The sequence below is a fragment of the Janthinobacterium sp. P210006 genome, assembly GCF_036231885.1.
Taxonomy (GTDB): Bacteria; Pseudomonadota; Gammaproteobacteria; order Burkholderiales; family Burkholderiaceae_D; genus Janthinobacterium; species Janthinobacterium violaceinigrum.
Map to the genome: position 1 here is coordinate 230,687 of NZ_JAZARD010000002.1, position 56,681 is coordinate 287,367.

Below are 56,681 nucleotides of genomic sequence, written 5' to 3' on the forward strand. Positions count from 1 at the left end.
CAGTTACTGCGCGGCTATGCGCAGCGCAGCGGAGGCAAGCTCGTCGTGTGTGCCGTGCATCCCGAACACCAGCATTTTGCGGGCCTGGGTTGCGCCGCCTGTGCGCGCGACAAGGTCATCGGTGCTGCGGCGCAAGCGTCGGTGCAGGCGCAGCAGACGCTGCTGCAGCAGCAATCGGTTCCGCAACAGCGCAGCGTGCGCCGCACGGCGCCGGGGCAGGCGCCGGTTGCCATCCCCTTGGCGGGCAACACTGGCGCCGGCATTTCAGGCAAGGGCTGGGGCGTGGTGGTGGTGCTGATCGTGCTGTTCCTGATCGGCTTTACGGCCTGGACTTCGTCGCCCGATGCAGTGAAGGACAAGGCCAGCCTGCAGGCGCAAGCCGACCAGGCGGCAGGCCTGGAAGTATTTTCCTGGCGCCCGCGCAGGACGGCCGGTTTCCAGCCGTCCGATGCGCGCAAGGCCGTGCGCAGCCTGTCGCAAGCGATCAGCAAGGGCGACGACGATGCCGTCACGCGGGGCTTGCAACTGCTGTACCGTGCCGGCGAAGAAAAGCAGTCCGGCTACGGCGGCGACCGCACGCAGGCGCAGCTGCGCGCCTCGTTGCTGGAAGGCCTGGGCTGGGTGCCCGGCTATGAGCCGGCGCTGGTCGCCAGTTATCTTGATCTGCTGCAAGCCAACCCGCGCGACCATCTGGTGGCGGCGGCCATGGGCCGCATGCACCTGAGCCTGAACGAACCGCAGGCGGCGCGCCAGTACTTCGAGCAAGCCGTGTGGGCGCGGCCGACCGATGGTACGGCCTGGCTGGGCATTGCGGCGGCTGCACAGCTGCGCGGTGGCGACGAGCGCGATGCCGTCAATCTGGTGGCGCTGGCGCGGCTGACGGCATACCGTTATGCCGTGCAGAACGCCTTGCCGGCGGACCCGGGCGAGCCGGCCGACAATGGCGTCGCGCGCACCATGCAGCGCATGGAGCTGACCGCCAGGGTGTTGCGCCTGGCGCAACCGGGCGCCTACCAGAAGCGCTGGGACAAGACGCTGGCCGATGGCGCGCTGCTGGCGCAAAGACTCCAGGCCATGCCGCCACTGCGGGACCAGGTCGGCGGCGTGCAGCGCGAGACGATGGCGACGGTCGACTATGGCGTGCTCGATGCAAAGCACGCGACGGGCGAAAACCGCTTGATCCTGGCCATTGCCGCCGACGGCAGCCTGACGCATGCGACGGCGGAATTGCCGATGGAACCCATGCTCAACAAGGCGCTGCTCGATAGCGTGAAACGCTGGACCTATCTGCCTGCCGTGCAGCACGGCCAATTGCAGGACGCCAAGGTAGTGGTGCTGGTGCGTTACCGCGATGGCCGGGTCAGCTTCGTGCCGGGCGGTGTCGCCGTCACGGCGGAACATTAGAGGAATACCATGAAAATCAAGACGATATGCGCCGTGCTGGGCGCTTCCTTGCTGTACCCAGGCATGGCGCAGGCGGACATCGTGCAGCGCCTGGTGGTGACCAGCATGGCCAGCGAGCCTGATGGCGAAGGCGGCGATGTGTTCACTATTGCGGGCACGACAGCCTGCGGCGGCAAGCAGATACGCATGGATGCGCGCTCGGTGAACCTGGATGAGGCGCCGTACGCAGCGTTGAAAGTCCAGCTTGCTGAACGCATGCGCGCCAGGACGCCCATGCTCGTCACCGTGAAACAATGCCCGGACGATGCGAGCGTACCCATCGTGCGCGAGATCGCCGCCTGCACGCCTGCCGATTGCGCCGATGGCCGGGCCCGGCTGTACCTGCACGAGCGTTTCTATCCCATCGAGCGGGAGCAGGCACCCAACGTGCTGCTGTTGCCATTGCCGAAAGGCAAACAGCCGGGCACGTGGAAGGTGGAAATCTATAGCGTGGCGGGCCACAAGCTGCGCCTGTCCGGCCACGTCAACCGCGCCGATTATGCACAGGGCGAGCTGGTGGGTGGCTATGTCACGTATTACCCCGACGGCAAGATCGAAAAGCAGGTGGCGCAGGATGGGCAAGGCCGGCAGGATGGCGTTACTAACCTCTATCGTGCCGATGGCAGCCTGGAATCGCGTGGCAACTGGCGTCATGGCTTGCCGGAAGGCACGCACCAGCAATATCACGCCACGGGCAAGCTGCGCGAGGCCAGCGTGTACCGCGAGGGACAGCGCGTGGACGGTCCCGTGCAGACATTCGATGCCAATGGCAAGCTGAGCACCAGTTATGTGCTGCGCGATGGACGCATGGAAGGCGAACTGCTCGCATATTTTCCCGATGGGAAAGTGTCGAACAGAACGCAAGTGAGCAAGGGCAAGTTCAATGGCAGCACCACGGATTACTACCCCGATGGCGCCGTGCGCGCCAGCATGACGCAAGTCAACGATTTACCTGTGGGCGAGGCGCTGGAATTCTATCCGGATGGCAAGGTGCAAAGCCGCCAGCAGTATGTCGATGGTGGCGGGCTGCTCAGCGTCCGGCGCTACAGCCCCCAGGGCGTGCTGGTACTGGAAAGACGCTGGGATGCGCAGCTGCGCGAGCAGGGCACGTCGCGCTCGTGGTACGAGAACGGCAAGCCCGAGCACGCGATCGACTACGTGAACGACCGGCGTGACGGCTGGAGCCGCAGCTGGCGCGACGATGGCAGCTTGAAAAGCGAATGCCGCTACGTGGCCGGCAAGGCACAGGGCGACTGCGGCGAAGCGCCGCCAGCGCCGGAATTGCAGCGCAAGGAGCAGGCATGGCGCGCCTTATAAATCACCTTGTTGGCGTCATGCTGCTGTTGCCGGCCATGGCCCAGGGCGAAATCGTGCAGCGGCAAGTGATCACGGCGATCAAGGCCGCGCCTGGCAGCGGCGACGTGCTGACCGTGGACGACGATACGGGCTGCGGCGGCCGGCAGCTGCGCATGGATGCGGCGTCGGTCGGGCTGAGCGAGGAGCAGTATGGCGTCATGAAGACCGAGCTGGCCAACATGATACGCGACAGGAACCCCGTGCTGGTGCGCATCCTTGCCTGTCCGGCGCCAGATCAGGCCGACGCCATTCCCGTTGTCCGCATGCTGCGCGGCTGCGATGCGCACTGTACCGATGGCAAGGTGCGGCTCTACCTGAACCATAACCTGTCGCGCGGCGAGGCCATGGAAAGCGCGCGTTACGCACTCGTGCTGCCGCTGCCGCCAGGCAAGATGCCCGGCACCTGGCAAGTCGAGATCTATCACGTGCGCGAAGGCGAACCGAAGCGGTTGACGGGCCAGGTCGATAATCCCGATTACCTGCGCGGCAAGCTGGTGGGCAACTACCGCATGTATTACCCGCATGGCCAGCTGGAAATGCAGGTGGAGCAGCAGGAGGGGCGCGGCGTGCAGACGCGGTATCGCCCGGATGGCCAGCTGGCCTTGCGCGCCAGCTTGTTCAATGGCGTGCAGGAAAGCGCGGCGGGCCAGTCCCACGATAGGGCGCAGGCCGATGGCGTGGTGGAAACCTTCGACACGGATGGCAAGCTGCGCACGCGCACGACGAGGGTCAAGGGCCAGCCGGACGAATCGCTGCTGTTCTATCCGGACGGCGCCGTGGAAAGCCGCAGCCAGTATGTCAACGGCGTCATCACGGGACCGAGCACCGGCTATTTCCCCGATGGCAAGGTGCAGCGCACGACGCATTACGTCGATGGCCAGCCGGCGGGCGAGAGCGTGGAATATTATCCGGACGGCAAAGTCGCCAGCAAGCGCACGCACAGCGGCCGCAATATCCTGCGCAGCGAACAGCGCTTCAGCCAGGCTGGCGTATTGATCGTGCACAAGCTGTGGAACGCAGGCGGGCGCGAGGAGGGCGCCTTGCGTTCCTGGTATGCCGACGGCAAGCCGAAGCAGCTGATCGAATACGTCGATGGCGAGCGCCAGGGCTGGACGCGGCACTGGCGCGCGGATGGCAGTGTGGAAAGCGAGTGCCGCTATGTGGCCGATGTGCCGCAGGGGGAGTGTACGGGAGACTCGGCCAAGTTTTCCTACACGGAAGATGGTATCGGGTTTGACATGCCGGAAGAATAATGCGCGCCAGTGCATGCCCGGCGCGCATTCCAGCCGCTGTCAGCGGTGCGGCGGCGTCAGCACGCTGGCGATGGCCTTGGGTAACGTTTCCGGATAATCGCGGCTGAAGTGCAGGCCGCGGCTTTCGCGGCGGGACAGGGCGCTGTTGACGATCATCGAGGCCACGTCGACGAGGTTGCGCAGCTCCAGCAAGTCGTGCGTGATGCGGAAGTTGCGGTAGTACTCGTCGATTTCTTCCTTCAGCAGGGCGATGCGGTGCTGGGCCCGCTCCAGGCGCTTGGTCGTGCGCACGATGCCCACGTAATTCCACATGAAGCGGCGCAGTTCGTCCCAGTTGTGGGAAATCACCACTTCCTCGTCCGCATCCGTGACGCGGCTTTCATCCCAGTCGGGCAAATATGGCGTGCCCAGCTTTTCCTTGCTTTCGATGTCTTGCGCGCAGGCGCGGCCGATGACGATGCATTCGAGCAGGGAATTCGACGCCAGGCGGTTGGCGCCATGCAAGCCCGTGCACGCCGTCTCGCCCACCGCGTACAGGCCCGGCAGGTCGGCGCGGCCGGACAGGTCCGTCACGACGCCGCCGCACGTGTAGTGGGCGGCGGGCACGATGGGAATCGGCTGCTTGGTGATGTCGATGCCCAGTTCCAGGCAGCGCGCGTAGATGGTGGGGAAGTGTTCGATGAGGAATTCGGCCGGCTTGTGGCTGATGTCCAGGTGCACGTAGTCGAGGCCCCGTTTCTTGATCTCGAAGTCGATGGCGCGCGCCACCACGTCGCGCGGCGCCAGTTCGGCCCGCTCATCGTGGGCCAGCATGAAGCGCGTTCCCGCTGCCGCGCCCGCTTCAGGCGGCAGTTTCAGCAAGCCCCCTTCGCCACGGATGGCTTCGGTGATCAGGAAAGACTTCGCGTACGGGTGGTACAGGCAGGTAGGGTGGAACTGGATGAATTCCATGTTCGACACGCGGCAGCCGGCGCGCCAGGCCATGGCGATGCCGTCGCCGCTGGCCGTGTCGGGATTCGTTGTATATAAATACACCTTGCCGGCGCCGCCCGTGGCCAGCACCGTGTGCTCGGCGGCAAAGGTCAGGACCTTGCCCGTTTGCTCATCCTGCACGTACAGGCCGTGGCAATGCGGTTGCGCGTTGCGCTGGGCCGGTTTCATGCCCAGCTTGTCGGAAGTGATGAGGTCGATTGCGCAATGGTGTTCGAACAGGGTGATGTTCGGGTGGGCGCGCACCTTTTCTTCCAGCGTGACTTGCACGGCGTGGCCCGTGGCGTCGGCCGCGTGGATGATGCGGCGCTGGCTGTGTCCCCCTTCGCGGGTCAGGTGAAAACCCAGCTCGGCCGAGGCGTCGCGCGTAAACGGCACGCCTTGTTCGATCAGCCATTCGATGGCTTCGCGGCCGTGCTCGACGATGTAGCGCGTGGCGCTTTCGTCGCACAGGCCGCCGCCCGCGATCAGGGTGTCTTCGATGTGTTGCTGGTGGCTGTCGCCCGAGTCCAGCACGGCCGCGATCCCGCCCTGCGCCCAGTTGCTGGCGCCATCGAGCAGCGCGCGTTTGGAAATGATCGCGACGGTGCGCGTCTCAGCTAAATGCAGTGCAACCGATAAACCCGCCAGGCCACTGCCGACAATCGCTACATCAAATTTCATGACATTTATCTCTTTTAGGGGATGCATACTATATGCCATTTCCCTGCATTCGGTAATGTGTTGAGATAAATTCTGCAAGCAAAAGATAGCTGGGGCCGTAGCTTGTGGCGCATCAATGTCTTCGCGGAACAGTTCGCCATGATGGCAGGACAGCAGCAGGCCGCCCCGTGCCGGCCCGATGCTTCTTGCCGCAGGAGGAACCATGATCCGCATCTTCAGCCATTATGTCTCGAAAACAGCGTTTATCTTGCTGTTGCTGGAAATCATGATCCTGCTGCTGTCGGCCACCCTGACTTCCTTGCTGTGGCTGGCGGACGGCAGCCGCCTCGTGCGGGCGAGCGAGGTCTACCTGTCTTCCTCGATCTTTACGCTGGTCATCGTGCTCTGCATGAGCGCGCTGGGCATGTACCAGCACCGTTCGCGCGAAGATATCCGCAACACCCTGCTGCGCATCCTGCCGTCGTTTGCGCTGGGCTTTGCCGTGCTCAGCGTGCTGATCCGCTTCATTCCCGCGCTGCAATTCGGGCGCGGCAGCGTGCTGATCTTCGGCCTGGGCGCCATCGGCGTGCTGCTGGCGCGCCTGGTGGTGTTCAAATCCTCGCAATCGGCGCTGATGGAAGGCCGGCTGATCCTCGTGGGCGGCGGGGCGCTGGCGCGAGAATGCATGGATTTGGCTGCCAGCAAGATCGGTTTCCACCAGTTCACCGTCGTCGGCTGCATCGATGTGGCTGGCGAGCAATGCTGCGTGCCGGCCTCGGCTTTGCTGCCGGCCGAACCATCGCTGCTGGCCATGGCCCAGCGCCATGCCGCGCATGAAATCGTCGTCTCCGTCAGCGACCGGCGCAATGGCGCGTTTCCTGCCAAGCAACTATTGGAATGCGCGCTGGGCGGCGTCAAGGTGATCGACGCGGCCACGTTTTTCGAGCGCGAGGCGTGCCAGATCCGTATCGATTCCCTGCAGCCCAGCTATCTGATCTATGGCGGCGGCTTCGACCAGAGTTTCTTCCGCGCCGCCTCGAAGCGCCTGTTCGACCTGGCCGCCAGCAGCGTCATCTGCCTGGCGGCGCTGCCCGTGATGCTGGTCACGGCCATCTGCATCCGCCTGGAAGACGGCGGCCCCGTGTTTTACCAGCAGGAGCGGGTGGGACGCGATGGCTTGCCGTTTAACGTGCTGAAATTTCGCAGCATGCGCTGCGATGCCGAGCGCGACGGCAAGCCCATCTGGGCGCAGGCCAACGATGCGCGCATCACGCGCGTGGGCAACTGGATCCGCAAGCTGCGCATCGACGAGCTGCCGCAGATGTTCAATGTGTTTCGCGGCGAGATGAGCTTTGTGGGGCCCCGTCCCGAACGCGCCTACTTTGTCGAGCAACTGAAACAGCAGGTGCCGTACTACAACATCCGCCACAGCATCAAGCCCGGCATCACGGGCCTGGCGCAGGTGCGCTATCAATATGGCGCCTCCGTCGATGACGCCGTGAAGAAGCTGCAATACGATTTGTATTATGTGAAAAACAACAGCCTGTTCCTCGACTTGCTGATCCTGCTTGACACGGTGCAGGTGGTGCTGTTTGGCAAGGGCAGCCGATGATGCGGGCGCAGTCGGCCTGGCTGGCGGCCGCCGACGCGGCAGCGCTCAGCCATGGCCTGGCGTCGCTGGCCTTCTTCGCGCTGGCGCTGCTACTGATCAGCAACTGGCGCGCGCGGCAGAATGTGCGGGCCTTGCTGGCGGCGTGCCTGGCGACGGGCGGCTGGGCCACGGGCACGGTGGTGCTGGTGCTGCTGGGGCAGCGCGTCTCGCTGGCCGGCGATGCGCTGGAATTGCTGCGCACCCTGGCCTGGCTGGTGTTCCTGTTGCTGCTGATCGAACCGTCGCGGCCCCGCTTGCGCCTCGTGCTGGCCGGCATCGTCCTCACGGCGCTGGCGCCCGCATTGTGCGCGCTGGCCTCGTCGTGGCTGGCGCTGCCTTTGCCGGCGCGCATCATCGCCAGCGCCAGCCGTTTGCTGCTGGCCGTGCTGGGCATGCTGCTGGTGGAACAGTGGTACCGCAACACGCCGCCGTTGAAACGCTGGGGCATCAAGTTTGCGTGCCTGGGCGTGGGCGGCCTGTTTGCCTACGATTTCTACCTGTACAGCGACGCCTTGCTGTTTCGCGCGATTAACGACGATATCTGGGCCGCGCGCGGCATCGTCGACGCCCTGTGCGCGCCGCTGCTGGCCGTATCGGCCGCCCGCAATCCGGGCTGGGCGCTGGGCCTGTCCGTCTCGCGCCAGATGCTGTACCGCTCGGCCGCCTTGCTGGGCTCGGCCATCTATCTGCTGGCCATGGCGGCCAGCGCGTATTACCTGCGCTATTTCGGCGGCACCTGGGGTTCGCTGATGCAGATGGCTTACCTGGGCGGCGCGGCCCTGCTGCTGGCGGGCGTGCTGTTTTCCGGCAGCCTGCGGGCCAAGCTCAAGGTGACCATCAATAAACATTTTTACAATGCCATCTTCGATTACCGCGAAGAATGGCTGCGATTTACGCGCGCGCTGTCCGAAAATGGCCCGGCCCTGGGCGAGCGCACGATACAGGCCATGGCGCAGCTGGTGGAAAGCCGTGCCGGCGCGCTGTGGATCTTGCGCGACCAGGGACAGTTTGCCCCGGCCGCCAGCTGGAACTGGCCGCCGTCCACCTGGAGCGAACCGGCCACCGGTCTTCTGTGCCAGTTCCTGGAAGCCAGGCAATGGGTGGTCGACGTGCCCGATTGCCGGCAAAATCCCCGCCAGTACGGCGGCTTGCTGTTGCCGCCCCCGCTGCTGGCGCTGCCGGACGTGTGGCTGCTGGTGCCCCTGATGCTGCATGGCCAGCTGTTCGCGTTTGTCGCGCTGGCCCGGCCCCGCACGCGCATCGGCCTGAACTGGGAAATCCTCGACGTGCTGAAAATTGCCGGCAGCCAGGCTGCCAGCTACCTGGCGCACCGCGAATCGCTCGATACCCTGACGGTGTCGCGCCAGTTCGATTCGTTCAACCGCATGTCCACCTTCATCGTGCACGACCTCAAGAACCTCGTGTTCCAGCTGTCCCTGTTGTTGAGCAACGCGGAAAAGCACCGCGCCAATCCCGCCTTCCAGGAAGACATGCTGGGTACCCTGGATCATTCCGTGCAGAAAATGAAGACCTTGCTGCAGAAACTGGCGCGTGGCGAGGCGCCGGAAGCGCCGGCGCCGCTGCTGCTCGATGGCCTGCTGCGCCAGGCCGTGGCCGCCAAGGCCAGCCTGGCACCCGCGCCGCGGCTGGAAATCGTCGATGGCGAGCTGACGGTGCTGGCCAACCGGGCACGGCTGGAGCGCGTGCTGGGCCATCTGATCCAGAACGCCATCGAGGCCACGGCCAGCGATGGCAAGGTGGCCGTGCGGCTGCGGCGCGAGCAGCACACGGCCGTGGTCGAACTCGACGATACAGGGCAGGGCATGAGCGAGCAATTCATCCGCGAACGCCTGTTCAAGCCGTTCGACACGACCAAGACGGCGGGCATGGGCATCGGCGTGTTCGAAAGCCGCGAATACCTGCGCGAAGTGGGCGGCAGCCTGGAAGTGCGCAGCGAGCCGCAGGTGGGCACGACGTTCCGCGTGATCCTGCCGCTGCATGCCGCGTGAACAGAAAGGAAGAACATGGCCAAGCAAAAACTGCTCGTCATCGAAGACGATCCCGGCCTGCAAAAGCAGCTGCACTGGAGTTTTGACGGTTATGACGTCTTGCTGGCGGGCGAGCGCGAAGCGGCGCTGGCGCTGGTGCGGCGCCACCAGCCGGCCGTCGTGACGATGGACCTGGGCTTGCCGCCCGATCCGGACGGCGCCACGGAAGGGCTGGCCACCTTGCAGCAAATTCTTGCGCTGGCGCCGGACACAAAGGTCATCATTCTTTCGGGTAACCAGGAGCGCGCGCATGCGTTAAAAGCCATCGCGCTGGGCGCCTACGATTTCCACCAGAAACCGTTCGACGCCGACATGCTGGGCCTGGTCATCGCCCGCGCGTACTACCTGCACGCCATGCAGCAGGAAAACCGCCGCATGCTGCAGACGCAGGCGGACTCGCCCCTGGCCGGCATCGTCAGCCGCGATCCCGGCATGCTGAAACTGTGCCGCAGCGTGGAAAAGGTGGCGCCCTCGTCGGCCAGCGTGATGCTGCTGGGCGACTCGGGCAGCGGCAAGGAATTGATTGCGCGGGGCTTGCATGCGCTGTCCAGCCGCCACGCGCAGCGCTTCGTTGCCATCAATTGCGCGGCCATTCCCGAAAACCTGCTGGAAAGCGAGCTGTTCGGCTATGAGCGGGGGGCGTTTACGGGCGCGGCGCGGCAAACCTTGGGCAAGATCGAACTGGCCCACGGCGGCACCTTTTTTCTCGACGAGGTGGGCGACATGCCGATGGCACTGCAGGCAAAATTGCTGCGCTTCCTGCAGGAACGGGTGATCGAAAGGGTGGGCGGACGGGCCGAGATCGCCGTCGACGTGCGCATCGTGTGCGCCACGCACCAGGACCTGAAGGTGCTGGCGGAACAGGGACGCTTCCGCGAAGACCTGTTTTACCGCCTCAGCGAAATCGTGCTGCGCATTCCGCCCCTGCGCGAGCGGGCCGGCGATGCTGCCTTGCTGGCCCACCATTTCAAGAACAAGTTCTGCGCCAGCGAAGGGCGCAGCAACCTGCATTTCAGCGCCGGCGCGCTGCAGCTGATCGAAAGCTATGGCTGGCCCGGCAATGTGCGCGAAGTGGAAAACTGCATCAAGCGGGCCGTCATCATGAGCGACGGTCCGCAGATCGCGGTCGATGACCTGGGCTTGCCCGCCAGCGCGCAGGCGGCGCCCGTTGAAGACGCCATCAACCTGCGCCAGGCCCGCGAGGCGGCCGAATACAAGGTGATGGTGCGCGCGCTGGCGCGGGCCGACGGCAATATCGCCCGCGCGGCTGAATTGCTGGGCGTAAGCCGGCCCACCCTGTACGACCTGATGAGCCATCACGGCATCAAGTAGGCAGGTAACTAAATATCAAGATTGTGTATGGCGTCGCACATACGCTGGCGCCGCCGTGGCGCATCCTTGCCTCATCCACAACGAGGAGGCGCCATGAACGCGATCAGCTTATTGATGCAAGACCACAAGGCTGTCAAAGCCTTGTTTGCCCAGTATGAAGGCTTGAGCGACCGCTCTTTTGCCACGAAGAAAAAGCTGGCCGACCAGATCTGCCAGGAATTGACCGTGCACACGCAACTGGAAGAAGAAATCTTCTATCCGGCCGTGCGCCGTCCCATCCACGATGGCGACCTGATGGATGAAGCCGTCGTCGAGCACGCGAGCGCCAAGGAACTCATCGCGCAGATCGAAGCGATGGACCCTGCCGACGACCTGTACGACGCCAAGGTCAAGGTGCTGTCCGAACAGATCGAACATCACGTCAAGGAAGAGGAAAACGACATGTTTCCCAAAGTGCGCCATACGGCCGTCGACCTGGACGCGCTGGGCCGGGAAATGGCCGCGCGCAAGGAACAGCTGACGGGCGTTGCCGCCGGAATGCCATAACCATTACCAACCAAGGGAGATTTCCATGCAAGCTACACAACTGTCCGTCTCGGACTTGAACAACCCGGGCGTGTCCTGGGGCGCCGTGCTGGCGGGCGCTGCCGCGGCGGCCGCCTTGTCCTTCATCCTGCTGATACTCGGCGTGGGCCTGGGCCTGTCTTCCGTGTCGCCGTGGTCGTTCAACGCCACGGCCATCGGCGTGTCGACCATCGCCTGGCTGGCCTTCATGCAGCTGGCGGCGTCCGGCATCGGCGGCTACATGGCGGGCCGTCTGCGCGTGAAGTGGAGTTCCATCCACACGGATGAAGTGCACTTCCGCGATACGGCGCACGGCTTGCTGGCCTGGGCCGTGGCCACCCTGATCACCGTGGCCGTGCTGGCCGGCGGCACGCGCGCCGTGCTCAGCGGCGCCATCGATGCGGGCAGCGGCGTGGCGGCGGCAGTGGGCCCGGCCGTAGGGGCGGGCGCAGCGGCGGCTGGCGCCGGTGCGGCCGGCGCCAAGGCGGGCGAGGGCAGCAGTGCCAATCCGCTCGACTATTTTTCCGACATGCTGCTGCGCGCCGCCCCGGCACCGGCCGCGACTGCAGCGCCAGCGGTAGCGAACCCCGGCGTGACGGCCGCCGACCAGCGCGTGGAAATCGGCAAGATTTTCGCCACCGGCCTGTCCACGGGCAGCCTGGCCGCCGATGACCGCGCCTATCTGGGCCAGGTCGTGGCCAGCCGCACGGGCTTGACGCAGGCGGAAGCGGAAGCCCGCGTCGACGCCGTCTACGGCCGCGCCGTCAAGGCCGCCGCCGATGCCAAGGCACAGGCACAGCAAGCGGCCGATACGGCCCGCAAGGCCGGCGCCCACACAGCCCTGTGGATGTTCGTCGCCTTGCTGCTGGGCGCTTTCGTGGCCAGCCTGGCCGCCACCTTTGGCGGCCGCCAGCGCGACCACGAGCGCGTGCTGCGCCATGTGACCATTTAACTTACCGATTTCATCTAGGAGACTGCCATGCGTTCCATCCTTTTGCTGTTGCTGGGCATTCCATTGCCCATCGTCATACTGATCGCCCTGTTCGTACGCTAACGAGGCCAACCTGCAAACCGGCGTCCGCTGCAAGGCGGGCGCCGGTTTTTGCGTGAAAGCGGGCGCATGTGTAAGATGGCGCCATCTTTCTATCGAGACTATCCATGAATGCGACTGCCCTGCGTCCCTTGCTGAAAACCGCCGCCATCGCCGCCCTGGCCTGCACTGTGCTGGCCTCGTGCTCCACCCTGATCGGCCCGCGCGACGTGAATGTGTCGCTGAGCAAGATGCAGCAAGGCCTGGAGCGCCGCTTTCCCATCGACAAGCGCGTGTTGTCTGTGCTGGACGTCAAGCTGACCCACCCGCAACTGTCCTTGCAGCCCGAACGCGAACGAGTGGCCCTCAGCGTGGACGCCAGCGTCTTGCCGCCGTTCATACGCCAAAGCTGGCGCGGCAGCCTGGTCATGTCGGGCCGCCTCGTGCTCGACGCCCAGCGCAACGCCGTCTACCTGAGCGAAGCGAGCGTGGACAAGGTAAGCATCGACGGCATGGATGAAGCGCAGCAGCGCCAGTTCGCCAAGGTGGCCAGCCTGGTTGCCGACCAGCTCATGCATGAAACGCCCATCTATACGTTCAAGCCGGACGAACTGCGCTATGCGGGCGTGCAATTCGTGCCCACGCAGATACGGACCACGGGCAATGGCTTGACGGTGACGTTCGAGCCGGTGAAGTAAGCCGGTGAAGTAAGCCGTTGAAGTAAATTAGGCCCCGCACGCGGGCGGGCCGATGCGCGTTGCCGTGTGATTGCGCGGCGTCGCCTCTTCATGGAACAGGTCAGCCAGGTATTCGCACAGCGCCTCTGCTTGAATATCATCCGGAATGATGAAATCGGCGGGCCGGCGCTTGCCTTCCGCGCCGAGATAGAAGGCGCGCCATGCCCCCGGCGTCCCCCGGACGGCAATCAGCGTGCCGAAAACATTGAATCGGAATTCCTGCATCAAGCGGCTCCAGTCTGGGATATCTATTGCTACATGGCTATTGCTACATGGTAACATTTGCCGATCATCGGCGCCGCTTGACGCTTGCTTTGGCAGCCATCGGATCACTGGACTTGTTCAACCGTCATTGTTGCGCGGCAGGCAGGCCGACTATAATCCTGCCTCCATGCCTGGATACAGCATGTTCTCCAACATGAAGTCAAAACAATTAAAGGAATCTTCGTGAAACGCTCACTCATCAGCGCCGCTTGCTGCGCCTTGTTCGCCTTGTCCTCGCCCTCGCTGCATGCCCAGCAAGCGGCCCAGCCTGCCGCCCCGGTTTCCGGCATCGACCTGAAAACCCTGGACCCGGCCGTCAGCCCCAAGGATGATTTCTACGGCTACGTCAATGGCGTGTGGACCCGCAATACGGAAATCCCGGCCGACAAATCCGTCTGGGGCACGTATATCGAATTGCGCGAAATCGCGCAGGGCCAGTTGCGCGGCCTGATCGACGCCACCCTGAAGCATCCCGGCAAGCCCGGCAGCGAGGCGCACAAGATCGCCGACCTGTACACGAGCTTCATGAACGAAAAGGCGCGCGATGCGGCCGGCTTCAAGCCCCTGCGCGCCGAACTGGCCCGCGTCGCGGCCATCCGCGACAAGAAGGAATTGCCGGCCCTGTTTGCCTATTTGCAGCGCAACGGCATCCAGACGCCGTTTTCGGCCGGCGTGGCCCCCGATGCGCAGGACCCCGAGCGCTACACGGTCAACGTGAGCCAGTCCGGCCTGGGCATGCCGGACCGCGACTATTACCTGAAGGATGACGACGCCAAGCTCAAGTCCGTGCGCGAGAAATACCTCAAGCATATCGAGACCATGCTGGCCATGAGCGGCGACAAGGCTGCTGCCGGACATGCGGCGCAGATCCTCGACATCGAGACCCGCCTGGCGGCAGCGCAGTGGACGCGCGTGCAGATGCGCGATCCCGTCAAATCGTACAACCGCGTCGACTTCGACAAGTTCGGCGCGCTGGCGCCGGCCTTCGACTGGAACGCCTACTTTACGGCTGCCGGCCTGGCGCCGAAGGCTACGCTGGCCGTGGTGCGCCAGCCCAGCTTCATCCAGGGTTTTTCCGAGACCGTGACGGCCGTGCCGCTGGAATCGTGGAAGAGCTATCTGAACTGGCGCATCATCGAAAGCTATGCATCCTACCTGGACAGCGCCACCGTCAAGGAGCGCTTTGCCTTTGAAGGCACGGTGCTGCGCGGCGTGCCGCAAAGCGAACCGCAGTGGCAGCTGGCGCTGCGCTTCACGGATGGCGCCATCAGCGACGCCGTGGGCAAGCGCTACGTGGAAATGTACCTGCCGCCGGAAACCAAACCGCGCGTGATGGCCATGTTCGACAATTTCGTCGCGTCGTTCAAGGATGGCATCGAGCAGCTCGACTGGATGGGGCCGGAAACCAAGAAGGAAGCCCAGCTCAAGCTGGCAGCCTTGAAGCCGAAGATCGCCTACCCGGATAAATGGCGCGACTACAGCGCCATGCAGACGCAGCCGAACGACCTGGTCGCCAACGTGCGGGCCGCGCGTGTCTGGGGCCGTCAGCAAAACCTGGAAAAACTGGGCAAACCCGTGGACCGCGACGAATGGTCGATGACGCCGCAAACCGTCAACGCCAGCTACAGCCCGGCCCTCAATGCGATCACGATCCCGGCCGCCATCCTGCAGCCCCCATTCTTCAACGTGAAAGCGGAAGACGCCGTCAACTACGGTTTGCTGGGCATCACCTTCGGCCATGAAATCAGCCATGCCTTCGACGATTCGGGCAGCCAGTACGATGCCAAGGGCCGTCTGCGCAACTGGTGGACGGCGCAAGACCGCGCAGCCTTCAAGGCGCTGGCCGCCGGCCTCGTCAAGCAATACGGCGCCTACAGCCCCGTGCCGGGCTACCACATCAACGGCGAGCTGACCCTGGGCGAAAACATCGGCGACAATTCCGGCCTGTCGATCACCTACAAGGCGTACCAGCGTTCGCTGGGCGGCAAGCCGTCGCCCGTGCTGGACGGATTGACGGGCGAACAGCGCCTGTACATCGGCTTTGCGCAGAAGTGGCGCGCGAAACTGCGTCCGGAAGCGGCGATCGCGCAGATCAAGAGCGATCCGCATTCTCCTGGCGAATTCCGCGCCAAGGGCACGGTGATGAACCAGCCCGGCTTCTATGAAGCGTTCGGCATCAAGCCGGGCGACCCGATGTATCTGCCGCCCGAGCAGCGCGTAATCATGTGGTAAGCAGGTAGCAAGCAGGTAGGAGGGTGGCGCAGCCGCGCCGGGGATTACTCCTTGGCGTGGTTCAGCGTGTACCTGGGCAGCTCCACCGCCAGGTCTTCGTCGCTCACGCGGGCCTGGCACGACAGGCGCGAGCGGGGCTGCAAGCCCCAGGCCTGGTCGAGCATGTCTTCTTCATTGTCGCCCAGCCCGTTGAGCGAGTCGAAACCCTGCACCACGACCACGTGGCAGGTGGAACAGGCGCCCACCTGGCCGCAGGCGTGCTCGATGTCGATCCGATGGCGCAGCAAGGCATCGCAGATGCTCATGTTCTCGGGCGCGTCGAACACGGCGCCATCGGGAGCCAGTTCGGGGTGGGGCAGGACGGTGATCCTGGGCATGGTCGATTCTCCTCGGTTATCGGTCAATGCCGCTACCTTGGACCTTCCCGCCTTGGCAAGGTCAAGCGCCCGTGGAATCGCGCGCGGCGATGCAAGCGTCCAGGTGATCGAGCAATTGCAGGATCACGCGTTTATCCGCATAGTGATTCATCGCGGCACTCGTCAAGACATCGCCGTCGGCCGCCGTCACGGCCCGCCTGGCCGCGGCGCAGGCGTCACGCATTTGCGCGCGATCAAGTTCGGCCAGCGCCGCGTCCACGGCTTCGCGCGTGAAGTCGTAGGCATCGATGCCGCAGCAGCCGGCCGCGCAATGCGTTTCCAGCCGGTAAATCAGCGGCCACAGTTCCCCCAGCAGTACATCGAGGTCGATAGCCTGGTCGTAGCGTCCCGCGAGGTCGATGAATTCGATCCATCGGTCATCGGCAATCTGGATATCGTGCTGGCGGTCGCGTTCGGTCATTCTGCAAATTCTCCTGGTCTGTGTGTCGCATTATAAAAAAACCGCCCGAAGGCGGTTTTTTTGATGGGGGCGGAGCGCCGCCTAGATAAAGTAGATCAGCGCCACCACGCCCACGACGAGGGCCACGCGGGTGACCTGGTAGGCCGTTTTGTTCCACGCCTTGAAGCGGCGGCGGTACTGGCCCATGGTCCAGGAAATCTGGAACAGCTTGCTGACGCCGCCCACCTGGTCGCCCAGTTCGTTGGGCGAGGCGGCGGCCGTCATCAGGTTGCGGCCCAGCCAGCGGTTCAGCGCTTGCGCCCAGCGGTAGCGCATCGGGCGTTCGATGTCGCAGAACAGGATGATGCGGTCGCTGTCGGCATCGTTGCGGGCCCAGTGGATATACGTTTCATCGAACATCACGGCCTGGCCGTCGCGCCAGCTGTGGCGCTCGCCGTCGACGTCGATGAAGCAACGGTCGTCGTTGGGCGTCTGCAAGCCCAGGTGGTAGCGCAGGGAGCCGGCGAACGGGTCGCGGTGCGGGTTGAGCTTGCCGCCTTGCGGCAGTTCCGCGAACATGGCGGCCTTGATCGAGGGAATCGATTGCAGCAGCGCATAGGTTTGCGGGCACATCTGCTGTGCCGACGGGTGGTTCGCGTCATACCATTTCAGGTAGAAACGCTTCCAGCCATATTTGAAGAAGGAATTGAAGCCCACATCATTGTTCTTTTCGGCTGCCTTGATCTTTTTCATTTCCTGCATGCGCAGCGCTTCATCGCGGATGATTTGCCAGTTCTGCTGCAGGGGCGCCAGTTCCGGAAATTGATCGACGGAAAGATATGGCGTGGCCGGCACCTTGGAAAAAGTGTGCATGAACAGGTTCAGCGGCGCCATGAACGAGGAGTGATCGAAGATCTGGCGGCGGAACGGCAGGCGCACCTTGCCACGAAAATGAATATGTAAAACAGAAAATACAAAAATGCCCAGCAAGGCCCACTTCATACACAACCTCGTTTTTTAAGAATGGGGCAATTATAACCAGTTAATGCCATCGCCACCCCGTGCCACGGTGAAGGAAAGATGAAGCAGCGCGTGCGTGCGGGCTGCCCTACAATATCTTTTTCTTCACACTGATCCGAGGTAATAATGGAAATCTGGCACGCACCGCTCGACCTGGACACGCTCAACGCCGCCAGCGAGGGCACGGCCATGCGCCACCTGGGCATCGCATTCACGGCGTTCGGCCCCGACTGGATCGAAGCGACCATGCCCGTCGACCACCGCACCATGCAGCCGTTCAAGCTGCTGCACGGCGGCGCGTCCGTCCTGCTGGCCGAAACCCTGGGCAGCATGGCCGCGAATGCCTGCCTCGATTCCAGCCGCCACGTGAGCGTGGGGCAGGAAATCAACGCCAACCACGTGCGCGGCGTGCGGGGCGGCCACGTGACGGGGCGCGCCACGCCGATACACCGGGGCCGCACCAGCCAGGTCTGGGAAATCCGCATCGTCGATGCAGATGGCAAACTGTGCTGCATTTCGCGCATCACCATGGCCGTCATCGATGCTCCCAGGAACAGTTGATTGTCTTTTTTGATATGCATCAAGGCATTAAAAGTGAGCGCGTGGAATCATCCGTAACGCTGTTCGCTTATAATTCAGTGTGCTGTTGTATGGCGCAGGGCATGTCCCGCGCGCCTGCATTGCCCGAATTTAGAAGCTGACTGCCCAAAAAACGCCAGTTAGAGAACCATCCTGCGCCACGCAGGAAAGGCAACACGACGGCGAGCAGATCGCCGGTTGGCAGTACTGAAGTGCTGACCGAACCGGCAACAATCAACTTTATTACAGGGCAATAACAACAATGATGTCATTCAATCGTTTGACGATAGGCGCGCGCCTGAGCGCAGGCTTCGGGCTGCTGGTTTTATTCATGCTGGTGCTGGCCGCTTTCGCGCTGCTGCGCATCGGCGCCATCTCCGGCGCCATGGACGCGCAAGACAAAGTACAGCTGGAAAAACTCGACCCCCTGTATGTGGCGCGCGAAGCGCTCGACCAGACGGGCCTGGCCGCCCGCAACGCATATATCTTCCATGACCAGGCTGCCGCCGAGAAAGAGCTGGCCATCCTCGACAGCCAGAAGGCGCTGTACCTGGAAGCGCTGGCCAAGCTGGCGCCCCAGTTCGCCGGCGACCCCCAGTTCGAAAAAGTCAGCACGGGCCTGAAAACCATGGCGCAGGAACTGCTGCGTCCGCGCCAGTTCCGCGCCACGGGGCAGATGGAGCAGTACGGCACCTTCCTCGTCGAGGAATGCAGCCCCCTGCGGCGCCAGATCGTCGCCGACATCGATACCGTCCTGAAAAACGTGCAGCGCGAATCGGAGCAGGCCAGCATCGATGCCCGCGCCATCTATGGCCAGTCCCTGCGCTGGATCGGCGTGCTGGCCGCGCTCAGCGTGCTCATCTGCATTGCCGTCGCCACCGTCATCACGCGGGGCTTGCTGCGCCAGCTGGGCGGCGAACCCGCCTATGCGGCTTCGATTGCCGGGCGCATCGCGCTCGGCGAGCTGGCCATCGACGTGCACACGCGCCACGGCGACGACAGCAGCTTATTGTTCGCGATCAAGACCATGCGCGACAACCTGGCCGCCATCGTCGGCAAGGTGCGCCACGGCACGGAAAGCATCGCCACGGCATCGACCGAGATCGCCACGGGCAACCGCGACCTGTCGCAGCGCACGGAACAGCAGGCCGGCTCGCTGGAAGAAGTGGCGTCGTCGATGGAAGAACTGATTTCCGCCGTGCGCCAGAATGCGGACAACGCCCAGCAGGCGAACCGCCTGGCGCGCGCAGCGTCGACCGTGTCGGAGCAGGGCGGCAAGGCCGTGGCCGAAGTGGTGCATACCATGGGCCTGATCAATGCGTCGTCAAACAAGATCGTCGACATCATCGGCGTGATCGACAGCATCGCCTTCCAGACCAACATCCTGGCCCTGAATGCGGCCGTGGAAGCGGCGCGCGCCGGCGAGCAGGGTCGAGGCTTCGCCGTCGTCGCCACCGAGGTGCGCAGCCTGGCCCAGCGTTCGAGCGCCGCCGCGCGCGAAATCAAGGCCTTGATCGACGATTCCGTCAGCAAGGTGGGCACGGGTACCCTGCTCGTCGAGCAGGCAGGCGCCACCATGCATGACGTGGTGGCCGGCATCGGCCGGGTAACGGGCATCATGGCCGAGATCAGCCACGCCACGCAGGAGCAGGGCGCCGGCATCGAGCAAGTCAACCGCGCCATTGTCGATATGGACCGGGTGACCCAGCAAAACGCGGCCCTGGTGGAACAGGCGGCGGCCGCCGCCCACGAGTTGCAGCAGCAGGCGGCGCAGCTGGAACAGGAAGTGGGCATCTTCAAGCTGGCCCGGCCGGCCAACGGCCCATTGCGCCTGGCGGCCTGAGGCCGCACGGCAGGGCGGCGCGCGGCACGCCGACAGCCACGCGCCAATAGTCGTATTCCGCGCTACAATGAGAGCTGGATCACCGCCAGGACTTCTCATGCAAGTGCGCAGCAGCCATGATCTCTCCAGCCCGGACGACGACAAACCGGCGCCGCCCGTGCTGCAGCTTGCCCTTGCCGGCCTCGGCTGGGGCTTGCTCACCTGCTTGCTGTGCTTTGCCATCCTCTTCCTCACCAAATGGCTGTTGCCGCCCGAATACTGGGGCGCGCACACGGGCCTGGCCAGGTTCAAGCGCGAAATGTCGCTGCCCCTGCTGGTATTCTGGGTCGTCATCTATTCTCCCATCCTGGAAACCTTCCTGGGCCAGCTGCTGCCGCTGGAAATCCTCAAGCGCCTGGGCGCCAGCCGCCAGCTGAGCATTTTTCTGGGCGCCGTGCTGTGGGGCATCGTGCATTTCATCAGCGGCGGCTTGCTGCACGCCATCGTCGCGCTGGGGTCGGGCGCCATGTTCAGCTTTGTCTACCTGCGCTACCGCGAGCCCGGCGTGGCGGCCGCCTATGCGACGACGGCGTTTGCGCGCGCCTGCAACAACATCGCCATCCTCGTGGCCGTTTTCTATGGCCTCGATGCCTGAGGCCCGTCCTTCCTGAGCAAATACGGCACCAGCGCCGCCAGCGCCACGGCCAGCCCCGCCAAGCCATGCAGCAAATGGCGGAAGGCGGCGTCATAGCTGGCGCGCAGCAGCGCTTCCTGGCCGCCCAGCAGCTGTGTTGCTTGTTGAATATCACCGAGCGCGGCGCGGCTGGCGGCAGCCAGCACGGGCAGGCCGGCGGGCAGCTGGCGCGCCAAGGCCGTGCCGATCAGGCTGGCCAGCACGGCGCCCGCCAGGGCCAGCGCCACGCCATCGGCGCTGATGCGCACGGTATTGAAGATGCCCGTCGCCATGCCGGCCCGCTGCGTTTCCACCACGTTCAGGGCCATGCCATCCATCAAGCCCCATGGCAAGCCGATGCCGGCGCCCACCAGCAGCAGCGGTCCCGCCAGCGCGGCGCCGCCGTTGCCCAGCACCTGCGCCAGCCAGGCCAGTCCGGCGGCAACCAGCAGCAATCCCGCCGCGCACACGGTGCCGGCCTGGACCCAGCGCAACAGCAGCGCCGCCAGCATGGGCACGACCAGCAAAGGGGCGGCCAGGGCCACCATCAGGCGGCCCGCCGCCAGCGGCGACACGCCATCGATGCCGATGAAGCGCCCCGGCAGCATGACGATCAGCACGATGAACAAAAAGGCGGGCGAGGCGGCCAGCACTTGCACGGCGACAAAGCGGCGCTGGCGAAACAGGGTCAAGTCCAGCAAGGGCTGCGCCGTCCTGCGTTCGACGGCTACAAATACGCAAAACAGCAACGCCGACGCGGCGAGGGACAGCTGCACGGCCCCGCTGCGCCAGCCATGTTCGGGCGCCAGCAGCATGCCCAGGGTCAACAGGGACAGCGCGCCGCTGAAGCTGACGGCGCCGGGCCAGTCCAGCCGGCCCTGGGCACGGGGCGCATCGGCCGGCACGCTGGCCAGCACCAGCAGCGCGCCGATGGCGCCCAGCGCGGCTGTGGCGTAGAAGATGGCGGGCCAGCGGGCCAGTTCCAGCATGGCGCCGGCCGCCAGCGGGCCGAAGGCCAGGCCCAGGCCGAACGTCGTGCCCAAGATGCTCATCACCCGGCTGCGCGCCGCGCCGTGGAACAGGGGCGCCAGCGAAGACATGGCGGCGGCGAACGCGGCCGCGCCGCCCAGGCCCTGCACGAAGCGCAGCATGGCGATCAGCGGGACGGACGGGGCCACGGCGATGGCCAGGGTGGCCGCACAAAACAGGGCCAGGCCCGCCAGCCAGACGCGGCGCCGGCCCAGCACGTCCGTCAGGCTGCCGGCCACCATCATGGCGCTGCCATAGCTGAGGATGTAGGCATTGATGACCCAGTTCAGGGCGGCGGCGCTGCCCCGCAATTCGGCGCCCAGGGCGGGCAGCGCCACGGCCGGGCCCGTGAAGCACAGGGGTATCAGCAAGCCCGTCAGGCAGGCGGCCAGCACTTGCAGGGCAAGCGTCAAACGTGGGGAAGAGGGCATGGAAGTCGGTTCGGATAGAAGGAGCGGCAAGTATGGCGCGCCTGGCATTGAAGAAAAATGGGCTAAACTGATCAACATATCGGACACATTTATCTTCAATGGGGAATCGCATGGATAGTCTCGGCGGTATCGCCATGTTCGTACACGTGGCCGACAGCGGCAGTTTCTCGGCCACGGGCCGGCTGCTGGGCTTGTCGTCGTCGGCCGTGGGCAAGAGCGTGGCGCGCATGGAGGCGCGGCTGGGCGCGCGCCTGTTCCAGCGCAGCACGCGGCATCTGGCGCTGACGGCGGAAGGGGAAAAGTTCCTCGACCGCTGCAAGCGCATCCTGGCCGAGGTGGAAGCTGCCGAGCGGGAATTGAGCGAGTCCGGCAGCGCACCGAGCGGCCGTCTGCGCATCAGTCTGCCCCGCTACAGCGGCCTGTTCGAGCCGGCCATCGCCGCCTTCATGCAAGCGTATCCCGCCATCGAGCTGGACCTCGATTTCTCCGATACCCTGGTCAATGTCGTCAGCGACGGCTTCGACGCCGTCGTGCGCACGGGCGCGCTGCTGGACTCGGGCTTGACGCAGCGCAAGCTGTGCACGTTCCGCCGCCTGCTGGTGGCGTCGCCCGCCTACCTGGCGCGCCACGGCCGGCCCGCGCACCCGTCCGAGCTGCTGCGGCACCAGCGCCTCGACTACCGCTTTCCCGCCACGGGCCGCCTGGAACAGTGGCCGCTGGGCGAGGCGATGGGGCAAGCCGTCCCGCCGGCGCCCGGCATGGTGTGCAACAGCGTGGAAATGCGCGTCTACCTGGCCGTGCAAGGGCAGGGCATCGCCTATCTGCCCGCCTTTACCGTGGGACGCGAGCTGGCGGCGGGCCAGCTGGAAAGCGTGCTGGACGAGCATACGCAGGCGCAAACGGCATTCTGGCTGCTGTGGCCCGCCAGCCGCCACATGCCGCCGCGCTTGCGCGTGTTCATTGATTTCATGGTGGAACAGCTACAGGGCCGCACTTTCGGCGCCTAGCCTGGAACGAGGGCAGATTACTCACCATGCTACACCGTCGTGCAGTGTGACATTTGCATGACAAATAACAGTGTTTCTCCCGTTTGAACGTCAGTAGGGGGTGCATGCGAGGCGATGCTCAGCCGCGCCGTCCATGCGCCGAAAGGCCCGGACCGCATGCGGCCGGGACTTTTGCCCGATGCCGGCTCGCGCCGGCTTATTCAACCTTGATGTTTTCAGCTTAACGACAGGACACTGCAACATGACCAAGCAATTTGCACCTGCATCTACCGTTTCCGCCGCCGGCGACGATGGCGTTTCCGCCCTCGAGGCATACCTGAACAGTGTCGCGGCAGCCCCGCAGCGCTTCGTGGGCACGGCGAACGCCGATGTGCTCACCGGCACGACGGGCGCCGACGTGCTCGAAGGCCTGGCGGGCGACGATACCTATTATGTCAACGACAGCGGCGATGTGATCGTCGAGCTGGCCAACGGCGGCACCGATACCGTGTACACGAGCGTCAATTACACGGTGGCCGAGAACGTCGAGAACGTGCGCCTCACGGCCGGCGGCCTGACGGTGACGGGCAGCGTCAACACCAACAATATCTTTTACGTCAACGTGGCCGGCGGCAATGTGCTTGACGGCGGCGGCACGGGCAACTCGGTCAACTACCTCGGTTCCAGCGCGGGTGTGACGGCGACCCTGGCAACGCCGAATGTCCCTCAAACGGCGCCTGCCGGCAGCGACGTGCTGCTCAATTTCGCCAGTGTCGTCGGCAGCAAGTTCGACGATGTCCTGACCGGAAACGATCTCAAGAATGCCCTGGTCGGCAATCTGGGCAATGATATCTTGCGAGGCGGTAAGGGCGACGATTTGCTGGCGGGCCTGCAGGGCGACGATACCTATATCTTTGCCCGCGGCGACGGCGCCGATTCCATCATGGAGACGGATGAGGCGGGCAGCCGCAACGTGGTGTCCTTTCTCTCCGGCGTCAGCGCCGACCAGCTGTGGTTCCGCCAGGTGGGCTCGAACCTGGAAGTGAGCACCATCGGCACCACCGACAAGATCACCGTCAACGGCTGGTATGTCGTCGGCTCGGCGCCCCGCATCCAGGAATTCCGCACGGCCGACGGCCGCGTACTGCTGGGCAGCGACGTGCAAAACCTGGTGCAGGCCATGGCGGGCCTGACGCCGCCGCCGGCCGGCCAGCTGACCCTGCCGGACAACCTCGCCGCCATCCTGGCGCCAAAGCTGGCGCAGAACTGGCGCACCGAGGGCCCGAACCAGCCCAGCAACGGCGCCTTTGTCGGCACGGCGAACCCGGACATCATCAAGGGCACGGCGGGTGCCGATGTGATGGCGGGCCTGGCTGGCGACGATATCTATTACGTCAACCACAGCGGCGACGTGGTCATCGAACAGGCGGGAGGCGGACGCGACACCGTCTACACGACGGTCGACTACACGCTGGCCGCCAACGTGGAAGAAGTGCATGTGGCTGCGGCCGGCCTGACGGTGACGGGCAATGGCAGCGGTAACGTATTCCACGTCGATGTCGCCGGCGGCAATGTGCTGCGCAGCACGGGAGTGAACACCAGCGCCACCTATGCGGGCGCCAAGGCTGGCGTGACGGCCACCATGATTTCCAGCAACGACAACCCCGCGGCACGCCCGGGCGGCGACGTGCTGCTCAATTTTTCCAGCCTGACGGGCAGCGGCTATGACGATGTGCTCACCGGCAATGAGCTGGGCAACACCCTGTCCGGCGGCCTGGGCAACGATACCTTGCAAGGCGGCAAGGGCGACGATTTCCTCGTCGGCGGCCTGGGCGACGATATCTACGTCTTCGGGCGCGGCGACGGCGCCGACATCATCGCCGAGTCGACCGGCGAAGCCAATTACGACGCCATCGCCTTCCTGGCGGGCGTCAATATCGACCAGCTGTGGTTCCGCCAGGTGGGGGCGGACCTGGAAGTGAGCACCATCGGCACGACGGACAAGATCACCATCCGCGACTGGAAGGCGGCCACGCCCGTCATCGAGGAATTCCGCACGGCCGCCGGCCACGTCATGCGCGGCACCGATGTGCAGCTGCTGGTGCAGGCGATGGCGAACCTGACGCCGCCGCCGCTGGGCCAGCTGACCCTGCCGGCCGGCACGGCCGCCGCCCTGGCGCCCGTGCTGGCCCAGGCCTGGCACTTCAACGGCCCCACCCAGCCCACGGGACAGACCTTCACGGGCACGGCGAACGCCGACATCCTCACGGGGTCCGCGGGCGCCGACCTGCTGGAAGGCCTGGGCGGCGACGATACGTATTACGTCAACCACGGCGGCGACTTCATCGTCGAGCGGGGCAACGGCGGCAACGATACCGTGTACACCAGCGTCAACTACACGGTAGCCGACAACGTGGAAAACGTGCGCCTGAACGGCGCCGGCCTGACGGTGACGGGCAGCGCCTACACGAACAACGTCTTTTACGTGGAAACCCCGGGCGGCAACGTGCTCGACGGCGCAGGCGCGGGCAACTCGGTCAACTATTCGGGTGCCACTGCGGGCGTGACGGCGGTCTTCGCACCGGCAGGCGGTCCCATGACTGCGCATCCCGGTGTCGACGTGCTGGCCAATTTCAATACTCTCATCGGCAGCAAGTTCGACGACGTACTGATCGGCAATGAGTTGAGGAACATCCTCTTTGGCGGCCTGGGCAACGATACCTTCCAGGGCGGCAAGGGCGACGATACCCTGGCTGGCGCTGCGGGCAACGATACCTATATCTTCGCCCGCGGCGACGGGGCCGACATCATCGCCGAGGTGGTGGAGGCCGGCAGCCACGACGTCGTGTCCTTCCTGGCCGGCGTCAATGCCGAGCAGCTGTGGTTCCGCCAGGTGGGCGTGCACCTGGAAGTGAGCACCATCGGCACGACGGACAAGATCACCATCAACAACTGGTACTCGGACTCGGCGGTGCGCATCGAGGAATTCCGCATGGCCGATGGCCGCGTTTTGCTGGGCAACAATGTGCAAAACCTCGTGCAGGCGATGGCGGGCCTGACGCCGCCGCCTCTGGGCCAGCTTACTTTGCCTGCTGGCACGGCCGCTACCCTGGCACCGGTGCTGGCGCAGAACTGGCGCGCGGGTCTGCAGCTGGGCGTAGCCAGCCAGGGCGGCAGCGGCGGTTGGCAAGCCGATACGGCGCAGCTGGTGCAAGCCATGGCCGGCTTTGCCGTGCCGGCCGCTGCATCGGCCCCGTGGTCGGGCCATGGCGCTGCGTCGGCGCAGATCCAGCTGGCGGCAACCCACTGATGCCTGGTTAGCCGTATCACCCCTTACGCAGCCTGGCCGGCCTTGCACGTGCCGGCCAGGCTGCGCCATTGATTTTTTGACATGATCCGATGAGCGCACTTCCCGCAACTTCCCATAGCCACGATACGCCGCCCCTTGAATCCGCCTCGCCCGACACGGGCTTGCTGTCGCTGCTGCTGATGGCCAGCCTGCATGGCGTGCCTGCCGACGGCGCCCAGCTCAAGCACGCCTACGGCCAGGCCGTGTTCACGCGGCAAACCATTTTGCTGGCCGCAAAACAGCTGGGGCTGACGGCCAAGCTGGTGCGCCAGCCCTTGACGCGGCTGGCGCAGGCGCCGCTGCCGGCCATCGCCATCGATACGGACGGCCGTTTCTTTATCCTCGGCAAGGTCGAAGACAGCGGGGCGGGCATGGCGAAGCTGCTGATCCAGCATCCGGGCCAGCCGCCGCAAATCCTCGGCCTGCAAGCGTTCCTCGCCACCTGGACGGGCGAGTTGATCTTTTTCACCAGCAAGGCCAGCTATGCGGGCGAGACGGCCCGCTTCGACTTCAGCTGGTTCATCCCCGCCATCGTCAAATACCGCCGGCTGCTGGGCGAAGTGCTGCTGATTTCCTTCGTGCTGCAACTGATCGGCCTGGCCACGCCCCTGTTTTTCCAGGTGGTGATGGACAAGGTGCTGGTCAACCATGCCATGCAGACCCTGAACGTGGTGGCCATCGGCCTCGTGTGCGCCATCGTCTTCGAGGCCGTGCTGGGCCAGATACGCACCTATGTCTTTGCGCGCACGAGCAGCAAGATCGACGTGGAGCTGGGTGCGCGCCTGTTCCGCCACCTGCTGGCCTTGCCGATCGCGTATTTCCAGGCGCGCCGCGTGGGCGATTCCGTGGCCCGCATCCATGAACTGGAAAGCATCCGCTCCTTCCTCACCGGCAACGCCATGACCCTGGTGCTCGACGTGCTGTTTTCCTTCATCTTCATTGCCGCCATGCTGTGGTACAGCGCCGCGCTGAGCGTGATCGTGCTCGCTTCGATTCCCGTCTACGCAGCCCTGTCGATGCTGCTCACGCCCGTGCTGCGGGGGCGATTGAACGACAAATTCAACCGCAGCGCGGAAAACCAGTCTTTCCTGGTCGAAACGATCAGCGGCGTCGACACGGTCAAGGCCATGGCCGTCGAGCCACGCTGGCAGCAGCAGTGGGAAAAACAGCTGGCCGGTTACGTGTCGGCGGGCTTGTCGGCAAACAATATCGGCATGCTGGCCAGCGGCGGCGTCACCCTCGTCAGCAAGCTGGTGACGGCGGCCATCATGTGGTGGGGCGCCACCCTCGTCATCGATGGAAAGATGACGGTGGGCGAGCTGGTGGCCTTCAATATGCTGGCGGGCCAGGTGGCCTCGCCCATCCTGCGCCTGGCGCAGCTGTGGAACGATTTCCAGCAGGTGGGCATTTCCATGAGCCGGCTGGGCGACATCCTCAATGCCCGCACGGAAACCGGCGGTCTGAACGGGGGCGGCCAGAAAGCGCGCATGCCCCGCATCGCGGGCGCCATCGCCTTCCAGCAGGTGGGTTTCCGCTACCGGCCCGACGCGGCCGAGGTGCTGCGCGACGTGTCGATCGCCATCGCGCCCGGCGAGGTGATCGGCATCGTCGGGCGTTCCGGCTCCGGCAAGAGCACCCTGACGCGGCTGGCGCAGCGCCTGTACATCCCCGAGCGGGGCAGGGTGCTGATCGACGGGCAGGATATCGCCGTCATCGATACGGCGTCGCTGCGGCGCCAGATCGGCGTGGTGCTGCAGGAAAACATCCTGTTCAACCGCTCCGTGCGCGACAATATCGCGCTGAGCGACCCGGCGCTGCCCATCGACGCCGTCATCGCCGTGGCGAAACTGGCGGGCGCCCACGATTTCATTTGTGAGTTGCCTGAAGGCTACGACACCATGGTGGGCGAACACGGCACGGGCCTGTCGGGCGGCCAGCGCCAGCGCATCGCCATTGCCCGCGCCCTCGTCGGCAATCCCCGCATCCTGATTTTCGACGAGGCGACGAGCGCGCTCGACTACGAGTCGGAAAAAATCATCCAGGACAATATGCGGGGCATCTGCGCGGGGCGCACCGTGCTGATCATCGCCCACCGCCTGTCGGCCGTGCGCGAGGCGCACCGCATCGTCGTCATGGAGCGGGGGCAGGTGGCCGAGCTGGGAACCCACGCGGCGCTGCTGGCCCGGCCCGGCGGCATCTACGCCCACCTGTATGGCTTGCAGCAGGGAACGACGGGGAGCGCCGCATGAGCGCCGGCCACCGTGTCGCCGCGTATGGCGAGCTGTTCAAACGCTACGGCCAGGTGCTGCGGCACAGCTGGCGCATCCGCGCCACCCTGGGCGGGCCCGTGCTGAGCGAGGACGAGGCGGCCTTCCTGCCGGCCGCGCTGGCGCTGCAGGAGCGGCCCGTGTCGCCGTCGCTGCGCTTCACGGCGCGCGTGCTGATGCTGCTGGTCGGCTGCGTGGTGCTGTGGGCTATCTTCGGCAAGGTGGACATCATCGTCAATGCGGCGGGCAAGATCATTCCGTCCGGTAACACCAAGACCATCGCTTCCGTCGACGTGGCCGCCGTGCGCGCCCTGCACGTGCGGGAGGGGCAGGCCGTGAAGGCGGGCGATCTGCTGGTGGAGCTGGACAGCCGCGGCCCGGACGCCGAGCGCGACAAGGCGGCCGGCGACGCCGTGGCGGCCGCGCTGCAGATGGCCCGCTCGCGCGCGCTGATCGCCGCCGTCGACAGCGTACGCGCGCCGAAGCTGGCGCCGCCCGCGGAGGCTTCCGCCGCCGACGTCGCCGCCGCGCAGGCGCATGTGGATGGCCAGTACGCGAGTTTCCGCGCCCGGCTGGCCCATTTCGATGGCGAAATCGCCCGCTATGCGCAGGCGCTGCCGCTGGCGGTGCAGCGCGCCACCGACTACCGGGCGCTGGCGGCCACGCGCGACGTGGCCGAACACGCGTGGCTGGAAAAGGAACAGGCCCGCATCGACCTGGCGGGCCAGCTGGCGTCGGCCCGCAGCGAACGCGCGGCCCTGGTCGCGCAGACGCGCAAGGATGCGTACGACGCGCTGGCGGAAGGCGCCAGGGTGGCGGCCGCCAGCGGCCAGGATGCGCGCCGCGCCGGCGCCCGCGGCAGCCTGCTGCGCTTGACGGCGCCCGTCGACGGCACGGTACAGCAGCTCAAGCTGCATACGGTGGGCGGCGTGGTGCCGGCCGCGCAGGCGCTGATGCAGATCGTGCCGCGCCAGGGGCGGCTGGAAATCGACGCCATGCTGGAAAACCGCGACGCCGGCTTCGTGCAGGAAGGGCAGGCGGTCGCCATCAAGGTCGATGCCTTCGACTACACCAAGTATGGCACCGTGCCCGCCGTCGTCAGCAGCGTATCGCGCGACGCCATCGAGGATGAGAAGAAGGGCCTCGTCTACGCCGTCAGGATCACGCTGCGGCAGCCGGCCATCGTCATCGACGGCAAAGTGGTGCCGCTGTCGGCCGGCATGGCCGTGCGCGCGGAAATCCGCACGGGCACGCGAAGGGTGATCGAATACGTGCTGTCGCCGCTGGTGCAGCACCAGAAGGAGGCGCTGCATGAACGCTAGATGCCGCGCCGCCTTGCTGGCCGCCGTCTTGCTGGGGGCCTTGCCCGTGCGGGCGCAGCCGCCGCAGGAGCTCGCCGCCGCGCCATGCGCGTCCGCCTATGGGGCCGAGGTGCAACTGAGTTTGCCACTGAGCCTGCCGGCGGCCGTCGACCTGGCCCTGTGCCGCAACGCCCAGGTGCACGGCGCCTGGGCCGGCATCCGGCTGCAGGCGGCCGGCGTGGGCGAAGCGAAGGCCGCCTATCTGCCCACCCTGAATGGGAGCCTGAGCCGCGTGCATGACCGCACGGCCTATCCCGGCGCCGCAACGGCTTCCAGCAGCCTGGCCAGCAATACGGGTTCGCTCAGCCTGTCCTGGCGTCTGTTTGACTTTGGCGGGCGCGCGGCGGGCCAGCGTTCGGCCCAGGCCTTGCTCGATGCGGCCCTGGCCAACCGCGACGCCGTGCTGCAAAAGACCCTGGCGGCGACGGTCAGCGCGTATTTCGACGCGCAGACGGCGCGCGCCAGCGTGCGGATGCGGCAGGCATACGAGGCGCTGGCCCAGGAAACGGTGCAGGCGACGCAGCGGCGCGCGCAGCGGGGCCTGGGCTCGCACAGCGACACGCTGCAAGCGACGAGCGCGCTGGCCAAGGCGGCGCTGGGCGCCAGCCGCGCCGACGGCGACGAGCGCAAGGCCCGCGCCGTGCTCGTGTACACCCTGGGCTTGCCGGCCGATACGGCGGTGCTCGTGGACGACGACGGGGATGGCGCAGGGACGGGCTTGAACGCGGGCTTGCGCGAAGACCTGAACGCCTGGCTGGCACAGGCCCGCGAACGGCATCCGGCCATCGTGGCGGCGCAGGCGCAGCTGGCGGCCGCGCGCGAACGGGTGGCCGTGGCCCGTTCCGAAGGCCGGCCCAGCATCGACCTGACGGCGAATATGTACCAGAACGGCCGCCCCAACCAGGGCTTGTCGCCTGCCTCCACGCGCGAAACCCTGGTGGGCATCTCGCTCAACATCCCCCTGTTCGACGGTTTTGCGCGCCACTACAAGGTGCGCGGCGCGCAGGCGCAGGCCGAGCAAAGGGAAGCGGAGGCGCAGGAAGTACAGCAGCAGACCCTGATGGACCTGGTCAGGACGCATGCGGAGGCAAGCACGGCCCTGGCCAACCTGACTGCCGCGCAGACGTGGCTGGACGCGGCGCAGGATGCGCTGGCCAGCGTGCAGCGCAAGTTCGGCCTGGGCGCGGCGGACATCCTGGAAATGCTCACTACGCAGTCGGCGCTGCTGGAAGCGCAGCAGGAACGCATCCGTTGCCAGGCGGAATGGCGCTCGGCCCGCTTGCGCCTGCTGGCCAGCGCCGGCATGCTGGGGCGCGGCGATATCGCGCAAGAAAGTGGCAAAAGCGGCGGCGCAGGCGGCAAATTGCGCGCCTTGACGGCGCAATAGTGACTATGATGGGACACTGGCCTTCCCGCACAGGGAAGGTGTTCTGCTTCGACCAAGGGAGACATCATGCACAGCGTACAAAAGATTACCCCATGTTTATGGTTCAACGGCAACGCCGAGGCGGCAGCCCGGTTTTACACGGAAATATTTCCCAATTCAAAGATCGGCCAGATCCTGCGCTACGGCGAAGAGGGCAGGGAAATCCACGGCCAGGAGCCGGGCAGCGTCTTGACGGTGGCCTTCGAGCTGGATGGCCAGACGTTCACGGGCTTGAACGGCGGCCCTTTGTTCCAGTTTTCCGAAGCCATCTCGTTCCAGGTCAATTGCGAAACGCAGGACGAGGTCGACCACTACTGGAACCTGCTGTCCGAAGGGGGGCCGCCGGAAGCCCAGCAATGCAGCTGGCTCAAGGACCAGTTCGGCGTGTCGTGGCAGATCGTGCCCACCATCATGATCCGCCTGCTGACGGACCCCGACCCCGTCAAGGCCCAGCGCGTGATGAAAGCCATGATGGGCATGAAAAAGATCGACATCGAGCAGATCAAGCGGGCGTACGCGGGCTAGCGCAGCCCGCCGGGCTGGGAAACGGGGCCGCACGGCAGCGGCGCGCCCTGTCCAAGATGGCCGGCATTTGTTATAGTCCCAGCCATCTTTCCATCCGCCTACAGACTCTGCCATGACCTCAAGCACCAGCAGCACCATCGCGCCCCGCACCTTCGGCACGCCCCTGTCTTCCACCGCCATCAAAGTGATGCTGCTGGGTTCCGGTGAGCTGGGCAAGGAAGTGATCATCTCGCTGCAGCGCCTGGGCGTGGAAGTGATCGCCGTCGACCGCTACCCGAACGCACCGGGCCACCCCGTGGCCCATCGCTCGCACGTGATCGACATGAGCGACGGCGTGGCCCTGGCTGCGCTGATCGACCTGGAAAAGCCGGATCTGATCGTGCCGGAAATCGAAGCCATTGCCACGGACACCCTGGCGGCGCTGGAAGCGGCGGGGCAGATCACGTGCATCCCGAACGCGCGCGCGGCCGTGTTGACGATGAACCGCGAAGGCATCCGCACCCTGGCGGCCGAAACCCTGGGCGTGGCCACGTCGCCGTACCGTTTCGCCAGCAGCCTGCAGGAATTGCAAACGGCTTGCCAGGAAATCGGCTTTCCCTGCGTCGTGAAACCCGTGATGTCGTCGTCTGGCAAGGGCCAGTCCAAGCTCGATAGCGCGCTTGATGTGGAAACGGCGTGGGCGTATGCGGCCAGCGGCAGCCGGGTCGACACGGGCCGCGTGATCGTCGAAGGCTTCATCGACTTCGATTATGAAATCACCTTGCTGACCGTGCGTGCCGTGGGCGCCTCGGGCCAGGTCGAGACGCAGTTCTGCGAACCGATCGGCCACTTGCAGGTGCAGGGCGACTACGTGGAATCGTGGCAGCCGGCCCGCATGGCGCCGCTGGCCCTCGAGCGGTCGCGCGACATCGCCCGCAAGGTGACGGACAACCTGGGCGGCCTGGGCCTGTTTGGCGTGGAGCTGTTCGTCAAGGACGACATGGTGTGGTTTTCGGAAGTGAGCCCCCGTCCGCACGACACGGGCATGGTGACCATGGCCAGCCAGGCGCAGAGCGAATTCGAACTGCACGCGAAAGCCATCCTGGGCTTGCCCGTCAACGTGGCGCTGCGTTCGCCCGCCGCCTCGGCCGTCATCTATGGCCAGGTCGAAGCGAAGGGCATCGCCTTCGAAGGCGTGGCCGACGCCTTGCGCGTGCCGGGCGCGGACCTGCGCCTGTTCGGCAAGCCGGAATCGTTTGCCCGCCGCCGCATGGGCGTGGCGCTGGCCACGGCCGACGATATCGGCACGGCCCGCGAACGTGCCGTGCTGGCCGCCTCCAAAGTCAAGCCGGTCGCCCGCTGATGGTGGCGTGATGGCCGACCCAAGCCTGCCGCTGGCCGACGCCGGCGGCGATGACATCAAGCGCAAGCTGCGCGGCCACATCGCGCGGCGCAACCTGGCCGGTGCTGCCAACGACTGCAAGTGGAACGAACTGCTGGCCTTCATGCGCGGGCGCACGGACTGGGTGCCGTCCTACCGCTACGGCTCCGTCACCGGCTACGTATCGCGCTGGGATACGGAATGGGATTACCACCCGCCGTTTCCGTTCATGGGTGTGGAATGGTTCGACATCAGCCTGTATTCGGAAGAACACGTGGGCATGCTGCTGCCCAGGAAAATCATCGACCATGGCGTGTGGATCGTGCCCGAACTGGCACGCATCGGCTTTGATTTCGAGGTGCGCGACCGGGTGGCGCGCATCTGGGGCTATCTGCCCCGCAATAACGAAGACTTTCCCCCCGCCGACTAATTTGAAGAGTATCGCCATGTCTCAAAACGAAAACGCTATTCCGCAAGTACCGCAACCGGACGACGCCGTCGTCGGCAAGGCAGCGGGCGCGCAGATGCTGGCCACGGCCTGCGCCGCGCGCGACGCCTTCTATGCCACCCTGGGCGACGTCGACGCCGACGTGCTGGCGCCCCTCGTCAATCCCGCCTTCATGGGCGGCCCCCGCTGGCCGTCGCTGCGCCAGGCCTGGCGCGTGATCCGCCGCGCCGACACCGTCATTCTCGCCAGCGACGGCTTGAGCGACCCGTTCGAGGATGATGACGACGTTTTCGTCCCGCGCGGGCATTTGCTGGAAGTGTGCATTGAGGCGCCCTTGTCCGCCTTCGACGGCCAGGCCGTGGCGCAGTCATGGCTGTTCGATGCGATCTACCAGATCAGCCAGAACGTGGCCGACCACGGCTCCATCGATTTGCTGGTGCAGCGCCATGGCAGCGTGTCGATGGTGCTGGACGTGCAGGAGGCGCCGACAGGCCTGGAAGATGAACACGGACAGATGGGCGTGCTGCTGGCCCAGGGCACGGCGACGATCCCCCCGTCATTCGGCACGCCATATGGCGAAGTGATGCTGCTCACCGCCGCCGTGCTGCAGCCGGCGGAAATGGCGCATATCGGCAATGCCGCCGACAAGGCGCAATCGCGGCGCGACCTGGCCGCCGCGCTGGCCGCCTCGCCGACAGGGCATTTGAGCGTGGCGCAGCGGCCGGCCGTCATTCCCCGCTAGGTTTTTCCACCGGCGGCATGGCCGGTTCCGCGGGTGCCGTGGCCGCCGCTTCAACGTCCACGGTAACGGCGGGAGGCGCGGGCGGCGGTTCGCGCCATTTGCCGGCCGCCTTCAGCTTGTTCTTCAGCCCCGGCAGGGGAAAGCCCAGCGCATAGGCCTTTTGCGCGTGCGCGCTGGCTTTCTCGTATTCCTTCTTTTTCACGTACATCAGGCCCAGGTTGTACTGGATGGTGGCCTGGTCGGGCGCCAGGCGGCTGGCCGCGTCCAGCTGTTCCAGCGCCGCCGCGTCCTGGCCCGTGGCCAGCAGGTAGTTGCCGAACACCATGCGCGCCGTCACGTCGTGCGGCGCGAAGGCGATCGCCCGCTCAAAATAGCAGCTGACCGTGTAGCGGGCGCCGACGGGCTGCGCGCTTTTCAGGCGCAAGCCCAGTTTTGCCATCGAGGCCAGCGCCCTGTGGTGATTCGGAAAGTGCTCGAGCGTGTAGCTGATGTCGGCGCCCAGGCTGCCCGTCAAGCCCTGCGCAAGCGTTTCCACGGCCCGCGAAAAATGGAATTTCTCGACCACGGCCAGGCCGTCGCGGTCTTCCGCGCTCGTATAGTCGCCGCCCGGCGTGTGCTTGACGTAGGGCGGACAATCGGCAGCGGCGCCGGCGCAGCAGGCGGCGAGGATGCAGGCAAGTATCGGGCGTTTCATGCGCTTCTCCTGTGGCTGACCTGGTCCAGCAACTGGGCCAGGGCGTTGCTGCGGGCTTGCCGCGAGTGCAGGGCGACGGTAGCGGGGCTGGCCAGCGGCGCGCGGCCCTGGCGCGCCAGTGCCAGGAAGCGCAGCAGGGCGTGCGCGCAGTCGCTGCTGGAAGCCAGCTGGCCGATGGTGTCGATGCCGCAGCGGCGCAGTGTGGCTGCGCTGTCGCCGGCCAGGTCCGTCAGCGCCAGGATGGGTCGGCCGCTGCGCAGGTATTCATACAGCTTGGCGGGAATCTGCGCGTTGCAATTGGCCGCCTGCAGCAGCAGCAAACCATCGGCAGCCTGCATTTCCCGCAGTGCCGCGCCGTGCGGCTGCAAGGGTTCCAGGCGCACCAGGTCGAGGACGCCGTATTTCACCAGCAGGCTGGCCAGCCACGCATCGTGGCCCGTGGCGCGCAGCACCAGCTGGAAATTGCGCGCATGCAGCACGCCGTCCTGGCGCAGCCGGGCCAGGGCCTGGAACAGCGCTTGCGGATCGCGCTCGGACGGGTAGATCACGCCGCTGTGCAGCAGCAGGAAGCGGCCGCGCGGGCCCGTCCGCTCAGAGGCGCCGTCATGCTCATGGCCATCGTCGTCGTAGCCGTTCTCGATCAGGTGGAAACGCGCGCGCGCCACCTGCGCCAGCCGTCTTTCGTGCGCGGCGATGGCGCCCGGCGTGGTGCAGACGATGGCCGCGCTGCGCGCCGCGATGCGCTGTTCTATCCACGCATGCACGCGGCGCAGGCGCGCTTCGGGCGGATACGGCGCCAGCGGATCGCTGTCGTCGAGCATGGGGTCGCGCTGGTCGGCAATCCACGGCAGGCCGCTCAGCTTTTGCAGGGTGATGGCGATCAGGTGCGCCGTGGCGATCGGATACGTGGACCAGATGGCGTCCGGGCGGTATTCGCGGATCATGCGCAGGCCAGCCGGCACGGCGCTCAGCCACCAGGAGCTCCAGCGGTCGGGCAGCGCCAGGCAGCGCGGATAGCGCCCCGCGATGGCCAGGTGGCGCGCCGCGTCCAGCGCCACGGTGCGCCGCACGGTGGCGGGTGCCAGCTGCGCATCGTCGCGCTGCGCATACGCGCCGGCGCTGGGGCTGAGCACCAGCGGCTGCCAGCCGCAGGCGGGCAGATGGCGCGCAAAGCCCACGGTGCGCAGGATGCCGCTGCCGCCCGCAAGCGGGGGGAAATGGTAGGCGATCATCAATACCCGTTTTGGCCGGGCCGCGCTCGGTCGGGCCGCGTCCGGTGCGCTCGCTACCATGACTGCAGCCACCGTGCGCACAGCTGTTCGACTTCGCCGCGCCAGGCGGCGCTGGCGAACGTGTGGTTGGCGCCATCGACCTGCGCCTGCGTCCAGTGCCCGCGGGCGGCCACGGCGCGCCAGGCCGGATCGCCGTCGAACAGGGACTGCCATTCGCGCGCGTCCAGGTCCTCGCCGCTGAGGATCAGCAAGACCTTGCCCTGGAAGTGCGCCAGCGCCCGCAGCAGGGCCGGCGCGGGCGCGTCGTCCTCCTGCGCCGCCTGCCGCTGCGTGGCGGCCGGTACTTGGCGCAGCGATGCCAGGCTGGCGCCCACTCTGATGCCGCCGGCCGCCAGCTTGCGCCAGAAGGCCCCTTGCAGCAGGCGGCGCAGATAATAGTGGCGCAGGGTGGCGCGCGCCAGGCCGGCGCTGCCGCGCACCCACGGGTTGAGCAGGATCAGCGCGGTGATGCGCGCGTCGCGCGGCGCATGGCAGGCGGCGGCCGTGGCGCCGTCGCACAAGCCCCACAGCGCCACTTCGCGCAGCGAGGGCACGGCGTCGAAGAACTGCGCCAGCGCGCCCGCGATGTCGGGACCGGCGGCGCGGTAGCCGCGCGGCGCGCCTTCGCTGTCGCCCATGCCGCGCAGGTCGAAACGCAGCACGGGCACGCCTTGCGCGGCCAGGGCGCGGGCCAGCAGGACGAACTGGCGGTGGCTGCCCACCCGGTACTGGGGGCCGCCCGTGACGATCAGAACGCCGCGCGGGCCCGGCGCGGCAGGCAGGCTGAGGATGCCGACCAGGCGCGCTTGCGACCCGTCGTCTTCGGCATCGCTGCGAAAGCGCAGGGCCAGCTGGCGCACGGCGTGCGCCGCGGGGTGCGGCTGGCTGTCGTCGCGTTTCATGGCGGCGGCCTTTCCTCGTCGAGCCAGTCGCGGCACAGTTCCCGCGTGGCGTACAGCAGTTGCGGACACGCCAGCAGTTCGCCGCTGTGCCAGAACGGGCCGTCATCGAAGCTGGCCACGTGCACGGCGGCGCCCCGTTCCCGCCATTGCCGCGCCAGCAGCGGCGGCGACCAGGCGCCCGACTGGTCCGCCGCGCGGTAATCGAGCCAGTAGACGGGCATGGCGGGCAGCAGCGCGGCGGCGCTGACGCCGTCGATGGCGTGCGCCAGCCCGGGCGCCAGCAGGTAGCCGGCCACTTCCACGGCGTCGCCGTGCGCCAGTGCGGCGCGCGCCTGGCCCGGCGCTTCGCGCGCGGCGCCGGCCAGCATGCCCGCCGCCAGGCGCAGGCGCAGGAAGCGGTCGATGCTGCGCCGTCCGTCCAGTTCCGGCTCCCACAGCAGCAGGCGCGCCAGCGGCAGTTGGGCGCGGCCGGCGAAATCGAGGGCCAGCAAGGCGCCCAGGCGCAAGCCCCACACGGTCAGGGGACCGTCGACGCGCTGCGCCAGCCAGGCGCAAGCCAGGTGCAGGTCGTTGTGCCAGATATCCCAGCGCGCTTCGTGGAAGTCGCCGCTGCTGTCGCCGCAGCCGAACAGGTCGATCTGCAGCACGCTGTAGCCGAGGGCGGCAAAGGCGCGCGCCTGCGCGGCGGCCACGTGGCGGCTTTTATTGAGTTCCTCGGCAAATGGATGGACGTAGACGATGCCGCCGCGCGCGCTGCGGCCCGGCGGCGGCAGGTGCAGCAGGCAATAGCGCTGGCCGCCGCTGGCGGGCAGGAAGAAGGGCAGCAGCGGCAGCGCTTCGGTGGTGGTATGGCTCATCGGCGCAGCTTTGCAGACACGAAGTCGTGCAAGGTGCCCACGGTGGCGAAGTGGCGCGCATGGATGTCGTCGTCGGCGACGGCGATGCCGAAATGGTCTTCCAGCGCGGCGATCACGCCCAGCACGGCCATCGAATCGAGTTCCGGCACGCTGCCCAGCAGCGGCGTGCGGGCTTCCAGCGCGCGCCCGTTCAAGCCCAGGGTGGTGTCGAGGATGTGCTTTACTGCTTCAAGATGCGGCATGTCAGCTCCAGGGAAGGGTAGTGCGGCAGGGAAGACGTATCGAAGGCCAGGCAGGGAATATCGCCGGGGTGGCGCGACAGGTGCAGATAGGGCGGCAGGCTGGCGGCCATCCATTGCCAGCGGCCGCAGCGCACGAAGGTGGCCGTGCCCAGCGCGTGCGTGCCCAGGCGCGCATGGGCGCCCAGCGAGGCGCGGTTGAAACGCGAGATGCGGCTGCACGACCAGCGCACGCCCTGCGCGTACAGCATGGCGTTGGCTTCTTCCCACAGGCGGGCGAAGACCAGGCCGCCCCGCTGGGCGGGATGCACCCACACGTCCAGGTCCCACGAGGACTGGCTGGACGCCAGCGCATAGCGGGCGCGCACCTCGTCCTCCTGGCAGCCGTGGCGCAGCAGCCAGATCCAGCCGGCCATGGCGGCGTCCGGCTGCTGCCCGCCGCGCGCCACCAGGCATTGCGCGCCCTGGCGGTAGCGTTCGCGCAGCACGCCGGGCCGGCGCATGGGGCCGGCCGGCAAGTCCGCTTCGGCCAGGCAGGGCGTGACCTGGATCGACTGGCCGCGTCCCCGGCACAATGAGCCGGGCGCCACGGCCTGCGCCACGAACTGGTAGCGGTGCAGCGCGCAGCGCCCGCCCGGCACCCTCGCCAGCAGCCGCGCCACGGCCAGCCAGGCGCTGTCGCGCCAGCCCAGTTGCCGGAGGCTGGCGGCAAGCCGTTGCAAGCGGGGGAAATGGGCGTCGCGGGCCATGGCGGTCTGGGAGGGGGCGGCTATGCAGCCAACGCTGTCCATTAGAGCGCAGGGGCGGGGCACCGACGTTGCGCAGCCTCAAGCATTGTTCCCGATGGGGCGCCGCCCGCCGCGAGAGGCGCTTACTTGATAAAAATCAACACTGCCGCGCCCGTTTGTCCCAATCATAGGGAATGCATGGCAATCATGGCAACCCGGGGATGAAACGATGGCGACACTGATACACGATCTGATCTTTGAAACGGCGCAGCGCGCGCCCCACGCGCCGGCCCTGTCGTGGCAGGGCGAGGATATGGCCTATGCCGCGCTGGCCCAGTGCGTGCGCGACGCGGCCTGCACCTTGCTGGCCCTGGGCTTGCAGCGGGGCGCGCGCGTGGCCGTGTACCTGGAAAAACGCCCGGAAAACGTCAGCGCCATGTTTGGCGCGGCGGCGGCCGGCGGCGTGTTCGTGCCCGTCAATCCGCTGCTCAAGCCGGACCAGGTGGCGTACATCCTGGCCGATTGCAACGTGGCCATCCTCGTCACCTCGCGCGAACGCCTGGCCCAGCTGGGCCCCGCGCTGGCCGCCTGTCCGGACTTGCAGACGGTGCTGCTGGCGGGTGAAGGAAATGGGGAAGCGAGCCTGGGCAAGCTGCGCGTGCTGCCGTGGAGCGGCATGCCCGCCGCCGCAAGCGCTTCCCCGCCGATGCCGCACGCGGCGATCGACGCGGACATGGCGGCCATCCTGTACACCTCGGGCAGCACGGGGCGGCCGAAAGGCGTGGTGCTGTCGCATCGCAACCTGCTGGCCGGCGCGCTCAGCGTGTCGGGCTATCTGCGCAACACGCCGCAAGACCGCATCCTGTGCGTCTTGCCGCTCAGTTTTGATTACGGCCTGAGCCAGCTGACGACGGCGTTTGCCAGCGGCGCCTGCGCTGTGCTGATGAATTATCTGTTGCTGCGCGATATCGTCGAAGCCGTGGAACAGGAAGCGATCACGGGCCTGGCCGCTGTGCCGCCCCTGTGGGTGCAGCTGTCGCAGCTGAGCTGGCCCTTGTCCACGCCTTTGCGCTACATCACCAATTCGGGCGGCGTGATGCAGCGTTCCACGCTCGACCGGCTGCGCCAGTCGCTGCCGCGCACGCAGGTCTACCTGATGTATGGCTTGACGGAAGCATTCCGTTCCACCTACCTGGCGCCGGAACAGCTGGAGCGGCGTCCCGATTCCATCGGGCAAGCGATCCCCAATGCGGAAGTGCTGGTGCTGCGGCCCGACGGCAGCGTCTGCGAGGCCGACGAGCCGGGCGAACTCGTGCACCGCGGCGCGCTGGTGGCGCTCGGCTACTGGAATGATGCGGCGCGCACGGCCGAGCGCTTCAAGCCGCTGCCGCCGCAGGCGACCGGCCTGGTGCTGCCGGAACTGGCCGTCTGGTCGGGCGACACGGTGCGCCGCGATGCGGACGGCTATCTGTATTTTGTCGGGCGCGGCGATGACATGATCAAGACGTCCGGCTACCGGGTCAGCCCGGCCGAGATCGAGGAGGTCGCGTATGCGAGCGGCCTGGTGGGCGAGGCGGCCGCGCTGGGCCTGCCCCATGCCGTGCTGGGCCAGGCCATCGCCTTGCTCGTCACACCCGCGCCCGGCGTCGAATTGCTGCGCGACAGCGTGCTGGCTGCCTGCCGCGCACGCTTGCCCAGTTATATGGTGCCCCAGTGGATAGAAATCCGCGACGGCGTGTTGCCGCGCAACCCGAACGGCAAGATCGACCGCCCCTTGCTGGCCAGGGAGCTGGCGCGCGCCTATGCGGTCCAATCAGGAGATGCGGCATGAACGGTCCCGGCCTCAAAAACTTGAAGCGCGACGTGAAGCGGGCGGACAGCCAGGAGTTGCCATCGCACGCGCCCCTGGGCCAGTTTGCCGTGGCTGGCGACATGCTGCAGGTGGGCGGCATGTCCTTGCGCCAACTGGCGCAGCGCGTGGGCAGCACGCCGTTCTATGCGTATGAACGCGCGCACATCACGCGCCGCATGGCGCAATTGCGTGCTGCCTTGCCGTCCGGCGTGCTCGTGCATTACGCCATGAAGGCCAATCCCATGCCGGCCGTGGTGCAGTGGCTGGCGGGCCTGGTCGACGGCATCGACGTGGCGTCGGGCGGCGAACTGGCGACGGCGCTCGATACGCCCATGGCGCCGGAACGCATCAGTTTTGCGGGACCGGGCAAGAGCGATGGCGAACTGGCGCGGGCCGTGGCCGCAGGCGTGCTGATCAACGTGGAGTCGGGCGCCCAGCTGGAACGCCTGGCCTTGGCCGGTGAGCGGCTGGGCTTGACAGCCAGGGTGGCCGTGCGCGTCAATCCCGATTTCGCGCTGCGCCGCACGGGCATGCGCATGGGCGGCGGTGCGCAGCCGTTTGGCGTCGATGCGGCCCTGGTGCCGGCGCTGCTGGCCCGCATCGGCCAGCTGGGACTCGATTTTCACGGTTTTCACCTGTATGCGGGTTCGCAGAACCTGTCGGCCGCCGCCCTGGCCGAAGCGCAGGCGCTCGGTGTGCAGCTGGCCCTGCAGCTGGCCGACAGCGCGCCGTCGCCCTTGCGCACCCTGAATATCGGCGGCGGATTCGGCGTGCCGTATTTTCCCGGCGACCAGGCCCTGGACCTGGCGCCCGTGGCCGCAGGCTTGCAGCGGCAACTGGAGCTGCTGGACCAGGCGGCGCCCGGCGCGCGCCTGAACCTGGAACTGGGCCGCTATCTGGTGGCCGAGGCGGGTCTGTATGTGTGCAAGGTGATCGAACGCAAAGTGTCGCATGGACAAGTCTTTCTCGTGACGGATGGCGGCTTGCACCACCACCTGGCCGCCTCGGGCAATTTTGGCCAGCTGATCCGCAAGAATTACCCGGTCGCCATCGGCAACCGCCTGCACGGCGGGCCGCGCGAAGTGGCGTCCGTCGTGGGCCCCTTGTGCACGCCGCTGGACTTGCTGGCCGACCAGATGGAGATGGCGCGCGCCGAGGAGGGCGACCTCGTGGTGGTGTTCCAGTCGGGCGCGTATGGCTTGACGGCCAGCCCGACGGCGTTTCTCGGCCATCCGCTGCCGGCCGAGGTGCTCGTATGAGCGGCCTGTGCGGTTGGCTGGCAGCAGCCGGCACGCTCGCGGGCGGGGCTGGCGGCACGGCCGCCGTGGAGGCGGGCGGTGCCGTGCCGGGGCCGTGCGCTGGCCCGGGCGGCGGCGGGTTGCCCAATGGTGCGGCACAGGCCGCGCTGGCCAGCATGGCGGCGCCCCTGTCGCGTTTCGATGGCGCGCCGCTGGCCGCCAGTCTCGGCGAAGTGGGCGGCGTGGCCGTGGCCGCCATTGATGGCAGCCGCCATGTGCACCAGCAGGATGGCTTGCAGGTGGCCATCTGGGGCCGGCCCGTGCTCGACGGTTCGGCCGACGACGTGGCGTGCCGCCTCGCTTCCCTGTGGCTGAGCCGGGGCGTGGCCGCCTGCGCCAGCCTGTCGGGACCATTCTCACTGGCCATCCTCGACGCCTTTTCCGGCTCGGCCCTGCTGGCCGTGGACCGTGCGGGCATGCATCCGCTCAGCTATGTGAGCAATGCGCAGGGCCTGTTCTTCGCGTCTTCGCACGACGCCTTGCTGGCCCATCCGTCCGTGCGGGGTGCGCTCGATCCGCAAGCGCTGTATCACTACCTGTACTTCCACATGGTGCCAGGCCCGGCCACGGCTTACCTGGGCCAGCAGCGTCTGCTGCCCGGCGAATACCTGCATGTGCGCGGCGGCAAGCAATGCAAGGGCAGCTACTGGCAGCTGGCCTTCCGGGAACCGGCAGCGGCGCGCGCATCGTTTGCCGCCAACAAGCAGGAATTCCTGCGCCTGCTGCGCCTGGCCGTGGAAAGCAGCCTGGGGGCGGATGGGGCCGACACGGGCGCGTTTCTCAGCGGCGGCACGGACAGTTCCACCCTGGCCGCCATCATGGGCCAAGTGACGGGCCGCCCCGCGCGCACGTATTCGATCGGCTTCGACGTGCCCGGCTATGACGAAATGGCGTATGCGCGCCTGGCCGCCAGCCATGCGGGCAGCATCCACCATGAACGCTACGTGACGCCGGGCGACGTGCTGGCCGCCATTCCCGCCATGGCGGCCATCTTCGACCAGCCTTTCGGCAATGCCTCGGTCATTCCCGCCTTTTACTGCGCGCAGATGGCGCGCGAGGATGGCGTGACGCGCCTGCTGGGCGGCGACGGCGGCGACGAATTGTTTGGTGGCAATGAGCGCTATGCGCACCAGGCCTTGCTGTCGCAGTACGAGCGCGTGCCCGTGATCTTGCGCCAGGCCATCATCGAGCCGCTGCTGTTCCGTGTGCGCACGGGCAAGCCGTGGCGGCTGGGCGACAAGGCGCGCCGCTACATCGAGCAGGCGAGCCTGCCGCTGCCGGCCCGCCTCGACAGCTACAACCTGCTGCTGCGCCATGGCCACCGCGCGGTGCTGGAAGCGGGCTTCATCGACACCATCGATCCGGGCATGGCGCCCGGCTGCATGAATGGCGCGTACTGGGAGCGGCAAGGCCAGGGCTTGAGCCAGATCAATGAATTGCTGGCGCTGGACATGCGCTTCACCCTGGCCGACAACGACCTGTTCAAGGTACGCAAGGCGTGCGAGCTGGCCGGCGTGGAAGCGGCCTTTCCCTTCCTGCACGATGCAATGGTGGCGTTTGCCACGGGCCTGGCGCCGCGGGACAAGCTCGACGGCATGCGGCTGCGGCCTTTCTTCAAGCGGGCGCTGGCGGATATCCTGCCGCCCGCCATCGTGCGCAAGAAAAAGCACGGCTTCGGCTTGCCCTTCGGCCTGTGGCTGCACAGCCATGCGCCGCTGCGCGAGTTTGCGTTCGATAACCTGACGCAGCTGCGGGGGCGGGGCATCGTGCGGCCCGCCTTCATCGACGATTTGCAGGGACGCTTGCTGGCGGAACACCCGGCCTACCACGGCACCATGGTGTGGCTGCTGCTGATGCTGGAACAGTGGCTCAGCCAGCATCCGGGCGCGCTGGGTGCGCTTGCCGGCGGTTTTGCCGCATGCGCCACAGAAACGCCAGGCGTCCTCGATCCCACGGCGTAAAACGGGGCAGCTGCAGCAGGTCCAGCCCCGCGCCGGGGCGCGCCACGCCCCAGTCCGTGGCCACGGCCGCCTTGAAACCGAGGCGCCTGACCATCGCCACGTGGCGCGCGCCATAATCGCGTCCGGCCTTGCCGTTCGGATACGCAAACAGGGTGACGGGCGCCTGGATCAGGCTTTCCAGCTGGCGCTTGCCGTTGGCAATGTCGAGCTGCGCGGCCCGCTCCGGCAAGGTGGACAGGATAGGGTGGCTGGCCGTGTGCGCGCCGACGCCCATGCCCGCCGCCTGCAGCTGGCGCAGCTGCGCCGTGCTCAGCATGGTTCCCGGGCCCGAAGTGGCGCCCGCCTGCCGGCGGATCTGCATGGCCATCTGCTGGCGCCGGGCGAACGGCAGGTATTTGAGCTGGCCCAGCAAGGTGGTGATGGCCGCCTGCCGCTGCGCCAGGCTGGCGATGGCCAGGCTGCCCAGGCCGTGTTCGCGCAGGTCCAGCACGGGGCCGGCCGCGTGGCGCACGGCGTCGATCACCGTGTCGTTCCACATCTGCCCGCCGTCCAGGTAGCCCGTGGCGATAAAGAAGGTGGCGTGCAAGCCATGGCGCTGCAGCAGGGGCAGGGCCACCTGCGCGTTGTCCGCATAGCCGTCGTCGAAGGTGATGCAGGCGGCGCGCGGCGGCAGGCTGCCATCCTGCAGCCGCTGCACGGCCTGGGCCAGCGGCAGCGGCGCATAAAAACGCTGGATAAGCCGCAGCTGGCGCTCGAACAGGCGCGCCTCGACTTCATGGGGAAACAGGGGATCGGGCCGGGCCAGCACGCGGTGGTAGATCAGGATGGACAAGGTGGCCGTCATGGCTGCTCCGCGATGGCGGCTGCGGGCTTGGCCTGGCGGGCGGAGGGCGTGGCCGCCCGCACCTGCCGCTCGACGACGATGCGCGTGGCGATCAGGGCTGCCATCAGGTAATACGGCATGTCGAAATACAGCAGGCTGAGGAAGGCGCCGCCCACGGCAAAACCGATCAGGCTGGCCTGGCTCATGGTGGCCAGGCCGTGCGCCCAGCGCAGTTCGGGCTTGCTCCGCGTGCGGCGGATGATGACGGCGGCCGTGCGCCACGTGGCGATGCCCAGCGCCAGGTAAAGGACGAGACCGACGAAGCCGTGTTCGCCCAGCGCCTGGAAATAAATGCTGTGCGCCGCGTGCACATCCATCGGGTTCGGCGCGTAGCGGGCAAAGATGCTGGCATCGGAAACGTCGAAGCCGCCGCCCAGGAAGCGGTCGCGCGCCAGGTTCCATGCCATGCGCCAGGCGTTCAGGCGGCCCATGGCGGAGACATCGTCTTCGTAGGTATTGATGGTGTCCATGCGTTCGGCCCAGCGCTCGGGCATGAAGGCCAGCAGCAGGGGCGTGACGGCCGCCAGCAGCGCGCCCAGCACCAGCTTGCGGTCGCTTTTCAGCCACATGAACAGGCCCATGGCGGCAATGGCCAGCAGGGCGCCGCGCGAATACGAGCCCAGCGCGGACAGCGCCGACAGCAGCATGGCCGCGGACAAGCCGCGGCGCACCCAGCGCTTGTCCGAGTTTTGCTGCAGGTAATACATGAGGGGGATGGTGATGATCAGGGCCAGGGCCAGCGCATTGTTGTCGCCAATAAACGTTTCCTCCGGCCCCCAGACCCGCTCCGTGCCGCCGCTGCGGATGGTAAAGATGCCGCCTTTCACGCCGTAATAGCCGAGCGAGCCCACCAGCACCCATATGAGGCGCACGATGTCGCGCTGCGTGCGTATCACCATCATGATCACAAAGCTCATCAGCATGATCTTCATGACCTTGTTCCACTGCACCCACGACGATTCCGGCAGCAGGGCAAACGCGGCCGTGACATTCATCCACGCGACGAACAGCAGCAGCAGCACGCTGATGGGCGTGAGGGGCAGGCTTTTCGGTTCGCGCGTCATCAAGAGGCCGACCATGGTGGCGATGGCGATGATGAAGGCAAACGGCATGTGGGTGGCAAAGCCCCAGGCTTGCGTGTGCGGATTCATGACGCTGACCCAGACCCACATCAGGCCGCCGGTGGCCGGCGACTTCAGGATGAAGGGCAGCGAACCCAGGATGATGACGGTGATCACGATGTCGCGCATGACGGGGGACGCTCCTGGTTTAGCCTGCATGGTATTGATGCCTGTCAACGGGCTGGCGGTCAGGCTCAGTACACTGGGTCAACACTGTCGAGTGTTGGTGAAACTGTCAATTAGTTTTGTCATGGTAAGACCAAGGAGGCATGTCCTTGTTGACCGTTCTCATGGCGACCTACAATGGCGCCGACACCTTGCCCCAGGTATTGCGCGCCTACATGGGCTTGCATCCGCCCGCGGGGGGCTGGCGCCTGGTCATTGCCGACAATGGCAGCACCGACGCGACGGCGCAGGTGATCGCCGCCTTCCGCGGCCGCCTGCCTTTGAGTTCGGTCTACGTGGCGCGGCGGGGCCGCAGTCCCGCCCTCAACGGCGCCGTCGAGTACGCCTTGCGCCGTAGCGGCGATGGCAGCGAGCTGTTCGTCTTTGGCGACGACGACGCCATGCCCGCGCCCGACTGGCTGTGCCGCCTGCAGGCGTGCGCGCGCAGCCACCCCGGCCATGCGCTGTTCGGCGGCGCCATCGTGCCTGCCTGGCGGGAACAGCCCGCGGACTGGCTGCTGCGCCTGACGCCGGTAGGCTTGACGTGGGGCATCACCAGCCCCGGCCTGCGCGACGGCCCCGTGTATCCGGGCCTCGTGTGGGGCGCCAACATGGCCATCCGCCGCCGCATCTTCGAGGCGGGCGCCCGCTATGACGAAAGCATCGGCCCCCAGGGGCCCAGCTATGCGATGGGCAGCGAAACCAAGCTGAACCTGGATATGTATCGGTCCGGCAACCCTTCATGGTTCTGTCCGCAGGCCAGGGTGGCGCACATCATCCGCGTGAAGCAGGTGCAGCGCGACTGGATTTTGCGGCGTTCCTTCCTGTTTGGCCGGGGCCAGTGCCGGCTGGTGGTGCCGGCGCCCAGCGTGGAATGGCTGGGCGTGCCCCGCTGGATGCTGGGCCGCTACCTGCGCGACGGCGTGGCCGCCCTGCGCGCCTGGCTGCGGGGCGACCGCGAAACGCTGTTCCTGCGCAGCTGGGAAATGGCTTCGCTGCACGGCTATTTCTATGAGGCATGGCGTGGGCGGCGCAAACGCTTGCCGCGCGTCCTCATCACCAGTTATTCCGGCGAGCTGGGCGGCATGGAGCTGCGCATGGCGCAGGAAGCGCACATGCTGGACAAGGCCGGCTTCGACAGCGTGCTGGCGCTGCGCCGCTTTCCCGGCTCTGCCGCGTGGACGCAGGGCTTGCGCCAGCAGAAACTGCAGGTGGAAGTGTATGAACCGCCCCTGTTCGTCGAGCATTGGGCATGGCGGCGCTGGAATCTGCTGCGCGCCAGGATCACGGGCGCCTGGCGGCTGCGGCGGCTGCGGCCCGACCTGGTGCACGTGGCATTTTGCTGGACCACCTATGGCGCTTCCATCCTGTGGCTGGCGCGGCAGTGCCGCCTGCCGGCCGTCATCAGCGTGCACAATGCGTTTCCCCTGGAACCGTTCAGCGGCTGGCAGCGGCCCCGGCTGCAGGAAGCGTTCCGCGCCGTGAAGGGCGTGTATGCCGTGTCGCCGTCGGCCATGCGGCATTTCCTCGACCTGTACCGGGGCATGCTGGCGCCGCAGACGCGGCTGGCCGTGATACCGAACGGCGTCGATACGGACGCCTTCATCGTGTCGCCCGAACGGCGGCGGCTGGCGCGCCAGCAACTGGGACTGCCACCGGACGCCCTGGTGATCGGTTCCGTGGCGCGCCTGTCCGCGCAAAAGCGGCCGCAGGCCTTGCTGGCCATGTTCATCCGTTTGGCCAGGCAATTCCCCCGCCTGTATCTGGTGCTGGCGGGCACGGGACCGCTGGAAGCGATGCTGCGCGAGCAGGTACAGGCGGCACGATTGCAGGAGCGCGTGCTGCTGACGGGATTTCAGCCCCGCATCGAACTGCTGATGCCCGCCTTCGACCTGCATCTGCTGCTGAGCAAGAACGAAGGCTTCGGCATCGCCACCATCGAGGCGATGGCGTGCGGCGTGCCGGCCGTGGGCACCGACGTGCCCGGCACCAGCGATATCCTGCGGGGCAGCGGCGGGGGCCTGCTGCTGCCGCTCGACGACGAAGACGCGGCGTGCCGGGCCGTGGCGGACCTGCTGCGCGACCCGGCGCGGCGCCGGCGCATGGGACGGCAAGCCCGTCTGGAGGCGGAGCAGCACTATTCCATGCAACGGCTGGAACGGCAGCTGCGCCAGTTCTATGCCGGCCTCGTGTAGCGCCAGGAGCCGCCCCGCATGAATGCCACGCGCCATTCCTTCTTCTTTTCCTTTGCCGAAAAATACACGGTGCTACTGCTGAGTATTGTTGCCACGATGATCCTGTCGCGCCTGCTGACGCCGGCCGAGGTGGGCGTGTATTCGCTGGGTGCCGTGCTGGTGGCCATGGCCCAGGTGGTGCGCGATTTCGGCGTGGGCCAGTACCTGATCCAGGAAAAGACCCTGACGACGGAAAAACTGCGCGCCGCCCTGGCCACCAGCCTCGTGGTCGCCTGGCTGCTGGCGGCGCTGGTGCTGGCCGCCAGCGGCCCGCTTGCGCGTTTCTACGCGGAACCGCGCCTGCAATTGGTGCTGCAACTGTTGTCGATCAACTTCCTGCTGATACCGTTCAGCGCGCTGACCTTGCCCCTGCTGCGGCGGCAATTGCGCTTTCGCGCCATCTATGCGATCAACGCGGCCAACAGCGTCACCAATTTGCTGGTGGGCGTGGGCATGGCGCTGCTTGGCCACAGTTACATGAGCCTGGTGGCGGCCGTGCTGGCCGGCTCCATGGCGTCGTTGCTGACCAGCCTGGTCGTGCGTCCCCGCGAACTGCCATGGCTGCCGGGACGGCGCGGCGTCAGGGCCATCGTCTCCTTTGGCGCGTATGCGACGGGGGGCGGGCTGGTGGACGAGGCGGGCGTGGTGGCGCCGGATCTCGTCATCGGCAAGATGATCGATATCGAAAGCCTGGCCCTGTTCGGCAAGACGCAAAGCATGCTGAGCATTTTCAACCAGGCCATCACCAGTGCCATCTCGCCCGTGGTGTTTCCCCTGTTTGCGGCGCGCGACCGCGAGGAGGGCGGGGCGGGGCCCGTGTACGTGCGCACGGTCAGCTATATGACGGCGCTGGCCTGGCCCTTTTTCCTGTTTCTCGCCTGCATGGCCTTGCCCCTGGTCAAAGTGTTGTATGGGCCGCAATGGAGCGCTTGTACGCCCTTGATACGCATCATGTGCCTGTCCTCGGCCGTGTATAGCATATTCAGCATGGCCCGCTACCTGTTCGTGGCGACGGGCCGGATGCGCGTGCAGGCGGGGCTCGATGCCTGGGCGGGCGGCCTGAAGGTGGCGGCGCTGCTGCTGGCGGCGCCGTTCGGGCTGGTGGCCGTGGCCTGGGCCGTGGTGTTCAGCACCCTGTTGCGCAGTTGGCTGATCTACCGCTGCCTGCGGCGCTTCAGCAGTCTCGACTGGCGCGTGCTGCTGCCCACCTTGCGCAAGAGCCTGGCCCTGTGCGCGATCAGCAGTCCGCCGCCGCTGTGCATGCTGCTGTGGATGCCTGCAGACATGCCGCATGCGATCCCGCTGCTGGCGCTGGCAGGCACGGCGCTGGCGACCTTGCTGTGCTGGATAGGAGGGATTTTCCTGTTGAAACATGAAATCGCCGCCGAGTTTGTTTTAGTGCAACGCAAGCTGCTGGGCCGCTGGCTGGCCGTCAAATCGCTGCACTGACGGCTTTCAGGGGCGCGGAGGCAAGAAAGGGTGACCATGCGTGTCGGTATCTTGTCCTATCCCATGCTGTTTCAGCGCGACGGCGGCTTGCAGGTCCAGGTGCGCGAAACCCTGGCCGCCCTGAACCGGCTGCCGGCGAACCGGGCGCGGCCCCTGACCGTGCAGCTGGTGGACGCCAACCATGAACGGCTGGCCGATTTCGACGTGCTGCACGTGTTTTCGGCCAGCAATGGCACCTACCGCATCGTGGAAACGGCCAGCGAGCTGGGCGTGCCCGTGGTGCTGTCGCCGCTGCTGGCGCCCAGCTGGAACCGGGGTAGTGGCTGGCGCGCCCGGCTGGCCGACCGGCTGGCGGGGCGCCTGACGGAATGGATGGTGCAGACGAGCTACGCGCAGACGCGGCGCGCCCTGCATCTGGCCAAGCTCGTCATCGCCCTGGGCGAGGCCGAGCGCGACGCCCTCGTGCATGGTTTCGGCCTGGCGAGCGAGGCGATCCACGTGCTGCCGAACGGGATCAACCCGCATTTCTTTACGGCCAATGGCGATCTGTTCCTGCGCGAGACGGGCATCGCGGGGCCGTTCGTGCTGATGGTGGGTAGCATTTCACCGTATAAAAACCAGCTGGGCCTGGCCCAGGCGCTGCTGGGGGCGGGCCTGCCCCTGGTGCTGATCGGCGCCGCGCCGCGCGAACAGCAGGCCTACCTGCAGCAGTTGCTGGACTTGCCGCACGTCAGCTGGCTGGGCGCACTCGACCACGCCGACCCGCTGCTGGCCAGCGCCTACCATGCGGCGGCCGTGGCAGCCTTGCCCAGCCAGGGCGAGGTGTTTCCCCTGAGCGTACTGGAAGCGCTGGCGGCCGGCACACCCGTCGTCATGACGGCGCAAAGCGCGCTGGACTTGCCCGATTCCGCGTTTGCGCTGCGCAAGGTGCGCTGGGACGACGGCGCCGCGCAGCGCCAGGCCATTCTCGAACTGCTGGCGCTGCCGCCCGAGCGTGCCCGCGTGCGGGCGCTGGTGGAACGTTTTACGTGGGAACGGGTAGCGGCCCGGATCGCCGATTGCTACCACCAGGTGCACACGCTGGCGGAACGGAGGACCCATGCTGTTTAATTCCTTTGCCTTCCTGTTTGCCTACCTGCCCATCGTGCTGGCCGGTTATTTCCTGCTGGACCGCCGGATTGCCCCGCGCAACGGGGGCGCCGCGTCCGCCGCCAGCTGGCGCCGCCTGGCGCCCGCCGTGTGGCTGGCGGGCGCTTCGCTGTTCTTCTATGCCTGGTGGGACGTGCGCTACCTGCCGCTGCTGCTGGCGTCCATCTGCGTCAACTACGGCGCCGGGCGATTGATGGGCGCCAGCGCGGGTGCGGCCCGCAAGCGCGTGCTGGCGGCGGCGCTGGCGCTGAACCTGGGCTTGCTCGCGTACTACAAGTATGCGAATTTCTTCATCGACAGCGTGAATGCCGTCGCCGGACTGGCTGGCGCTGGCAGCCAGCCGTGGCACGGCCTCGACATCATCTTGCCGATCGGTATCTCGTTTTTCACATTCACGCAAATCGCCTTCCTCGTCGATTGCTACCGGGGCGAGGTGCGCGAGTACCGCTTCATCCACTACGTGCTGTTCGTCAGCTATTTCCCCCACCTGATCGCCGGGCCCGTGCTGCACCACCGCGACATGATGCCCCAGTTCGCGGACCCGGCCAACGCCCACCCGCGCGCGGCCAATTTTGCCGTGGGCCTGTCGATCTTCACCATCGGCCTGGCCAAGAAGGTGCTGATCGCCGACAACCTGTCGCCGCTGGCCATTCCCGTCTTCGCGGCCGGCGCCGAACCGACCCTGATCGAAGCGTGGATCGGCGTGCTGGCCTATACCTTCCAGCTGTACTTCGACTTTTCTGGCTATTCGGACATGGCCATCGGCCTGTCGCGCCTGTTTGGCGTGAAATTGCCGCTGAACTTCAACTCGCCGTACAAGGCGGCCAATATCGCGGACTTCTGGCGCCGCTGGCACATGACCTTGTCGCGTTTCCTGCGCGACTATTTATATATTCCCTTGGGCGGCAGCCGCCATGGCGGGGCCATGCGCTACCGCAACCTGATGCTGACCATGCTGCTGGGCGGCCTGTGGCATGGCGCGGGCTGGACCTTCGTCATCTGGGGCGGCTTGCACGGCCTGTACCTGGTGCTGCAGCAGGCGTGGCAGCGCGCGTTCGGCGCGGCGCCGGGGTACCGATGGCTGCGCTGGTGGCCGATGTGGTGGTCAAGTCTGCTGACCTTTCTTGCCGTCATGCTGGCTTGGATCTTCTTCCGCGCGCCCGACGTGGCCACGGCCTGCGATATCGCGGGCGCGCTGGTGGGGGCGAACGGCGTGAGCCTGCCGCGGGGCCTGGCCAGCCATGGCGCCAGCCTGGCGCAGTGGGGCTTGCATCCGGCCTTCGGCGGCATCCGCTGGATCGAACTGGCGGGGCCCGGCTTGCCCGTGCTGCTGGGCGCCATGCTGCTGGCCTTCCGGGCCCCGAATACGCAAGAAATATTCTTTCTCTACGAGCCTGCCATTGAACGCATATTTCAACCGCAAGGACGCTGGGCCTTCCGCTGGCGGCCCTCGCGCCGCTGGAGCGTGGGCATGGCCGCGCTGTTCGTCGCCTGCGTCTTCGGCATGAACCGGGTCACCGAGTTTCTCTATTTCCAGTTCTGACGATGGACATCGCCGCCCGCCGCTACCTCGTCAGCTTTCTCGCCTGCGCCTTCCTCGTGCTGGGCTCCGTCTCGTTCCTGAATTACCAGGTCGATCCCTATTTGCTGCACCAGTGGGACAGTCCCTTGGTGCAGCGTCCGCGCCAGCTCAATGAAAAGCTCGGCGCCTGGGCCAAGACGTATGCCGTGGCGCGCTACCGGCCGGCCGTCATCTACATCGGCAATTCGCGTACGGAAATGGGCTTGCCGACGGGGGTACGCGCCTTGTTCGGTGGCAAGAGCATCTTCAACAGCGCCGTGTCGGGCGCCTCGCTCGGCGACGCCATCCGCCTGGCCGAGCATGCGGCCAGGGTCAGCCCCGTCGAAACCATGGTGTGGGGCATCGACGCGCCCACTTTTTCCCTGAAGATGGGGGCGGCGCGCGTGGAAGACAGCCTGACGGGCGCCCGGCACGGCTTTTTCGCCCAGCGCGCCTTGGTCAACCTGAAGCGGGGCCTGACCCTGGACATGACGGAGGACAGCGTGCGCATCCTCACCGGACATGCGGGCGACGTGTGCCGCTCCAACCTGGCCGCGTACGGGCAGCGCGACGAAACGTGCACCGTCAAGGGCATGCGCCACTGGCTGGGCACAAGCGATGCCATCCCCGTGCGGTTGCAGGAATTTGGCGATGGCCAGGGGCCCACGCCGCCATCGACGCTCGCGCTCGACGCCAGCATCGGCAAGCTGTGTCGGGGCGGCCTGCGCCTGCGCCTGTACATCAACCCTACGCACGCGCTGACCTTGTACGCGCTGTACTGGCGCGGCAAGTGGGATGCCATGCAGGCGTGGCAGCGCGGCCTGGTGCAGCTCGTCGAGCGCCACCGCCGCCAGGGCTGCGACGTGCGCCTGCACGATTTCTCCGGCTTCAACAGCATCACGACGGAAGCGACCCCGCTCGTCAGCGGCAAGCCCGACATGCATTACTACTGGGAAGTATCGCATTACCGGGACAATGTGGGCCGCCTGATCCTGGCGCGCCTGTTCGGCGGCACTACGCTGCCGCCGGCCGATTTCGGCGTGGAGCTGACGCCAGCCAATGTCGGCGCCCATCAGGCGGCCATGCGCGCGGCGCGCGAGCGCTACCGCGTGGAACACGCGCGCGAAGCTGCCTATACGCAGCGGGTGCTGGACGGGCCGCTGATCAGGCGGTGAAGGGGGCGGGCAGGGCGGCAGCTCCAATTCCCGCTTGCCAGGACCATGCCGCCAACAGGGAGGAGCCATGCTGTGTCATCCGTTCCCGTTCCAGTTCGCCGCCGGCATCTGCGGCATGCAGCGGGTCACCGAATTTTTCTATTTGCAATGAACGCTGACCATGGATACCTGCGCCCGCCGCTACCTTGCCATCTTCTGCGCCTGCGTGCTGACCGCGCTGGCCCTCGTTTCCGCCGTCAATTACCGCGTCGATCCCTATTTGCTGCACCAGTGGGACACGCCGCTGGTGCAGCGCCTGCGCCCCACGTATGAAAAGCTCGCCGTGTGGGGCAAGACGTATGCGGTGGCGCGCTACCGGCCCGCCGTCGTGTACATCGGCAATTCGCGCACGGAAATGGGCTTGCCCACCAGGGTGCATGCCTTGTTCGATGGCAAGAGCATCTTCAACAGCGCCGTGTCGGGCGCCTCGATCGGCGACGCCATCCGCCTGGCCGAGCACGCGGCCAGGGTCAGCCATGTCGACACCATCGTCTGGGGCATCGATGCGCCCTCGTTTTCGCTGGAACTGGGCTCGGCCGGCGTGGAACCGGGCTTGACGGATGGCGGCCCCGCGTTTTTTGCGCGACGCGCCTTGCTCGACATCAAGCGCGGCCTGACTGTGGACATGACGCGCGACACCTGGCGCATCCTCAGCGGCACCTATGACGGCGCCTGCCTGTCCAGCCTGGCCTTGCACGGCCAGCGCGACCAGTCCTGCCTCACCGTCCGCAACCATGGCTGGGCCGGCACGGCCCGTTCCTTCACACCGCGGCTGCAGGAGTTCGGCGACGGCCTGGGGCCCACCGGGCCCGCGCTGCAAGCGTTCGACGCCAGCGTCGGCAAGCTGTGCCGGGGCGGCACGCGTTTGCGCGTCTACATCAATCCCACCCACGCGCTGACGCTCGACGCCCTGTACTGGCGGGGCAAGTGGGATGCCATGCAGCAATGGCAACGGGACCTGGCGCAGCTGGCAAAACGTCACCGCAACCAGGGCTGCGACGTGCGCGTGTATGATTTTTCGGGCTTCAACAGCATCACCAGCGAACCGATCCCGCAGGTGACGGGCGCGCGCGACATGCGTTACTACTGGGAGGCATCGCACTACCGCGACAATGTGGGTCACTTCATCCTGGCGCGCCTGTTCGGCGGCCCGTTGCCGCCGCCGGCGGACTTCGGCGTGGAGCTGACGGACGCTAACATGACGGCGCACCAGGCGACCATGCGCGCCGCGCGCGAGCGCTATCACGCGCAGCACGCCGCGGAAACGGCCTATCTGCGCCAGGCATTGACCTTGCCCCGCGAACCCAGATAGGATGACGTGGCACCAGGCGTACGCCGTGGAGCAGCGTGCTTGCGCTATGATGTAGTTTTGCCATCCAGCAAGTTCCGGGACTCATCATGAAAATCGCCTTCTTTGCCAGCCAGCCCTACGACCGCCGTTTCTTCGATGAAGCCTTGCCGTCCCAGCCCGACGCCGCCGGCATCGAACTGGTGTACCACAGCGCCTTGCTGAGCCAGGAAACCGTGGTCCTGGCGCAAGGCGCCGATGCCGTCTGCGTCTTTGTCAACGATGTGCTCGACGCGCCCGTGCTGGAAGCCCTGCATGGCTACGGCGTGCGCGCCATCCTGCTGCGTTGCGCCGGCTACAACAACCTGGACCTGGAAGCGGCGAAACGCCTGGGCCTGTTCGTTGCCCGCGTGCCAGCCTACTCCCCGGAAGCCGTGGCCGAATACACCCTGGCCCTGGTGCAGACCCTGAACCGCCACACGCACCGCGCGTATGCCCGCGTGCGCGAAGGCAATTTCTCGCTGGACGGCTTGCTGGGCGCCACCTTGCACGGCAAGACGGTGGGTATCGTCGGCACGGGCAAGATCGGCCTGGCCACGGCGCGCATTTTCAAGGGTTTCGGCTGCACGGTGCTGGGCCACGACCCGTATCCGGCGCCCGCGTTTGCGCAGCTGGGCACGATGGTGGAGCTGCCGCAGCTGCTGGCCGAGTCCGACATCGTCTCCCTGCATTGCCCATTGATGGAAAGCACGCGCCACATGATCAGCGAAGATACATTGCCGCTGATGAAGAGGGGCGCCATGCTGGTGAACACGTCGCGCGGCGGCCTGATCGACACGGGCGCCGTCATCGAGGCGCTCAAGTCGCGCCAGCTGGGCTCCCTGGCCATCGACGTGTATGAGCAGGAAAGCAATCTGTTCTTCCAGGACCGCTCGTCCGACATCATCGACGACGATATCTTCCAGCGCCTGATGACGTTCCCCAACGTGCTGGTGACGGGCCACCAGGGCTTCTTCACCATCGAAGCGCTGCGCGAGATCGCCGCCATCACGTATCACAACCTCGCTTGCTTCCGCCAAGGCAAGGCGTGCGAAAACAGCGTCTTAGCCGGCTGACGCGTTTTTTTTGGGCTTGGGCGGCGGCTTCGGTTTCGGCAGCGGCAAGGCATCGGCCGTGCGCCGCGCCAGCTGGCTGAGCCAGTCGCGCTCGTCCCACAGCCCGCCATCGATGAGGAAATAGGGCTTGGCTTGCGGGTAGGGCGGCGCTTCCTGCGGCGTACCCTCCATGCTGATCCAGGCGCGGCCCGCATCCGTCGGTTTGATGAACAGCTGGTCGTCGGCGACGATGGCGAACATCTTGCCATCGCAATACAGGCCGTACTCGCCAAACATTTTTTTCGCGCTGACACTGCCCGCGCCTGCCATCTGGTCGAGCAAAAA

At 66.6% G+C, this 56,681-nt stretch carries 47 protein-coding genes (2 of these 47 running past the window's edge); 32 read left to right on the forward strand and 15 right to left on the reverse strand.

Annotation, left to right across the window (positions count from 1 at the left end; all coding sequences use genetic code 11):
• The 3 genes in view from VPH41_RS09455 to VPH41_RS09465 are tightly spaced (at most 9 nt apart) and all read left to right on the forward strand, a layout consistent with a single transcriptional unit that may run on beyond the window.
• Window positions 1-1,404, forward strand: partial view of a hypothetical protein gene (locus VPH41_RS09455; RefSeq protein ID WP_328569774.1) — the 3' portion only. 936 nt of this gene lie to the left of the window's left edge; 1,404 of the gene's 2,340 nt are visible here — the last part of the coding sequence; the start codon falls outside the window, past its left edge; it ends in the stop codon at window positions 1,402-1,404.
• A 9-nt stretch (window positions 1,405-1,413) separates the two neighbouring features.
• Window positions 1,414-2,760: a toxin-antitoxin system YwqK family antitoxin gene (locus VPH41_RS09460; RefSeq protein WP_328569775.1), complete on the forward strand. Its 1,347-nt coding sequence runs from the start codon at window positions 1,414-1,416 to the stop codon at window positions 2,758-2,760.
• Entirely contained in the window at window positions 2,745-4,052 is a 1,308-nt protein-coding gene (locus VPH41_RS09465; RefSeq protein ID WP_328569776.1) for a toxin-antitoxin system YwqK family antitoxin, read from the forward strand. The genes VPH41_RS09460 and VPH41_RS09465 overlap by 16 nt, the downstream gene beginning before the upstream one ends.
• Window positions 4,053-4,091: 39 nt before the next feature.
• On the opposite strand, the gene nadB is transcribed toward VPH41_RS09465, so the two are convergent.
• Complete coding sequence (gene nadB, locus VPH41_RS09470; protein WP_152259173.1) at window positions 4,092-5,705, reverse strand: L-aspartate oxidase; 1,614 nt, start codon at window positions 5,703-5,705, stop codon at window positions 4,092-4,094.
• Window positions 5,706-5,907: 202 nt separating this feature from the next.
• Here nadB and VPH41_RS09475 point away from each other — a divergent pair, with 202 nt between their 5' ends.
• The 6 genes from VPH41_RS09475 to VPH41_RS09500 all read left to right on the forward strand — a co-directional run bounded on the left by VPH41_RS09475 (window position 5,908) and on the right by VPH41_RS09500 (window position 13,007).
• A complete protein-coding gene (locus tag VPH41_RS09475; RefSeq protein WP_328569777.1) occupies window positions 5,908-7,296 on the forward strand; it encodes a TIGR03013 family XrtA/PEP-CTERM system glycosyltransferase in 1,389 nt (462 codons plus the stop codon).
• The gene (gene prsK / locus VPH41_RS09480; protein WP_328569778.1) at window positions 7,293-9,344 is read left to right on the forward strand and encodes an XrtA/PEP-CTERM system histidine kinase PrsK; all 2,052 of its coding nucleotides are present in this window, start codon (window positions 7,293-7,295) and stop codon (window positions 9,342-9,344) included. Before VPH41_RS09475 ends, prsK begins: the two co-directional genes overlap by 4 nt.
• A gap of 15 nt (window positions 9,345-9,359) precedes the next feature.
• Window positions 9,360-10,715, forward strand: coding sequence for a PEP-CTERM-box response regulator transcription factor (gene prsR, locus VPH41_RS09485; RefSeq protein WP_328569779.1), 1,356 nt, complete (start codon window positions 9,360-9,362; stop codon window positions 10,713-10,715).
• A 93-nt stretch (window positions 10,716-10,808) separates the two neighbouring features.
• Window positions 10,809-11,261, forward strand: a complete 453-nt coding sequence (locus VPH41_RS09490; protein WP_328569780.1) for a hemerythrin domain-containing protein — start codon at window positions 10,809-10,811, stop codon at window positions 11,259-11,261.
• A 25-nt stretch (window positions 11,262-11,286) separates the two neighbouring features.
• Window positions 11,287-12,231, forward strand: a complete 945-nt coding sequence (locus tag VPH41_RS09495; protein ID WP_328569781.1) for a hypothetical protein — start codon at window positions 11,287-11,289, stop codon at window positions 12,229-12,231.
• A 206-nt stretch (window positions 12,232-12,437) separates the two neighbouring features.
• Window positions 12,438-13,007: a DUF1439 domain-containing protein gene (locus VPH41_RS09500; protein WP_328569782.1), complete on the forward strand. Its 570-nt coding sequence runs from the start codon at window positions 12,438-12,440 to the stop codon at window positions 13,005-13,007.
• A gap of 27 nt (window positions 13,008-13,034) precedes the next feature.
• On the opposite strand, the gene VPH41_RS09505 is transcribed toward VPH41_RS09500, so the two are convergent.
• Window positions 13,035-13,271 (reverse strand): DUF7661 family protein, encoded by a 237-nt coding sequence (locus tag VPH41_RS09505; RefSeq protein ID WP_328570505.1) that lies wholly within the window; start codon window positions 13,269-13,271, stop codon window positions 13,035-13,037.
• A gap of 222 nt (window positions 13,272-13,493) precedes the next feature.
• Here VPH41_RS09505 and VPH41_RS09510 point away from each other — a divergent pair, with 222 nt between their 5' ends.
• Window positions 13,494-15,542 carry a M13 family metallopeptidase gene (locus VPH41_RS09510; protein WP_328569783.1) on the forward strand — a complete coding sequence of 683 codons (2,049 nt, stop codon included), beginning with the start codon at window positions 13,494-13,496 and terminating at the stop codon, window positions 15,540-15,542.
• Between the two features lie 44 nt (window positions 15,543-15,586).
• Here the strand turns inward: VPH41_RS09510 and fdx are convergent, their stop codons facing one another.
• The 3 genes from fdx to lpxO all read right to left on the reverse strand — a co-directional run bounded on the left by fdx (window position 15,587) and on the right by lpxO (window position 17,360).
• Window positions 15,587-15,919, reverse strand: coding sequence for an ISC system 2Fe-2S type ferredoxin (gene fdx / locus VPH41_RS09515; RefSeq protein WP_328569784.1), 333 nt, complete (start codon window positions 15,917-15,919; stop codon window positions 15,587-15,589).
• Between the two features lie 61 nt (window positions 15,920-15,980).
• Window positions 15,981-16,379, reverse strand: a complete 399-nt coding sequence (locus VPH41_RS09520; RefSeq protein ID WP_328569785.1) for a DUF6331 family protein — start codon at window positions 16,377-16,379, stop codon at window positions 15,981-15,983.
• 81 nt (window positions 16,380-16,460) lie between these two features.
• Window positions 16,461-17,360 (reverse strand): lipid A hydroxylase LpxO, encoded by a 900-nt coding sequence (gene lpxO / locus VPH41_RS09525; protein WP_152259182.1) that lies wholly within the window; start codon window positions 17,358-17,360, stop codon window positions 16,461-16,463.
• A 144-nt stretch (window positions 17,361-17,504) separates the two neighbouring features.
• Here lpxO and VPH41_RS09530 point away from each other — a divergent pair, with 144 nt between their 5' ends.
• From VPH41_RS09530 to VPH41_RS09540, 3 genes are all read left to right on the forward strand, one after another.
• Window positions 17,505-17,939 (forward strand): hotdog fold thioesterase, encoded by a 435-nt coding sequence (locus VPH41_RS09530; protein ID WP_328569786.1) that lies wholly within the window; start codon window positions 17,505-17,507, stop codon window positions 17,937-17,939.
• A gap of 280 nt (window positions 17,940-18,219) precedes the next feature.
• The gene (locus tag VPH41_RS09535) at window positions 18,220-19,800 is read left to right on the forward strand and encodes a methyl-accepting chemotaxis protein (RefSeq protein ID WP_328569787.1); all 1,581 of its coding nucleotides are present in this window, start codon (window positions 18,220-18,222) and stop codon (window positions 19,798-19,800) included.
• Between the two features lie 97 nt (window positions 19,801-19,897).
• Window positions 19,898-20,434 carry a hypothetical protein gene (locus VPH41_RS09540; protein WP_328569788.1) on the forward strand — a complete coding sequence of 179 codons (537 nt, stop codon included), beginning with the start codon at window positions 19,898-19,900 and terminating at the stop codon, window positions 20,432-20,434.
• Here the strand turns inward: VPH41_RS09540 and VPH41_RS09545 are convergent.
• The gene (locus VPH41_RS09545; RefSeq protein ID WP_328569789.1) at window positions 20,416-21,912 is read right to left on the reverse strand and encodes an MFS transporter; all 1,497 of its coding nucleotides are present in this window, start codon (window positions 21,910-21,912) and stop codon (window positions 20,416-20,418) included. The two genes, VPH41_RS09540 and VPH41_RS09545, sit on opposite strands and share 19 nt — an antisense overlap.
• A gap of 110 nt (window positions 21,913-22,022) precedes the next feature.
• Here VPH41_RS09545 and VPH41_RS09550 point away from each other — a divergent pair, with 110 nt between their 5' ends.
• The 9 genes from VPH41_RS09550 (at window position 22,023) to VPH41_RS09590 (ending at window position 34,376) form a co-directional block, all read left to right on the forward strand.
• The gene (locus tag VPH41_RS09550) at window positions 22,023-22,919 is read left to right on the forward strand and encodes a LysR family transcriptional regulator (RefSeq protein WP_328569790.1); all 897 of its coding nucleotides are present in this window, start codon (window positions 22,023-22,025) and stop codon (window positions 22,917-22,919) included.
• Window positions 22,920-23,160: 241 nt separating this feature from the next.
• Complete coding sequence (locus tag VPH41_RS09555) at window positions 23,161-26,208, forward strand: calcium-binding protein (protein WP_328569791.1); 3,048 nt, start codon at window positions 23,161-23,163, stop codon at window positions 26,206-26,208.
• Window positions 26,209-26,297: 89 nt separating this feature from the next.
• Entirely contained in the window at window positions 26,298-28,496 is a 2,199-nt protein-coding gene (locus VPH41_RS09560) for a type I secretion system permease/ATPase (protein WP_328569792.1), read from the forward strand.
• Window positions 28,493-29,836 carry an HlyD family type I secretion periplasmic adaptor subunit gene (locus VPH41_RS09565; protein ID WP_328569793.1) on the forward strand — a complete coding sequence of 448 codons (1,344 nt, stop codon included), beginning with the start codon at window positions 28,493-28,495 and terminating at the stop codon, window positions 29,834-29,836. Before VPH41_RS09560 ends, VPH41_RS09565 begins: the two co-directional genes overlap by 4 nt.
• Window positions 29,826-31,262, forward strand: coding sequence for a TolC family protein (locus VPH41_RS09570; RefSeq protein ID WP_328569794.1), 1,437 nt, complete (start codon window positions 29,826-29,828; stop codon window positions 31,260-31,262). Before VPH41_RS09565 ends, VPH41_RS09570 begins: the two co-directional genes overlap by 11 nt.
• A 66-nt stretch (window positions 31,263-31,328) precedes the next feature.
• The gene (locus tag VPH41_RS09575; protein WP_442906246.1) at window positions 31,329-31,826 is read left to right on the forward strand and encodes a VOC family protein; all 498 of its coding nucleotides are present in this window, start codon (window positions 31,329-31,331) and stop codon (window positions 31,824-31,826) included.
• 112 nt (window positions 31,827-31,938) lie between these two features.
• Entirely contained in the window at window positions 31,939-33,168 is a 1,230-nt protein-coding gene (gene purT / locus VPH41_RS09580) for a formate-dependent phosphoribosylglycinamide formyltransferase (protein ID WP_328569795.1), read from the forward strand.
• Window positions 33,169-33,178: 10 nt separating this feature from the next.
• Complete coding sequence (locus VPH41_RS09585; protein WP_152259568.1) at window positions 33,179-33,616, forward strand: DUF6678 family protein; 438 nt, start codon at window positions 33,179-33,181, stop codon at window positions 33,614-33,616.
• Window positions 33,617-33,632: 16 nt separating this feature from the next.
• Window positions 33,633-34,376 carry a hypothetical protein gene (locus VPH41_RS09590; RefSeq protein WP_328569796.1) on the forward strand — a complete coding sequence of 248 codons (744 nt, stop codon included), beginning with the start codon at window positions 33,633-33,635 and terminating at the stop codon, window positions 34,374-34,376.
• On the opposite strand, the gene VPH41_RS09595 is transcribed toward VPH41_RS09590, so the two are convergent.
• The 6 genes from VPH41_RS09595 to VPH41_RS09620 are packed head-to-tail and all read right to left on the reverse strand — an operon-like array spanning window position 34,363 to window position 39,088.
• On the reverse strand, window positions 34,363-35,070 hold the full coding sequence (locus VPH41_RS09595; protein ID WP_328569797.1) for a tetratricopeptide repeat protein: 708 nt from the start codon (window positions 35,068-35,070) through the stop codon (window positions 34,363-34,365). The two genes, VPH41_RS09590 and VPH41_RS09595, sit on opposite strands and share 14 nt — an antisense overlap.
• Entirely contained in the window at window positions 35,067-36,302 is a 1,236-nt protein-coding gene (locus VPH41_RS09600; protein ID WP_328569798.1) for a glycosyltransferase, read from the reverse strand. The genes VPH41_RS09595 and VPH41_RS09600 overlap by 4 nt, the downstream gene beginning before the upstream one ends.
• Before the next feature lie 53 nt (window positions 36,303-36,355).
• A complete protein-coding gene (locus VPH41_RS09605) occupies window positions 36,356-37,243 on the reverse strand; it encodes a hydrolase 1, exosortase A system-associated (protein WP_328569799.1) in 888 nt (295 codons plus the stop codon).
• Window positions 37,240-38,100 carry a hydrolase 2, exosortase A system-associated gene (locus VPH41_RS09610; protein ID WP_328569800.1) on the reverse strand — a complete coding sequence of 287 codons (861 nt, stop codon included), beginning with the start codon at window positions 38,098-38,100 and terminating at the stop codon, window positions 37,240-37,242. The genes VPH41_RS09605 and VPH41_RS09610 overlap by 4 nt, the downstream gene beginning before the upstream one ends.
• Window positions 38,097-38,342 (reverse strand): acyl carrier protein, encoded by a 246-nt coding sequence (locus tag VPH41_RS09615; protein ID WP_152285356.1) that lies wholly within the window; start codon window positions 38,340-38,342, stop codon window positions 38,097-38,099. Before VPH41_RS09615 ends, VPH41_RS09610 begins: the two co-directional genes overlap by 4 nt.
• A complete protein-coding gene (locus VPH41_RS09620; RefSeq protein WP_328569801.1) occupies window positions 38,321-39,088 on the reverse strand; it encodes a hypothetical protein in 768 nt (255 codons plus the stop codon). The genes VPH41_RS09615 and VPH41_RS09620 overlap by 22 nt, the downstream gene beginning before the upstream one ends.
• A 208-nt stretch (window positions 39,089-39,296) precedes the next feature.
• Between VPH41_RS09620 and VPH41_RS09625 the strand changes: the two genes are divergently transcribed.
• From VPH41_RS09625 to VPH41_RS09635, 3 genes are read left to right on the forward strand one after another with little or no spacing between them, the layout of a single operon-like run.
• Window positions 39,297-40,898 (forward strand): acyl-CoA ligase (AMP-forming), exosortase A system-associated, encoded by a 1,602-nt coding sequence (locus VPH41_RS09625; protein WP_328569802.1) that lies wholly within the window; start codon window positions 39,297-39,299, stop codon window positions 40,896-40,898.
• Window positions 40,895-42,178 (forward strand): pyridoxal-dependent decarboxylase, exosortase A system-associated, encoded by a 1,284-nt coding sequence (locus VPH41_RS09630; protein ID WP_442906247.1) that lies wholly within the window; start codon window positions 40,895-40,897, stop codon window positions 42,176-42,178. The genes VPH41_RS09625 and VPH41_RS09630 overlap by 4 nt, the downstream gene beginning before the upstream one ends.
• Window positions 42,175-44,178, forward strand: coding sequence for an asparagine synthetase B family protein (locus VPH41_RS09635; RefSeq protein ID WP_328569803.1), 2,004 nt, complete (start codon window positions 42,175-42,177; stop codon window positions 44,176-44,178). The genes VPH41_RS09630 and VPH41_RS09635 overlap by 4 nt, the downstream gene beginning before the upstream one ends.
• On the opposite strand, the gene VPH41_RS09640 is transcribed toward VPH41_RS09635, so the two are convergent.
• A complete protein-coding gene (locus VPH41_RS09640) occupies window positions 44,087-45,022 on the reverse strand; it encodes a polysaccharide deacetylase family protein (protein WP_328569804.1) in 936 nt (311 codons plus the stop codon). The genes VPH41_RS09635 and VPH41_RS09640 overlap by 92 nt on opposite strands.
• Entirely contained in the window at window positions 45,019-46,311 is a 1,293-nt protein-coding gene (locus VPH41_RS09645; RefSeq protein WP_328569805.1) for a putative O-glycosylation ligase, exosortase A system-associated, read from the reverse strand. Before VPH41_RS09645 ends, VPH41_RS09640 begins: the two co-directional genes overlap by 4 nt.
• A gap of 146 nt (window positions 46,312-46,457) precedes the next feature.
• Here VPH41_RS09645 and VPH41_RS09650 point away from each other — a divergent pair, with 146 nt between their 5' ends.
• The 7 genes from VPH41_RS09650 to VPH41_RS09680 all read left to right on the forward strand — a co-directional run bounded on the left by VPH41_RS09650 (window position 46,458) and on the right by VPH41_RS09680 (window position 56,357).
• Window positions 46,458-48,542 (forward strand): glycosyltransferase, encoded by a 2,085-nt coding sequence (locus VPH41_RS09650; RefSeq protein ID WP_328569806.1) that lies wholly within the window; start codon window positions 46,458-46,460, stop codon window positions 48,540-48,542.
• An 18-nt stretch (window positions 48,543-48,560) separates the two neighbouring features.
• Window positions 48,561-50,030 (forward strand): lipopolysaccharide biosynthesis protein, encoded by a 1,470-nt coding sequence (locus VPH41_RS09655; RefSeq protein ID WP_328569807.1) that lies wholly within the window; start codon window positions 48,561-48,563, stop codon window positions 50,028-50,030.
• 36 nt (window positions 50,031-50,066) lie between these two features.
• Window positions 50,067-51,140: a glycosyltransferase family 4 protein gene (locus tag VPH41_RS09660; RefSeq protein ID WP_328569808.1), complete on the forward strand. Its 1,074-nt coding sequence runs from the start codon at window positions 50,067-50,069 to the stop codon at window positions 51,138-51,140.
• Window positions 51,130-52,722 (forward strand): MBOAT family O-acyltransferase, encoded by a 1,593-nt coding sequence (locus VPH41_RS09665; protein WP_328569809.1) that lies wholly within the window; start codon window positions 51,130-51,132, stop codon window positions 52,720-52,722. Before VPH41_RS09660 ends, VPH41_RS09665 begins: the two co-directional genes overlap by 11 nt.
• A 2-nt stretch (window positions 52,723-52,724) precedes the next feature.
• Entirely contained in the window at window positions 52,725-53,915 is a 1,191-nt protein-coding gene (locus VPH41_RS09670; RefSeq protein ID WP_328569810.1) for a hypothetical protein, read from the forward strand.
• A gap of 160 nt (window positions 53,916-54,075) precedes the next feature.
• Window positions 54,076-55,266 (forward strand): hypothetical protein, encoded by a 1,191-nt coding sequence (locus VPH41_RS09675; protein ID WP_328569811.1) that lies wholly within the window; start codon window positions 54,076-54,078, stop codon window positions 55,264-55,266.
• Between the two features lie 86 nt (window positions 55,267-55,352).
• Window positions 55,353-56,357 carry a 2-hydroxyacid dehydrogenase gene (locus VPH41_RS09680; RefSeq protein ID WP_328569812.1) on the forward strand — a complete coding sequence of 335 codons (1,005 nt, stop codon included), beginning with the start codon at window positions 55,353-55,355 and terminating at the stop codon, window positions 56,355-56,357.
• Here the strand turns inward: VPH41_RS09680 and VPH41_RS09685 are convergent.
• On the reverse strand, window positions 56,346-56,681 hold the 3' portion of the coding sequence (locus VPH41_RS09685; protein WP_328569813.1) for a TfoX/Sxy family protein. It continues 27 nt past the right edge of the window; 336 of the gene's 363 nt are visible here — the last part of the coding sequence; the start codon falls outside the window, past its right edge; it ends in the stop codon at window positions 56,346-56,348. The two genes, VPH41_RS09680 and VPH41_RS09685, sit on opposite strands and share 12 nt — an antisense overlap.

What these genes read in the sequence shown, in the direction of transcription:
- VPH41_RS09585 (WP_152259568.1), top strand. Translation starts at nt 33,179, where the DNA reads ATGGCCGACCCAAGCCTGCCGCTGGCCGACGCCGGCGGCGATGACATC.
- VPH41_RS09465 (WP_328569776.1), top strand. Translation starts at nt 2,745, where the DNA reads ATGGCGCGCCTTATAAATCACCTTGTTGGCGTCATGCTGCTGTTGCCG.
- VPH41_RS09500 (WP_328569782.1), top strand. Translation starts at nt 12,438, where the DNA reads ATGAATGCGACTGCCCTGCGTCCCTTGCTGAAAACCGCCGCCATCGCC.
- VPH41_RS09540 (WP_328569788.1), top strand. Translation starts at nt 19,898, where the DNA reads ATGCAAGTGCGCAGCAGCCATGATCTCTCCAGCCCGGACGACGACAAA.
- VPH41_RS09555 (WP_328569791.1), top strand. Translation starts at nt 23,161, where the DNA reads ATGACCAAGCAATTTGCACCTGCATCTACCGTTTCCGCCGCCGGCGAC.
- VPH41_RS09475 (WP_328569777.1), top strand. Translation starts at nt 5,908, where the DNA reads ATGATCCGCATCTTCAGCCATTATGTCTCGAAAACAGCGTTTATCTTG.
- VPH41_RS09535 (WP_328569787.1), top strand. Translation starts at nt 18,220, where the DNA reads ATGATGTCATTCAATCGTTTGACGATAGGCGCGCGCCTGAGCGCAGGC.
- VPH41_RS09610 (WP_328569800.1), bottom strand. Translation starts at nt 38,100, where the DNA reads ATGAGCCATACCACCACCGAAGCGCTGCCGCTGCTGCCCTTCTTCCTG.
- VPH41_RS09460 (WP_328569775.1), top strand. Translation starts at nt 1,414, where the DNA reads ATGAAAATCAAGACGATATGCGCCGTGCTGGGCGCTTCCTTGCTGTAC.
- VPH41_RS09560 (WP_328569792.1), top strand. Translation starts at nt 26,298, where the DNA reads ATGAGCGCACTTCCCGCAACTTCCCATAGCCACGATACGCCGCCCCTT.
- VPH41_RS09615 (WP_152285356.1), bottom strand. Translation starts at nt 38,342, where the DNA reads ATGCCGCATCTTGAAGCAGTAAAGCACATCCTCGACACCACCCTGGGC.
- VPH41_RS09645 (WP_328569805.1), bottom strand. Translation starts at nt 46,311, where the DNA reads ATGCGCGACATCGTGATCACCGTCATCATCCTGGGTTCGCTGCCCTTC.
- VPH41_RS09635 (WP_328569803.1), top strand. Translation starts at nt 42,175, where the DNA reads ATGAGCGGCCTGTGCGGTTGGCTGGCAGCAGCCGGCACGCTCGCGGGC.
- VPH41_RS09670 (WP_328569810.1), top strand. Translation starts at nt 52,725, where the DNA reads ATGGACATCGCCGCCCGCCGCTACCTCGTCAGCTTTCTCGCCTGCGCC.
- VPH41_RS09575 (WP_442906246.1), top strand. Translation starts at nt 31,329, where the DNA reads ATGCACAGCGTACAAAAGATTACCCCATGTTTATGGTTCAACGGCAAC.
- VPH41_RS09600 (WP_328569798.1), bottom strand. Translation starts at nt 36,302, where the DNA reads ATGATCGCCTACCATTTCCCCCCGCTTGCGGGCGGCAGCGGCATCCTG.
- prsR (WP_328569779.1), top strand. Translation starts at nt 9,360, where the DNA reads ATGGCCAAGCAAAAACTGCTCGTCATCGAAGACGATCCCGGCCTGCAA.
- VPH41_RS09675 (WP_328569811.1), top strand. Translation starts at nt 54,076, where the DNA reads ATGGATACCTGCGCCCGCCGCTACCTTGCCATCTTCTGCGCCTGCGTG.
- VPH41_RS09660 (WP_328569808.1), top strand. Translation starts at nt 50,067, where the DNA reads ATGCGTGTCGGTATCTTGTCCTATCCCATGCTGTTTCAGCGCGACGGC.
- VPH41_RS09550 (WP_328569790.1), top strand. Translation starts at nt 22,023, where the DNA reads ATGGATAGTCTCGGCGGTATCGCCATGTTCGTACACGTGGCCGACAGC.
- VPH41_RS09590 (WP_328569796.1), top strand. Translation starts at nt 33,633, where the DNA reads ATGTCTCAAAACGAAAACGCTATTCCGCAAGTACCGCAACCGGACGAC.
- VPH41_RS09595 (WP_328569797.1), bottom strand. Translation starts at nt 35,070, where the DNA reads ATGAAACGCCCGATACTTGCCTGCATCCTCGCCGCCTGCTGCGCCGGC.
- VPH41_RS09655 (WP_328569807.1), top strand. Translation starts at nt 48,561, where the DNA reads ATGAATGCCACGCGCCATTCCTTCTTCTTTTCCTTTGCCGAAAAATAC.
- purT (WP_328569795.1), top strand. Translation starts at nt 31,939, where the DNA reads ATGACCTCAAGCACCAGCAGCACCATCGCGCCCCGCACCTTCGGCACG.
- VPH41_RS09625 (WP_328569802.1), top strand. Translation starts at nt 39,297, where the DNA reads ATGGCGACACTGATACACGATCTGATCTTTGAAACGGCGCAGCGCGCG.
- prsK (WP_328569778.1), top strand. Translation starts at nt 7,293, where the DNA reads ATGATGCGGGCGCAGTCGGCCTGGCTGGCGGCCGCCGACGCGGCAGCG.
- VPH41_RS09490 (WP_328569780.1), top strand. Translation starts at nt 10,809, where the DNA reads ATGAACGCGATCAGCTTATTGATGCAAGACCACAAGGCTGTCAAAGCC.
- VPH41_RS09665 (WP_328569809.1), top strand. Translation starts at nt 51,130, where the DNA reads ATGCTGTTTAATTCCTTTGCCTTCCTGTTTGCCTACCTGCCCATCGTG.
- lpxO (WP_152259182.1), bottom strand. Translation starts at nt 17,360, where the DNA reads ATGAAGTGGGCCTTGCTGGGCATTTTTGTATTTTCTGTTTTACATATT.
- VPH41_RS09495 (WP_328569781.1), top strand. Translation starts at nt 11,287, where the DNA reads ATGCAAGCTACACAACTGTCCGTCTCGGACTTGAACAACCCGGGCGTG.
- VPH41_RS09505 (WP_328570505.1), bottom strand. Translation starts at nt 13,271, where the DNA reads ATGCAGGAATTCCGATTCAATGTTTTCGGCACGCTGATTGCCGTCCGG.
- VPH41_RS09630 (WP_442906247.1), top strand. Translation starts at nt 40,895, where the DNA reads ATGAACGGTCCCGGCCTCAAAAACTTGAAGCGCGACGTGAAGCGGGCG.
- nadB (WP_152259173.1), bottom strand. Translation starts at nt 5,705, where the DNA reads ATGAAATTTGATGTAGCGATTGTCGGCAGTGGCCTGGCGGGTTTATCG.
- VPH41_RS09520 (WP_328569785.1), bottom strand. Translation starts at nt 16,379, where the DNA reads ATGACCGAACGCGACCGCCAGCACGATATCCAGATTGCCGATGACCGA.
- VPH41_RS09640 (WP_328569804.1), bottom strand. Translation starts at nt 45,022, where the DNA reads ATGACGGCCACCTTGTCCATCCTGATCTACCACCGCGTGCTGGCCCGG.
- VPH41_RS09530 (WP_328569786.1), top strand. Translation starts at nt 17,505, where the DNA reads ATGGAAATCTGGCACGCACCGCTCGACCTGGACACGCTCAACGCCGCC.
- VPH41_RS09680 (WP_328569812.1), top strand. Translation starts at nt 55,353, where the DNA reads ATGAAAATCGCCTTCTTTGCCAGCCAGCCCTACGACCGCCGTTTCTTC.
- VPH41_RS09605 (WP_328569799.1), bottom strand. Translation starts at nt 37,243, where the DNA reads ATGAAACGCGACGACAGCCAGCCGCACCCCGCGGCGCACGCCGTGCGC.
- VPH41_RS09620 (WP_328569801.1), bottom strand. Translation starts at nt 39,088, where the DNA reads ATGGCCCGCGACGCCCATTTCCCCCGCTTGCAACGGCTTGCCGCCAGC.
- fdx (WP_328569784.1), bottom strand. Translation starts at nt 15,919, where the DNA reads ATGCCCAGGATCACCGTCCTGCCCCACCCCGAACTGGCTCCCGATGGC.
- VPH41_RS09565 (WP_328569793.1), top strand. Translation starts at nt 28,493, where the DNA reads ATGAGCGCCGGCCACCGTGTCGCCGCGTATGGCGAGCTGTTCAAACGC.
- VPH41_RS09545 (WP_328569789.1), bottom strand. Translation starts at nt 21,912, where the DNA reads ATGCCCTCTTCCCCACGTTTGACGCTTGCCCTGCAAGTGCTGGCCGCC.
- VPH41_RS09570 (WP_328569794.1), top strand. Translation starts at nt 29,826, where the DNA reads ATGAACGCTAGATGCCGCGCCGCCTTGCTGGCCGCCGTCTTGCTGGGG.